This window comes from Chryseobacterium oncorhynchi (assembly GCF_002899895.1).
Taxonomy (GTDB): domain Bacteria; phylum Bacteroidota; class Bacteroidia; order Flavobacteriales; family Weeksellaceae; genus Chryseobacterium; species Chryseobacterium oncorhynchi.
Map to the genome: position 1 here is coordinate 173,015 of NZ_PPEI02000006.1, position 57,671 is coordinate 230,685.

Sequence of the window (57,671 nt, forward strand, 5' to 3'; positions counted from 1 at the left end):
GATCTACAGCATTTCCTAAACGTTTTGACATCTTTTGTCCGTTTTTATCCAAAACAAGACCGTTACTCATTACATTTTTATAAGCAACAGAATCAAAAACAGCGGTCCCAATTGCATGAAGTGTATAGAACCATCCACGAGTCTGGTCAACACCTTCTGCAATGAAATCGGCAGGGAATGCTTTATTGTTATCAATTAATTCTTTATTCTCAAAAGGATAATGCAATTGTGCATACGGCATAGAACCTGAATCGAACCAAACGTCGATCAAGTCGCTTTCGCGTTTCATAGCCTTTCCTGAATCAGAAACTAAAACTACTTTGTCTACTACATTCTTGTGAAGATCAACAAGCTCGTAGTTTGACTCAGACATATTGCCGATGATGAATCCTTTGAATGGGTTTTCAGTCATTACCCCTGCAGCAATTGATTTCTCAATTTCGTTGTATAGCTCTTCTACAGAACCTATGATTTTTTCTTCTTTCAGATCATCTGTTCTCCAGATAGGCAACGGAATACCCCAGTATCTTGAACGGGATAAGTTCCAGTCGTTTACATTTTCTAACCAGTTGGCAAAACGTCCTTCTCCGGTAGCTTTTGGCTTCCAGTTGATCTCTTTGTTTAAGTTAACCAATCTGTCTTTTACAGCAGTCATCTTTACAAACCATGAATCTAACGGGTAGTACAATACAGGTTTGTCTGTTCTCCAACAGTGTGGATAAGAGTGGACATATTTCTCTACTTTGAAGGCTTTGTTTTCTATTTTTAATAAGATAGCAAGCTCTACATCCCAAGATTTCTCAGGAGCAGTTCCCTCATCATAATATTCGTTCTTGATATATTTTCCTGAGAAAACTTCAGGAACATTTTCTCCCTGAATAAATTTACCCTGTAAATCTACTAATGGAACAAGATTGTCATTTTCGTCCTTTATCAACATTGGCGGGATCTCAGGCTGAGCCATCTTAGCTACTCTCGCATCATCTGCACCAAAAGTAGGGGCAGTGTGTACGATACCTGTACCGTCCTCTGTTGTTACAAAGTCTCCTAAAATTACTCTGAATGCATTTTCAGGATTGTCGTTTGGTGTAAACCAAGGAACTAATTGCTCATATCTTGTATCAACAAGTTTTTCTCCTGTAAATTCTTTTAAAATTCTGAAAGGAATTACCTTAGTTTCTGGAGTATAGTTTGCAAAATCCTCATCTGTACCCTCAGCATATTTTTTACCGAAAACCTTAGGTAAAAGAACGCTGGATAGCACAACAGTTATTGGCTCAAATGTATATTGGTTGAACGTTTTAACCAAAACATATTCGATATCTCTACCTACGGTAAGTGCAGTATTGGATGGCAACGTCCAAGGAGTTGTCGTCCATGCAAGGATATGTACGTCTCCGTCTACATCGTTGAATAAAGCAGATGAATCTTTCTTAACTTTAAACTGAGCTACTACGGTTGTATCTGAAACATCACGATACGTTCCTGGCTGGTTCAATTCGTGGGAAGAAAGCCCTGTTCCTGCTTTTGGAGAGTAGGGTTGGATCGTGTAGCCTTTATACAACAAGCTTTTGTCATATAATTGCTTCAACAACCACCAAACGGTTTCCATATATTTTGATTTGTATGTGATGTACGGATCCTCAAGATCTACCCAATACCCGATTTTTTCGGTAAGGTTGTTCCAAACGTCTGTATATCGCATTACTGCTTCACGGCAAGCTTTATTATAATCTTCAATAGAGATTTTTTTACCAATATCTTCTTTAGTGATTCCTAATTCTTTTTCTACACCCAGTTCCACAGGAAGACCATGCGTATCCCAGCCTGCTTTACGGAAAACCTGCTTTCCATTTTGAGTCTGGTAACGGCAGAAAATATCCTTCAATGCTCTTGCCATTACGTGGTGAATTCCAGGCATACCGTTTGCTGAAGGTGGACCTTCATAAAAAACAAACTCAGGATTACCCTGACGAATCTCAACACTCTTATTGAAAGTTTTATTTTGTTTCCAAAATTCCGCTACATTCTCTGCTACGTCAATAAGGTTGAGGTTTTTGTATTCTTTAAATTGGCTCATTGTAAATATCTCAATATTCGTTGATAAATTAAGTCTGCAAATTTACTAAATTTTGTCGGTTTATAAGATATGTTTTATTGAGGATATTTCTATTAAAAAGTTCAATTTCAGAAATATAAATGAGGAAAGAGCTTAAAAGTAAAAACTAAAAGGTTAATAAGCGAGTTTTCTTTGCTATTTTTATAGGAAACATTGAACATTTTATCCATATCAAAGCTATTCTTATTATGGGTGATATATTAAAAAAACAAACCACCCGAAGGTGGTTGTACATTATTGAAAGTCGCTGAGTCTTGGAATATCTGGCCATCTTCCTGCTTCATATTCTTGGATATAATATTCTATTTCTTTTCCTGTTCCAAGCAATATAATTTTACCATTACTATTTTGAACTATGAAAGGGGCATTCCCCATTAATGTATTATCATCATCGTTTCTTGTATCATTATATTTTTTTGTATTATATCGAAATATTATTCCATAAGATTTTTTAATGCATCTATCTTCCAAAATGACGAGATCTAACCCACTTTTTTCACTTCTTTCTTTTACGTAATTTTTTGCAATTTCTATTACTTCTTGTTCTATTAACATGTAAATTTTATTTTAGTATGAAAGTGAACCTAATATTAATTCTGATTAGGATCCCAAACTCCATGAGTACTGGGTTTCCATGTGCCATTTTCATACCCATTTAAATAATACTCTACATCGTCAGATGTTCCAAATTGAATGACTATACCGGTATCATTTTTTACAAGGAATGGGCCGTTGCCTGCCAAACGATGTTTCGTAGAATCTTTCGCAACATAGCCATAAATATTTCCATAACTTTTTTTTATGAATTCGCTAAGAACTATAAGTTCAATATTTATTTCCTGGCCTATCTGGCCGACGTATTTGTTGGCTATTTCTAGCATTTTATTGTCTGTTAACATGTTATTTTACTTGAATTTTCATTTAGCGAAATAATAAAACCAATATCGGTTTAATTTGGGTACCAGACATCATTAGAACCCGGTTTCCAAGTTCCATTTTCATATTGTGTAATATAATATTCTGTAGGATCTGCTGTTCCGAATTGAAGAACCCTACCTGCTTTGCTTTCTACCAAAAATGGACCATTGCCCGCCAGACGATGTTTTTTAGAGTCTTTTGCACCCCAAAAATATATACTTCCGTATGACTTATTTATTGTCATTTCTGATAAAATAATTAATTCTATATTTATTTCTTCTTGAATTTCTTTGACATAGCGTTTTGCTATTTCTTTTATTTCTTCTTTGTTTAACATAATTATTTTACTTTTAAATATTCTAATGATTCATATTCATTTACATCAGCAATTATGGCTTTTTGCCCATCTAATGGTAAGAGTCTCTTTCCGATCTTAATAACATTAAATACATGTCCTTTAGTTATATTAGTATAAGAACTTTTGGTATAAATGTATATAATCCCTATTTCACCATCTACCATATTATTTTTAATTTTTTCAATTGGTAAAGGTTTAGAAAATTTACTATGATAAAGGCCTTCCAAAATGTCAACATCTAATCCTTTCGTATGAATAGCTGCTGAAATATTTCCTGTCATTAAATATTCTACCATTTTTTGAACTACAAGTACACAGTTAGAAGTTGAAATCATTACAACCTCTTCATTAACTATATGATGATTAAAATAAGGTAATACATCATATATATAATCAATTGCATTTTCTGGGGTAATTTTTGTTTCCTCAAGAACTTTTAGCCCAGCTCTAAACTCATCTGCAGTAAGGCTAATACGTGGTGTAGCATTCTCCGGCATCCCGGCAAGCCTGCTAAACTCTTCTTCAAGCTTACCTAAATTCCCTCCAGCTCTTCTATAGATATAATCTAAAAAAATATTGGTTCTTGCGGGAGACTTTCCTTGGGAAAGTAATTTTCCTTTATGAATTACACCTACTTCTTTCTCTGCATTCTCTACAAAAAGCACTTTCAGTTTCTCAAAATCTGAAGAGTGTTCAGTAATGCTTTTTATGCCGTCTTTTGAAAGAGCTGCTAATCCTTTTTTAGAATAATTTCTTAAAGGAAACGAATATAATGTATTTTCAATTAATTTCTTAAGGCTTTTCTGCTGAGACGGATATCTGGAAGTGTATAATACTTCTACTGTTGCATCCAGTGCTTTTTCTGCCTTAGGCAACATGCTTACCATAGCACTTGCGGTGCCTTGGACCATATAGATATCATCCCATAATTCTAAAAGCTTTCTCCCTTTGGTGGTCATTTTAAGCTCATCCCTGAGTTGAGCCTCTATATAAAAATCTGAAAGAGCAACCCCGATATCTGCATAAGCTACATATAAAGGCAATCCTGATACTCCGGATTCTATAGTGGCAAGACTGGCTGATATGACCATGAGATCGGCAGCAACACGAAGACATCTTAGTGCATCTTCTGCCGCTTTCTTTTGTGCGATGTGATAAAGGAACAACGCCGGAACTTCAGTATCCGTTTCAATAGTTTGAATCTTACCGGAGGAAAGTTTAGTTTTTTCATAAACCTTAAGATGTAGCATGTCCAGAGGTCTGAATTCTCCGTTTTCAATTTCATTCTCAGCTTCAATTTTCTTCGTTTTTAGATTCCAGACTTTTACTGTATTAATCAGCGTGACGATATTTTCAGGATCTCCTTCCATAAAATATCCTGTAAGCTCACAATGTCTTTCTATCGTATCAGAATCTCTACTGACTCCAAAAGCGAAAAGACTCCCTGGTTGTAAAGGCTGATGAGCGTCATCCATTGCATGTTGAGCCTGCATGAAAGCCGTTACATAAATGACAAAAAGTTCTTTATTCTCAAACATTTGTCCGTGAGCCACCTGATTGGTATCTGAAATGATGCCTTTTCCCATGTACACACTCTCTCCATCTAAAGAATGATAAATATGAAGAATGAGTTTGGGATCGTTTTTAATTTTTTTGTAAACAAATTCTCCGGAAATTGCTGTAAGAATACGGATAGCATATCGGCTTTTGTCTCTGAAAGGCTCTACTGCCAAAGCGGCGGCCTTACCTATTGAGTCTACATCACGAAGCAATTGGGAATCATAATTTAAAAACTGTAAAAAATGATCCCATAGCATTTGATCGGAAAGTTTCTTTGCTTTTCCTTTGTAGTCTACGCCTGTCAGGGCAAAATTAGGAAGCTGATTATAGAAAAACATCAGATCATCTATGGTAGTAAGGCCGCTTCCCGCTTCTTCAAAATGAGCAATAAGACCTACCTGTGCCATTTCTCGATGATAAGGAAAAAGATAGGTGATAACATCCATATAATCTTCCACATCGCTAAGATTAATTTTTATGGCATCAGGAGATTTCGAAGAATAACCTATCGTAGTTTCTACCTCGTTGATTACAGTCTGTGTAGGATCCCTTTTATATTCACGATAAGGAATATTGATGGTACAGTCTACTTTTCTTTCCTTAATTCCTATCTCTGTATGATGGGTGTAATTTTTAGGATCAATGTAACCGGGACTCACATTGACCCATACCTTTTTATCAATGCGCTCTAAAAAAGAATTTTGAAACTGTTTTTCATCTATTTTAGGTTCCTGGATGACTAATTTCTCAATCATCTTGGTCTTCACTCTTACGTTATCAATTCTAGCAGGAGGTATTTCTTTCAGGTTTACTTTTTCTACTTCTTGCGAATAGTTTATAAAGTTCTTCCTTGCATCAAAAAGATAAGTATTGAAATCTGTTGAAGAAGCAAGTAATCTGAAAAGCTTTCCCTCATCCACCCACAGGTTCGTAAAAAAAGGTTCTATAGAATTAGTTGCAATCTTTTCTCCTTTCATGCCTGCCCATATTTCCCGACTTATCTTGTCAAAGTCGTCCATTTCTTTTAAAGGATTTTTAAAATTCATCTTTAAATTTTTTCATTAATACTATTTTCATGTTTTGGTTGTTGGTGCATAATTTCAGGTAAAAAGAAATTTTCTATGACTTTTCACCTGAACCATTATAGCGCAAATATCAATGCTGGAAGCGACAAAACTTGGCGTAAAAAAACAAAAGTGATTTTAAAAATAGATGATCGCAGCAATCACTTATTGGCCGGAATTTTGTACATTTAAGTAGATCTAAACCCAAATGCTGTATGAAAATCCTTTGTAAACTGATGGTTATTATTTGTTTCATTAATAGTACCATCACACAAGCTCAAACCAACTATCCACAAAACTATTTCCGTAATCCCTTGAATATTCCCATGCAGCTGGCTGCCAACTTTGGGGCTGTACGGACCAATCATTTTCATATGGGGTTGGATCTACGAACCAACAGTCAGGAAAATTTATCTGTAGTGGCGGCGGCAGATGGTTATGTGAGTAGGATAAAAGTTGAACGATATGGCTTTGGAAATGCCGTGTACATTACCCATCCTAATGGGTACACAACGGTCTATGCTCATTTAAACAAATATTTTGACAAGCTGGATGAATATGTAAAAGAAAGACAGTACAAAGAAGAAAAGTGGGAGCAAGATATTACTTTCCAACCTGGCCAGTTTCCGGTTGCAAAAGGGCAATTGATTGCTTTGAGTGGAAATACAGGAGGTTCGGCTGGCCCACATTTGCATTTTGAAATAAGAAACACCAAAACAGAAGAATGTCTCAATCCATTGCTTTTTGGTTTTGCCATTCCCGATTCTGTAGCACCCATTATCAATGGCTTGTATTGGTATGATCGTCGTTTTAGTACGTACGAACCCGGAGCTAATGGAGTTACTGTAAAAAAATTAGGGAGCACTTATACAGCAGATATTGTTCGAGTAAATTCTCCCACAATAAGTTTTGGAATTAAAGCGGTGGATAAAGCCAATCAAGGATTTAATCTAGGTATTTATCAGGCAGAATTATTGATGGATGGAAAATTGATTTATAGTTTTTCCATTGATAAAGTAAGCTATGATGATACCCGTTATCTGAATGGCTGTATAGATTATACCAAATTTATCAGAGATAAAATAGGGATTCAGCATTTATCTACATTGCCGGGAATGAAATTAAAGGATTATAGTATTCCTAATCTTTCGGGAATTATTAATCTCCAGGATGAGGAAGTTCATAATATTGAAATTGTTTTAAAAGATGTAAAAGGAAATACCAGCAGATTAATCACAAAAGTTCAGCTCAGTAAAATAGGAGATCAGATCGCTTCCACAACAAAAGCCATTCTTCCCAATGATGGAAAAACAATTACCTCAGAGAATGCAGAGATTGGTTTCAGCAAAAATGCTGTTTATGATGCCGTGAACTTTAATATGTATGAAAAACCTGATGCAGATGCTCTTTCCAATGTGATTGTGCTAAATAGTCCCTACATTCCTGTTCATGATAATTATACTTTGAAAATAAAACCCAACAGAAAATTAACCAAAGAAGAGAAAGATAAAGTAGTTATTTCTCTCAATTATGGAAGCGATACTGACGTGATAAAAGGAAAATGGAATGGCGATCAGGCAGAAGGACAGTTCAACAGATTAGGTACTGCAAAACTGATAGTAGATAATGGCTTACCTTCCGTTTCTTCTGGATGGAAAGACGGTGCAGTCATTAACGGTGGCACTTTACGTTTAAAAGGGAATACAAAAATTGGTGATATTGTTTCATTTCGGGCAGAGCTTGATGGGAAATGGCTTAGGTTTGCCCGTGTAAAGGATGATTTCATCTATATCTTTGATGAAAAATGTCCAAAAGGATCAGGGGAGCATACCTTGAAAGTGACAACAGTGAATACGGCAGGAAATACAAACATACAAACGTTTATATTTCAAAGATAAAATGATGTAATGATCCGGGATTTTCATCACCAATCAACATCAGTATGAACCCACAACTGAAAATCGTTACTATATTTTACATCAAAACATTCTACAAATTAATAAATTTGCTTAAAATTAAAATCATTGGAATTTCATCCGTTCATCGAAAAATCTAGCACTCAGGAAATAAAAACCATTCAGGAAGAAAAACTCCAGAAGCTTTTGGCCTATCTTGAGGGTAATTCACCTTTTTATCAGAGGCTGTTTACAGAAAATAATATCAACATTGCAGAGATCCGTACTCTGGAAGATCTGCAAAAAATTCCTACCACCTCAAAGAATGATTTACAGCAGCATAATCATGATTTTTTCTGTATTTCACCAGATAAGATTGTAGATTATAGTACCACTTCAGGAACCTTGGGAGATCCGGTAACTTTTGGTTTGTCTGACGGGGATCTTGAAAGGCTTGCTTACAATGAAGCAATATCCTTTGCTTGTGCAGGAATTCAGAAAGGAGATGTAGTGCAGATGATTACTACAATTGATAAACGCTTTATGGCGGGGCTTGCCTATTTTTTGGGATTAAGAAAAATGGGGGCAAGTGTGGTCAGAATGGGGCCAGGAATTCCGGAATTGCAATGGGACTCTATTTTTAGATACAAACCAAAATACCTGATTACCGTTCCGTCTTTCTTGCTTAAGATGATCGATTATGCAGAAAAGCACGGATTGGATTACAAAAATTCGAGTGTTTACGGAGCTGTGTGTATCGGAGAAAGTATCAAGAACCAAGATTTTACAGATAATATTCTTTCTCAAAAGATCAAGGAAAAATGGAATATTAAACTCTTTTCTACCTATGCTTCCACCGAAATGAGTACTGCTTTTACAGAATGTGAATTCCAGATTGGAGGTCACCATCACCCTGAACTAATCATTACGGAAATTCTGGATGATGACGGAAATGTTGTGAAAGAGGGCGAAAGTGGTGAATTAACTATTACGACTTTGGGTGTAGAAGCAATTCCTTTATTGAGATTCAAAACCGGAGATATTGTAAAAGCTCACTACGAGCCATGCCCATGTGGTAGAAATACAATGAGGCTGGGACCTGTCATTGGAAGGAAACAGCAGATGATCAAGTACAAAGGAACAACGTTGTACCCACCGGCAATGAACGACATCCTGAATGATTTTAATAATATTCTATGCTATCAGATTGTAATTCAGTCCAACGAAATAGGATTGGATGAAATTATCATCAAGGTAAGTACAGAGCAGGAAAATGAAAACTTTGTAAATGAAGTAAGAGACCATTTCCGTGCAAAATTGAGGGTAAGTCCCAAGATTGAAGTAATAGACTTTAATATTTTATCCAAAACAGTCTTTAACCCAAACAGTAGAAAACCGATTACATTTATAGATTTAAGGTAGATTAAATTAAAGTAACAAAAGGACACAAATCACTTTTTATAATATCTTTGCCAGCTTATATAATAAAGCTATAATTATGAAAAAATTATTTCTGCTAGTGTTCTTAGTTATGATGACAACGGCAGCTTTTGGACAGGAAAGTATGAATCTTGTTTCAGGTGGTTTTGAAGTCTTAAAAGACCAGACTGAAGTTAATGTAGAACTTAAATTTGAGAATGTATTATTTATGAAAGAAAATATTACAGAAACTCAATATTTGGAAAACAGAAAAAAACAAGTTCTGGATAATCCCAAAAGAGGAGAAAAAGCGTGGAACATGTGGATCTCAGAATGGGAAAGGTACAAAAAAGAAGAGTATATCAATTATTTTACAAAAGGTCTGAATAAGACTTACAAAGATATTTTATTTAAAAAAGACAGTTCAGCAAAATATACTTTGTTATTGGAAACAAAATGGATATTTCCGGGCTGGCATGCAGGATTAACGATGATGACAGCAGAAATTAACAGTACAATAAAATTGGTGGAAACAAACAATCATTCAGTAGTTTTAGCGGAAGTAGAACTCAATAAGTTTGATAGATTTGTTAATAATGATGAGATTGTGATGGAGTATGGTAGAATTGCCGGGGCTTATGAATCTGCCGGAAGATATCTGGGAAAGAAAATAAAGAAATCTTTAAAATAAAATAAAAACGGTCTGAATTTTCAGACCGTTTTTTTATTGTTGATTTTGTTGTTCCTGTTTTTCCAGTTTGATGAGGTTTGCAAGGTTCTTGATAACCGTATCATGTTTTCTCACAAATGGATTGTCTTTATTCCAGACATATCCTGCTAAAACAGCACATATTTTTTTCTTTACATCAGGGTTTTCCGGTTGGTGGAAGAAGAGTTCCTGAAGATTTCCAGTATACCATTCCTTTACATAAGTTGTAAAAACATCTACACCATACAGAATGTAATCTGTGTATTCAGTCTGCCAGTTTATTTTTTCTCCGTTTAATTGTCTTAATGCCAGTTTTGCAGCTAGCATCCCTGATTCTGTAGCAAAAGCCATTCCCGATGAGAAAACAGGATCAAGGAACTCAGAAGCATTCCCCGTTAATGCAAACCCGTCCCCGAATAAGCTTTTTACAGAACAAGAATAGTCTTTCAAATGTTTTGGTTCAAAAAGAAACTCTACATCACCAAAACGCTTTACATAATAATCCGAAAGAGAAATTGCCTTTCTTAAAGCTTCAGCAGTATCTCCGCCTTCGGAAAGTTTTTCAATATAATCAGTTGGCCCTACAATTCCTAGGCTGGTATTTCCGTTGGAAAAAGGAATTACCCAAAGCCAAACTTCAGTTTCAATAATATCAAAGGAAATCAAAGTGCCCTCTTCACCAGGTTCTCTGTTGGTGTCCTGTACATGAGAGAAAATAGCAGAGTGGGGAGATAGTTTTGATGGTTTTTCAAGATCTAATAAACGAGGTAATACTCTTCCGTAGCCACTAGAATCAATCACAAACTTGGCATGGATCTCCTTAGTTTCTCCATCCTTATTCCTTACTGTTGTGATAGAATCTGTTCCTTCAAATTTGATATCTATAACTTCAGACTCGAATTCAAGATCAACCCCTTTATTAATAACTTCCTGAGCAAGTGTATTATCAAAATCAGCTCTTGGAACCTGCCAGGTCCAGTCCCAGCCTTCCCCGAACTTGTTGCTAAAATCAAAAATACAAACTTCATCACCACGAAGAAAACGTGCTCCCAGCTTTTTCTCAAAGCCCATTTTGTCTAATGCAGGAAAAAGTCCGGCCTCATCAAAGTGGTCCATCACTCTCGGAATTAAGCTTTCCCCAACTACCAGTCTGGGGAACTTTGTTTTTTCAACAACTTTTACGCTGACGTTGTTCTTCTTTAGGTACGAAGAAGACACGCATCCGGAAGGTCCAGCTCCGATTACAAGAACGTCAACAAATTCTTTGCCCATCTTTGATTTTTTATTTTAATAATAACTTTTATCTTTGCCGCAAAATTAGTGACAAATAATTAATATTTTACAAAATTATCAACTATTACTTTTAATTGATGAAAATAAATAACTTTTTAGAACTGAAAGACTTTCAAAAAATTATCATTGGGAATGAAAAAATAGAACTGGATGAATCACTTTTGTCAAGAGTGAATAAAAGTTTTCAGTTTTTAAAGGAATTTTCAAAAAATAAAGTAATATACGGTGTGAATACCGGTTTTGGGCCAATGGCTCAATTCAAGATCAGTGATGAAGATACTCATCAGCTTCAGTATAACCTGATTAGAAGCCATTCTTCAGGTATTGGAAACCCTTTGCCTGCTCAGGAAGTGAAAGCTTGTATGCTGGCAAGATTGAATACCCTATCACTAGGAAATTCAGGGGTGCATGAATCTGTGATTTATCTTCTTCAGGAGCTGATCAACAGAGATATTACGCCATTGATTTTTGAACACGGAGGAGTAGGAGCAAGTGGAGATCTTGTGCAGTTGGCTCACCTTGCTTTGGTATTGATTGGAGAGGGAGAGGTTTTCTATAAAGGAGAAAGAAAATCAACAAAAGAAATTTTTGAAACCGAAGGATTAGAGCCAATCAAAGTTGAAATCCGTGAGGGACTTGCTTTGATGAACGGAACTTCCGTGATGTCAGGAATTGGTATCGTGAATGCATATAAAGCTAATCAGTTAACAGATATTTCTCTTAGACTTTCTTGTGCAATCAATGAGATTGTACAGGCTTATGATGACCACTTATCAGCAGCGTTGAACGGAACAAAAAAACATTACGGTCAGCAGAAAGTGGCAGAAAGAATGCGTGCACACCTCGCAGACAGTAAACTGATCAGAAAAAGAGAAGATCACTTATATACCCATTTTGAAGAACAGGAAAAAGTATTTAAGGAAAAGGTACAGGAGTATTATTCCCTAAGATGCGTTCCTCAGATTTTAGGGCCCGTGTTAGATACATTGGAATACACTGAAAGAGTTCTTGAAAATGAAATCAATTCTGCCAATGATAATCCGATTATCAATGTGGAAGATCAACATGTTTACCACGGAGGAAACTTCCATGGGGATTATATTTCCTTGGAAATGGATAAACTTAAAATTGTAGTAACTAAACTTACAATGCTTGCAGAAAGACAGTTAAACTATCTTTTGAATGCTAAAATCAACGAAATCTTGCCTCCTTTTGTAAATTTAGGTAAATTAGGGTTCAATTTTGGAATGCAGGGTGTGCAGTTTACAGCAACGTCTACTACCGCAGAAAGCCAGATGCTGTCCAACTCTATGTATGTTCACAGTATTCCGAATAATAATGATAATCAGGATATCGTAAGCATGGGAACCAATGCAGCGGTTATCTGCAGAAAGGTTATCGAAAATGCATTTGAAGTATTGGCTATTGAGGCGATTACGATCATTCAGGCTGTTGAATATCTTGGTTTCCAGGATAAAGTATCATCATCTACCAAAGAATTATATGATGAGATCAGAAAAATTATTCCTGCATTCTCTGATGATATGGTGATGTATCCATATTTGGAGGAAGTAAAGAAATATTTAAAGGCAATGTAATTGTTGACTATGATGAATTGTCTATAAATAACAAGGAATAAGCTAACTTAAAAAAACTAAAAACGAAATAAACACTAACGCATGAAATGTGCAATTGTAACAGGAGGCTCCAGAGGAATCGGGAGGGCGATCTGTATAAAACTGGCTGAAGAGAAAAACTATCATATCCTTATCAACTACACTTCAAACGAAGCTGCAGCAAAAGAAACTTTGGCTAAAGTAGAAGAACTTGGAGCTACAGGAGAAATTCTTAAATTTGATGTAGGAAATACCGAAGAAACACAAGCTGTTTTAACGGCTTGGCAGGAGAGAAATCCTGAGGCTTTGGTAGAAGTTATCGTTAATAATGCCGGAATTACAAGAGACGGTTTGTTTATGTGGATGCAAAAAGAAGACTGGAACAGTGTAATCAATACCAGTTTAGATGGATTCTTCAATGTAACCAACTTCTTTATTCAGAAATTACTTCGTAACAAATACGGACGAATCATCAATATGGTTTCCGTTTCCGGAGTAAAAGGAACAGCCGGTCAGACCAATTATTCTGCTGCTAAAGGTGCTTTGGTAGGAGCTACAAAGGCTCTTGCTCAGGAAGTGGCAAAAAGAAATGTTACAGTAAATGCAGTGGCTCCGGGCTTTATCAGAACAGATATGACCCAGGAGTTTAATGAGGAAGAATTGAAAGCAATGATTCCTGCCAACAGATTTGGAGAAGCAGAAGAAGTTGCTGATTTAGTAGCCTTTTTAGCCTCTAGAAAATCTTCATACATTACAGGAGAAGTGATTAATATTAACGGCGGAATTTACTCATAAATAATCTAACAATATACCAATGTACCAGTGTACAAATGTTGATTGAACCTCAAAAAATATTATTACATGGCTAGACTGATACATTGTTAAATTCAATATAAACAAATGGAAAATAGGGTTGTGATTACCGGAATGGGGATTTATTCCTGCATTGGGACGTCTCTAGAAGAAGTCAGGGAATCCCTATACCAAGGAAAATCCGGTATTATTTTAGATCAGGAGAGAAAAGAATTCGGGTTCAGGTCAGGCCTAACAGGGGTTGTTCCAAAGCCGAACTTAAAGAATCTTCTGAACAGACGCCAGCGTGTCAGTATGGGGGAAGAGAGTGAATATGCCTATCTTGCTACCACTGATGCTTTGAAGCAGGCGAATCTTGACGAATCCTTTTTAGATACCCATGAAGTTGGGATTTTATACGGAAATGACAGCGTTTCTCAGGCAGTTGTAGAATCTATCGACATTGCAAGGGAAAAAAAAGATACTACATTGATGGGATCTGGAGCGATCTTTAAATCAATGAATTCAACAGTGACGATGAACCTTTCTACAATTTTCAAGTTGAAAGGGATCAACCTTACCATCAGTGCAGCCTGTGCAAGTGGTTCGCATTCCTTGGGACTTGCTTATATGATGATCAAGAATGGTTTTCAGGATATGATTATCTGTGGAGGAGCTCAGGAAACCAATAAATATTCCATGGCAAGCTTTGATGGATTGGGTGTTTTCTCAGCCAGAGAAGATGAGCCCACAAAAGCATCAAGACCTTTCGATACAGAAAGAGATGGTTTAATTCCCAGTGGAGGAGCAGCCAGCTTAATTGTTGAAAGCCTGGAGTCTGCACAAAGAAGAGGAGTACCTATTCTTGCTGAAATTATAGGATATGGCTTTTCATCAAACGGAGGACATATTTCAACCCCAAATGTTGATGGTCCGGCTTTAGCAATGGATAGAGCTCTGAAGCAATCAGGACTAAAAGCTTCAGACATAGATTATATTAATGCTCACGCAACTTCCACACCCATTGGCGACGCTAATGAGGCAAAAGCAATATATGAGATTTTTGGAAGTGAAGTTCCGGTAAGTTCTACCAAATCCATGACAGGACACGAGTGCTGGATGGCGGGTGCAAGTGAAGTTATCTACTCAATTCTGATGATGCAGAATGATTTTGTTGCTCCCAATATCAACTTGGAAAATCCTGATAATGAAGCACAAAAGATAAATTTAGTCTCCAAAACAAAAAATCAAAAAATTGATGTATTTTTGTCGAATTCTTTTGGGTTTGGGGGAACCAATTCTGCACTAATAGTTAAAAAATTTGATTAAAAACATGGAAAGGGAAAAAATTGTTGCCATTGTTAATGATTTTCTAGTAAACGAATTTGAAGTTGACGGAGATGAAATCAGTAATGATGCCAACCTTAAAAATACACTGGGCCTAGACAGTCTGGACTATATCGATATGGTAGTAGTGATTGAATCTAATTTCGGAGTGAAATTAGGAGAAGCCGACTTCAAGAAAATGGTGACATTTAATGACTTCTACACAACGATTGAAAATAAGATTGCTGAAAAAAACGCATAGTTATTAAGTAAATCTATTCTTTAAAATGTACCAATGTAATGATATGAGAGTCTACTCAAAGATATTATTACATTGGTATACTGTTATATTAGTAAATTCTATTTATGAACAAGTGGAAAGGTAAATCTAAAGGAACGGTACTGGGATACAGAATATTCGTTTGGTGTATTAGAAATATCGGGATCAGAAGTTCATATTTCATACTCTATTTTGTAGCTTCCTATTACGTTCTGTTTCAGAAGAAAAGCAACAGATACATTCGTTATTATTTTCAGAAAAGATTAAACTACGGTTATTGGAAAGCCAAGCGCTCCATTTTTAACAGCTATTTTACATTCGGAAAAGTTCTGATTGACAAAACAGCGATCTCTGCGGGGTTGAGAGACAAGTATACCTATGAATTTGATGGTATTGAAAATCTCAGAAATCTTTTGGCAGCCAAAAAAGGAGGCGTTCTTATCAGTGCTCATATCGGGAATTTTGAAATTGCAGAGCATTTCTTTGCAGACATTGATTTTGATTGTCAAATTAACTTAGTGACTACCGATCAAGAGGTTACAGTGATTAAAGAGTATCTCGAAAGTGTTGCTGTAAAAGAAAGTAATATCAAATTCATCTACGTAAAAGAAGATATGTCGCATATCTTTGAGATCAATCAAGCCTTGTCAAACAATGAACTGATCTGCTTTACCGGTGATCGTTACTTTGAGGGATCCAAATACCTTGAGGCTGATCTGTTGGGGAAAAGTGCAAAATTTCCGGCAGGACCATTCCTCATTGCCTCCCGACTGGGGGTTCCTGTCGTGTACGTTTATGTGATGAAAGAAAACAATCTTCATTATCACTTATATGCAAGAGTAGCACAGAACATCAAAAACCGTGATTCACAGGGGCTTTTACAATCCTATGTTCAAAATCTTGAAACGATGATCAAGAAATATCCTCTTCAATGGTTCAATTATTTTGATTTTTGGGATGATGTTGATTAATTTTTCTATTTTTACCCTCTAAAAACTAATAAAAAACTCAAAGTCATTAAGATTATTAAGAATTAAAATAATACAGTTTCAATAGTTTTCTTCGTATATTGATAACAAAGTAATCTATGGTTTCTTAATTCTGAACACTCTTAATTTTTTAAAAAACACATTCTCCTTTGAAGAAACACTATGACATACTTGTAATCGGCAGTGGATTGGGAGGTCTTGTTTCGGCTCTTATTTTAGCAAAGGAGGGTCTGAAGGTTTGTGTGCTGGAGAAAAACAATCAGTATGGAGGAAATCTACAAACCTTTTCAAGAGATAAACTTATTTTTGATACCGGCGTTCATTATCTGGGAGGACTTTCAAAGGGACAGAATTTAAACCGCTTTTTCTCCTATCTGGAAATCATGGATGAACTGGAGCTTCAAAAGATGGATGAAGACGGTTATGACAGAATTTCCTTTGGAGATAATACAATAGAATATCCACATGCTCAAGGCTATCAGAACTTTGTAGAACAACTATCTGTACATTTTCCGGAAGAAAAGGAAAATCTGGAGAGCTATTGTGAAGAAATTCAATACGTTTGTAGCCAGTTTCCAAGGTATAATGTAGTGGGGAAAGACAACTATAATGAAGAAATCCTGCACTTAAATACCAAAAGGTTTATAGAATCCGTTACCCAGAATAAAACACTTCAATCGGTTCTGCTAGGTTCTAATTTTTTGTATGCCGGAGATTCTGAAAACGTTCCTTTCTATGTTCATGCTTTAACGGTAAATTCCTACATTCAGAGTGCCTATAAATGTGTGAAAGGAGGAAGCCAGATCTCAAAGCTGCTTATTAGAAAGCTACGTCAATATGGTGCTGACGTCCATAAACATTCCGAAGTTTCTGAATTTGTTTTCAATGAAAATAATACGGTAACGTCAGTAAAAACAGTTACAGGAAAAGAATATACCGCCAAGCGCTTTATTTCAAATATTGAGATTCGCTCCACCATGAAGCTCATTGGTGAAGAAAGGCTGAAGAAATCCTTTCTGAACAGGGTTTTGAGCTGGCAGCCAGTGTCATCATGCTTCAGTGTTTATATCATTTTAAAACCTCAATGTTTTCCTAATTTTAATTATAATCTTTATCATTATTCCTCAGAAGAACAGGTTTGGAACGCATCCCGTTACCAAAAAGAAGCTTGGCCGGAAACCTATATGCTTTCTTCCACCCCCTCAAAACATCATCCGGAGTTTGCAGAAAGTCTCACTGCTATTTCCTATATGGATTTTGATGAGGTTAAAAAATGGGAAAGCACATTCAATACAGTAGCCGAAGAACATGAAAGAGGAGAGCAATATGATCGATTTAAGCTTCAAAAAGCTGAAAAAATGATTGAGGCTCTGGAAAAGAAAATTCCTGATCTTCGGCATGCCATTAAAAGCGTATACACCTCTTCTCCTTTGTCTTATCGGGACTATATCGGCAGCTTTGATGGAAATATGTACGGATACATGAAAAACTCGGATAACCCGCTTAAAACAATGGTTTCTCCCCGCACAAAAATTGATAATCTGTTTCTGACAGGTCAATCAGTGAATATGCATGGGATTTTGGGCGTTACCATCGGTGCATTCAATACCTGTGCTGAAATTCTGGGAAAAGAAACCATAGACAAACGTCTGGAGCAAATGATTTAATAAAAACCACCGTGAAAAAAACTAATACGAATTATCTTCCCTATATAAGATCTCTCATCTATTTATTTCCTTTATTTATCCTGATTTCATGCGGGGTTTCAAAGTCTGTTAACCATCTTCCGGAGGTAAAGCAATATTCATTGGAAATTCCAAAAGTGAATAAAATCAATGATACCACATTCAGCTATAATCAGAATTTTCTGACCAAAAATAAGCAACAGCTTTGGGAGCTTTATATTAAAGGAAATCCTTTGCAGCTAGGTTATAATAATGGAGCATTAACTCAGGATTTAATGCAAAAACAGGAGGAAATTTTCTTCTCGAAAGTAGAGGGTTTTGTTCCGTCAAGATTTAAGCAGAAACTTTTGAATGGTTTCTTAAAATGGTACAACAGAAAAATGTATCTCAACGTAAGAGAAGACTATCAGGCAGAATTATACGGTTTGTCACAATACTCTTCCAACCAATATGATTTTATTGCTTCCAAGTATCTGAGAAATCTTTATCTGCACGGTGCACACGATATCGGACACGCCATGCAGGATTTGGCGATGGTTGGATGTACCTCTCTGGCTGTGTGGAATGAAAATACAGAAGATGGAGATTTATTGATTGGAAGAAACTTTGATTTTTATGTGGGAGATGACTTTTCCAAAAATAAGCTGGTTGAATTTGTAGAACCGGAAGATGGAATTCCCTACATGTCCGTAAGCTGGCCGGGGATGATTGGCGTAGTTTCCGGAATGAATAAAGAAGGAATTACAGTGACCATTAATGCAGGGAAATCAAAAATTCCTTTAACAGCAAAGACTCCTATTTCTCTGGTAACAAGGGAGATTCTTCAATATGCAAAAAATATAGATGATGCCATTGCTATTGTAAAAAAAAGGAACGTTTTTGTCTCAGAATCAATTCTGGTGGGAAGTGCCCATGATAAAAATGCAGTAATCATTGAAGTTTCACCGAAAAATTTCGGAGTATATAAAGTACAGAATACAAGTAAGGTATTTTGTACCAATCATTTTCAGTCTGATACCTATAAAAATGATGCAAGAAATCAGAAGCAGATCAAGGAAAGTCATTCTGCTTACCGCTATGAAAAATTACAAGAACTTTTACAGGAAGAAAAAAAGCTGAATCCTGAGAAAATGGCTTCTATTTTAAGGAACAGATCCGGTTTAAAAGATGAAAGCATAGGGTATGGAAATGAAAAAGCCTTGAACCAACTTTTGGCCCATCATGCTGTGATATTCTCGCCTCAGAAAAAATTAGTCTGGGTGTCTTCCAATCCTTATCAACTGGGAGAATTCGTGTGTTATGATCTTAATGAAATCTTTTCAGATCAGGGGTTGAAACCTAATGATTTCTCAAAATCACAACTTAATATTGCAAGGGATCCTTTTGCAGATTCACAGGAGTTTAAAAATTATGAGGAATACAGGCAGATAAGCTCTAAAATTAATGATGCCATTCACAATAAGGAAATACTTTCAGATAATTTTATTGCTCATTATCAGTCCTTAAATCCGGATTTCTGGAAAGGATATTTTGTGGCAGGAAAATATTATTTTCAGAAAAAAGAGTATTCAAAGGCAAAGTCTGAATTTGAAAAAGCACTTACTAAGGAAATAACAACAGTTCCGGACCAGAAAACAGTTGAAAAGTATTTAAATAAGGCTATTAAAAAAATAAACAATTAATTGTAAACTCCTTTTATAGTTGTTTTTATTGCGAATTTATTCATTTTGAAAATATATTTTTATTAATAATGTAACATTTCGTGTTTTTTGACACTAACTGATTAATCACATTTATTAATTTTAAGTATTACACATGAAAAAAATTCGACTTAGTGTTAAATTTCTGCTGCTTTGTTCATTTTTCAGTTTTGGGGTATTTTCTGCCCAAAAATATGAGCAAACAATCAAAGACTATGTAAATTCTGGAAAAGGGGCTTTCCAAAGAGTGAATCCGGAGCTGAAGACTTTTAAAATTGTAAATATTGACCCTTCTCAAAGTTTAAAGGGTGATATTGTAGGAATCCAGCAAACGATCAACAACTATCCTATTTTTGGAAGCTCTGCTAACGTTTTGATCAGGGACGGGAAAGTTCTGAATTTTGCAGATACCTTTATTAAAACATACCCTTCAGCGGTTAAAGGCAAGGAAAGTTCAAGAAAAGAATCTTTAATTGCTGATGCTGCCAAAAAGATGAATGGCTTGTCTTCAGCAAAGAATATTGATGGCAAACAGGGGCCTTTAAAGGCAAATACTGTATATTTTGCTAAAGGAGGAGAGTTGATACTTGGTTATCAGGTTACTATTGAAGAAAAAGGAACAAGCAATATCTGGAATACTATTATCAGTACAGAAGATGGTTCTATTCTATATCAGGAAAATACAACCCTTTCCTGCAGTTTCCATGACGATGCTTACGATCAACACTCTTCGGAGCATGAAAATCATAATCATGGGGCTCATGCAGCTGTTTTTCCAAGTAATTTAAGTAAAACAAAAGAATATTCCAATCTTGTTTTAGCGCCTGATAATGCATCTTATAATGTATTGGCGTTTCCGGTAGAAGCTCCTACATTTGGAAGCCGTAGCCTTTTGAATAACCCTTGGGACCTGACGGCCTCTCCGGAAGGATGGCATTCTGACGGAACCAACCACTATACAATAACAAGAGGTAATAATGCATTTGCATATACTGATGAAAACAATACCAATTCTCCGCAGTTTTCACCAGACGGCGGAGAAAGCAGAGTATTTGATTTCCCAATGGATATTACCTTAGGCCAACAAAACTATACGTCTGCAGCAGTAACCAATTTATTTTATACAACCAATAAAATGCACGATGTATTTTATAAATTTGGATTTACAGAGTCTGCAAGAAATTACCAAACCAATAATTTTACGAATGGTGGAGCGGGTAATGATCCTGTTCTTGCTGAATCACGTGATGGAAGTGGTATAAATAATGCAAACTTTAATCCTGGTGTAGATGGTACCAGCGGAAGAATGCAGATGTTTCTATTTGTACCGAATGGAGCAAGATATCTTTATTATAACTCCCCAGCAAGCTATTTGAATAGAACTCCGGCGGCAGGAACGGCTAACTTCGGTCCTCAGCTTATAGGTAGTCCTCCTGTAACAGGGGATTTAGCCCTTTCAACCCCTGCAGATGCGTGTACTGCAGTTACTGCTGGTAGCCTTACCGGAAAAATTGCAGTAGTAACGGCTGCTACGTGTGGGTTTGCTGTTAAAACAAAAAATCTGCAAAATGCAGGGGCAATAGGAGTGATACAATATCATCCAAATAGTGATCAGCCTGTAGGACTTGGTGGTACAGATGCTACTATTACAATTCCTACCATCATGGTTGGAAAATCAGAAGGCGAATTTTTGGTGAGTGAAATAAACAATGGAGTAGTTGTAAATGCAACATTGAAAACAGAGGCTGTTTATAAAGATGCAAGTTTAGATAATGGAATTATAAGCCATGAATATGGGCACGGAATATCCAATCGTCTTACAGGTACAGGAAGTTCTTGTCTATCTTATATCTCTTCCAATGAACAGATGGGAGAAGGATGGTCTGACTTCTTTGCCTTGATGATGACTACCAAACCGGGTGATAATGCGTCCATAGCAAGAGGAATAGGAACCTTTACTTCCGGAGAGGGAATAACTGGGGGCGGAATAAGACCCGCAAGATATTCTCCTGATTTCGCGGTTAATAACTACACTTACGGACGAACTAACGGTATGAAAACCAACGGAAGTTTTCTAGGTATTGCAGTTACAGTGCCGGATGTTCACAGTATAGGATTTATTTGGGCTTCAATGCTTTGGGATCTTAACTGGAAGTATGTAGAAAAATATGGATATAGCAGTAATGTTTTAGCTGATCCTAACAGCGGAAGTGCAAAAGTTTTACAGTTGGTAATGGACGCTCTTAAGCTACAACAGTGTAATCCTACTTTTGTACAGGGAAGAGATGCTATCATAGCTGCTGATTTAGCTTCTACAGGCGGACAAAACAAATGTCTTATCTGGAATACATTTGCTAAAAGAGGTTTAGGAGTAAATGCTTCTGCCGGTGCATTGGGCGGATTGGTATTTGGAGCCAGTCAGCCACTACCGGACATCACCGATCAGGTAGAGGACTTTACAGTTCCTGCAGATTGTGAAACATTGGCAGTGAAAGAGATATCAAACTCTAAGGGTATTTCAATCTATCCAAATCCGGTAAGAAATGAATTTACCATAAAAACTCCGTCAGGAATGAATCTTTCAGGAATCACGACTGTTTCTATCTATGATTTTACAGGTAAGCTGATTTCTACGGAAAATATTAACCTTAATAAGCAAACTACCATTAATGCCAGTCAATTAATTAATGGAACTTATATTGTAAAAATAAGCGGTAATTCCATCAACTATTCTCAGAAGATTATCGTTTCAAAATAGTAAAATAAATAATTAGGAAGTAAAAGCCTTGGAATACTATATTTCGGGGCTTTTCTTTATTCGTAATTTAATTGTTTTCCGGATTCAGTTTATTCAGAAATAGAAAAGTGCTTATTCCTGCTAAAGCAGACAAAGTCGTACTTAAGATGAAACTTCCAATAACATATTGAAGCAGATTATTCTTAATGAGCTCAAAATTAAGATCCTGACTTAAAACATTACTGTCTCCATGAACAAACGGGGAACCAAGAAACAATGATGCGGCAATAATAAACGGAATGAAAGGAGGGAGACTCACGTTGGAGGCTACGAATGCAAGAACTTTATTCAGCTTGAAAAGAACAGATAAACTGATGACTAATAGCGTTTGAAATCCCCAAAATGGAGATAGCCCGATAAAGACTCCAAGGGCAATGGAAAAAGCCTTTGTACGGTTGCTACCATCGCTTTCCAATACATCTTCCTTTATGAATTTTTTAAAACTTTTTTTTTTGAAGTTATTCACGAAGTTTCTCGGAATAATATAAAAAAGAGTGATCGTTACTAAAATCGTATTCAAGATACTGATCCTTGTAAAATCCTTAAACGGCCTGAAATGTGAAACACGTTCTGCGGGATCATATAGCACCTTGATAGGAATATTTTTTACAGGAACATGTCTCCATGCAGTCCTTACAATGATCTCAATTTCAAACTCAAATTTTGGAGTGAAATATTTCTTTGGAATTTTGTGCAAAGGATATAGCCTGTAACCGGATTGAGTGTCTTCCAGCCTAATTCCTGTTTCGAACCAAAACCAAAAATTAGAAAATCTGTTTCCGAAGCTGCTTTTCTTTGGAATACCATCTTGGGACATATTTCTATTTCCAATTAATAGTACCTCTTCGTTTTCCTGAAGCAAAGCATCTACAAATACAGGAATATCATCGGGATAATGCTGGCCGTCAGAATCAATGGTTATGGCATAATCATAGTTCAGTTCCTTAGCTTTTCTAAAGCCTATTTTCAATCCGTTTCCTTTTCCTTTGTTCTCAGGTAGGGAGATGGTGGTAATGTGAGGATATTGAGCAAGAATTTGAGGAGTAGAATCGGTAGAACCGTCATTGACCACAATAATACTTTCGGTATAGTTCAAAACACCGTCTATTACCCTTTTAAGGGTTTTTTCATTATTGTAGGTAGGTATTAAAACGCAAATCTTCTTTTCAGAAATCACATTTTGTACTTCAGCAAGGGACATTATATTATTTTAAAGTGGCTCTTTCAGCCTCGGTAATGGTTTTAGACTGCAATGCAAACCTCTTGATATAATTTTTCAAGGCTGTACTTTGTTTGTTGTAATTGCTCAGTAGGAAAGCCTTATCATCTTTTAGACTACCTCGGTAACCCACAATTTTAGGAATGTTTTCCTGAACACTTAATCTGATCAGACGTAATTCTGCATTATTAGGATTACTTTTGATAATAGCTTCAAGACTTGTAGCTCCAGTCTTTACAAGGGCTTTTCTATTTCCCTTGGAAACCTTTGCTTCCATGATCTTTGCGGCTGCTTTATAACCTAAAGTGACTGCATCAGAACCTGATTGCTTTTCTGCAATTCCTATGAAATTTTCAGTATTGGCTGCAGAATCGTTGGCCTTGGCATAGCTGTTTCTCACAGCTTCTATGTCAGACTGAAAGAAAAAAATAAATGCCGCTACGAATGAGAAGATAAGTTTCATGCCGTTAATTTTTTATAGCTTACAGACAATTTCAATGCAATAGTCTCGCCAAAGGAAGTTATGTTTTTTACTTTAACATCTTCTTCATTTTCAGTAATATCCAATTGAAGTTTCAGATCCGGAGTTTCAAAAGGATTGATAATGGCCATGAATTTTACGTTCGACGCCGTTTTTAAGAATAATTTTGAACCTGTAAATTCTTCTGTCAGTTCTTTAATAATCTGCATCATACAAACACCAGGTGTCACAGGATTTCCCGGAAAATGGCCCTTGAAAATATCATGATCTTTATTTAAGTTGATATGCGCAATAAAACTTCCGTTTTCTGCTTTTTCGTATGATGTTAAAGTATAAAAGTCTGTAAGAATGGTCTGCATAATTATTTTTTCATGTTAAATGTATAGTAAACCCCTGCTTGAAATGTTACATTGGTATGATCATTATTAATGTGTACAAAACCTTTTTTAATTCTGGCTTCAACACCAATATTTTTTGTAATATCATATCCTGCGCCAAACAGCAATCCAAGATCTGCATCTGTAGGAGAATCAATCTCTTTGTGATCTGTCAAAAGTTCTAAAGTAGGGCCGAAATGAATATTAAATTTATCAAAATAAAATTTATTTACAACAGCTCCTCCTACATAAGAAAGAGTGACGGTTTTAGACGCTACGGAAGATTTTTGACTTTCAAATTTTGCTCCCTGACGAGTATAATAAATTTCCGGTTGAAGAGCATAGAACTTAGCAAATCGGATATTCGCCTGAAAACCAATATAAAAATCTACTTTTGATTTGATATCATAAGCATTGCTTCCATAGTGATATCCCTGATTATCGTTATAATAAAAGTAATCTTGTGCAGGTCCGTCAGATAGGTGTGCTATATTAGCACCTAATCTGATTCCCGGATTAAAAGTTACCTGGGCAAAAGATAAACTCGAGATCAGTGCAAAAAGCAAGAAATATATTTTTTTCATGTAGAAGTTATTCAGTTTCGGTTATTTGAAATAGTTTTATATTGATCTTGAAATCCTTGTGTTGTAGATTTAAGCTATCCGCGAAGATATGCTTTTTTGCCCCAAATGTAAAATCGATTTTCTCCTTGTTGTTTTTGGTGTAAATGATCTGTTTCAGTAGCCCATTTTCCTTGTTGAAGAATAGATAATAGCCCTTGTTGTCAATCCTTGAAAGATAGATTTTAGAGCTTTCATTTTCAAAGCTTTCACTTACCGGATATTGTTTTTTCAATAGCTGCTGAAAGTCGTTTTTTAGAAAATTAATGACGATTTTTTTATCCAGATCGGGCAGTACATAATTCAGTTTAAAATTATTGTCCGAAATCTCAAAATCAATCAGCTTATTGCCAAAGTCAGAGGTTAATACGACACGGTGTGTCGTTTCGTTTAATTTTTTGATGATAAGGATTCCGCTTACGTGATTTTTATAAATGTCCATCTGACATTTATAAACATAATCTTCAGTAGATGAAAAATAAAGATTTTCAACAGTCTTTTCAGTTGTTGAAACTGACTTTACATCACTTAGCTGATACGTTTTACAGGAAACTACCAGTAATAGAAACAGGCTACAAAGTAAATTCTGACGCAGGAATTGAAGCATTGATCTTTGTGTTTTTGAAAACAATATTCGTGGTATCACCTGAAGCCTCCGTCATATTAACCTGAGAAACCGTAGACTGGTTCTTTGGGAAATAAAGCTCAATCTGTTTGATGTATTTCAGCAGTTGTGAGGTCTTTGGGACAAACTTAGCTACATTGTAATTTCCATTCTTGAAGTAGGTTACTGTAAATTCAGGATCATTGAACATGGTTCCGTTTGAACTTCCTACAATCAGTTTATTGATCTTTTCAAAGGTTTTGCTTTTAGCATCCACAGAAGATTTTTTCCCTTGATCATTGATGAAGATCTTATTGCTTTTAAAAACAATGCTGTATTGATAAGGCTTTGTATATTTCCAGCTCAGCATATTAGGAGTTTGTAAAGACATTTTTCCGTAGGTGACAATGCTTTTATCCAAAAAGTCCATTTTTTTGGTTTGGGTAAAATCACTCTGCAATGTTTTGATTTCCTTGGTCTCTGAGGAAACTTTTGACACAAATGCTTTGGCCTCGGCTCCCGACATGGCTGTATTTTGTGCAAAAAAGAAACCGGATATCAGTAAAAATGCTCCTAGAGCAATATTTTTAATCATTTTTTTCTTGAATTTGTAATTGAATCAACGGTAAATGTTGAGTACTTTTTATCTTTCAAAAATACTAATAAATCTACCAGTACACGATACGTTTTTTCTGAGGTATCATGGAGTAGAATAATACTCCCTTTTCTTAAATCTTTAGTAATTCTTTTGTAGATTTTCTTTTCGTCATCAATGATGGTATCCAGAGAACGGACGTTCCAGCCGATGCTTATTTTATGAGTTTGCTTAATGGCTTTTGCAATACTCGGATTGGTAACCCCGAAAGGAGGTCTGTATAAATTGGTCTGTATGTTTCCAACATTATTTATCACCTTATCACAGTTTTCAATTTCTGCGATCATTTTGGAAGTGGATAAGAAGCCTGTTGATTTAGAATGGGTTAATGTGTGGTTTCCGATAGTGTGGCCTTCAGTAATAATTCTCTGAAATGTTTCAGGATATTTTTCAATCTGCTTTCCGATACAGAAAAAAGTTGCTTTTATCTGTTGTTCTTTGAGTAAATCTAAAAACTTCGGTGTAAACTCGGTGGGTCCATCATCAAAAGTCAGAGCAATTTCCTTGATTTTTGTACGTTTATGGGTAATACTGTTGACAAAATATCCCAGTTCAATAGCGAATGATCCCCAAACAACTACAGCAGAAAAAGCAAGAAAACAAGCCATATACACCCAAAAGCTTCCCTGAAACGCATAGATAAAAACGTTACAGAAGAGATAAAATAAGATGAATGAATAGTGTTTCATCGCTCGCTGTTTTTAAATAACAAAAGTAATGTATTATCTGATAGTGTTTTAGAAATTTCGTGAATACATCATCAAGCTCTCTCTAATAATACCAAACTGTGATCACAGCCTGCAAGATGGTTGTAAAGAAGCACATTTTTCACTTCCTCTTTTTTCTTTTCATTAATCATCATGATTTCAGGAATCTGCTGCTCCTTAAGAATATGACAAGCCATAAAAGTAGAAAAACCGCTTGCAGTATTAAACTCCCCACTCAAATGTTTGTAATATAATAAAGCTGAATCTGAAAAAAGATCCATTGCTTTTGTATAGTAAACGTCAGAGTTTGCGTCACTACTGAAGCCTAAGATGACAGCATCAATATCTTGCGTAGAAAGGTTATTTTTTGTTAAAAACTCTTGGATAAAGCTTTTCGTTTCATCCAATTCTAGTCTGTTACTGATTTTAATGTCTGTAAGTTTTGCGTAGGAATTCTCTGTTTTATCTTTTCCAACAACAAAAAAGCTGGCTCCTTCTCCCCAAATAACTCCTTTGGTGGTAGAATTCAGATGGTCTGCCGGAAGTTGGGATTCCTGTTTAATGGTATTATTTAAGCAGTAAAGCTCCATGGTTCTGTTGGTCTGTTCATCAGTAGACCCAACAAGGATATTTTCTGCTTCGCCATCAGAAATCTGAAGCTGTGCATCCAAAAATGAAAACTCCAGTGAAGAAGATGTGTTTACATACGTGAAATTGTACGCATGACACTGTAAACCAAGTGCAATTTGACCTGCAACCGTATTATGAGTAGATTGAATAAAAAATGTAGGGGTTAAAAACTCTTCATGATTATCAATCACGTTTTTCAAAAACTTTTCAGAATCCTGAGAACATCCCATTCCGGTTCCTACAATAATAGCATCCGGTTGTTCAATTCCTGCTTCCTTTAATGCAAAATGTGACGCTACGGAACTCATTTTTACAGTCTTGGACATTCTCCTGATCATTGCCGGAGGAATGAATTCCTTGTAATTAGGTTCTATGGCTTTTATCATCTTTACCGAATTTTCCGGCTTAAGATTTTGAAGAAAATTTTCGTTTAAGGTGTCCTGAACAGAGATACAGGATGCACTGTTGATGTATACTGCACTCATGATTTCGAGAAAATTAAGGTTGAACAGTTTCCTCCAAACCCGAATGAATTGGAAAGAACATGATTGATGGTCTTTTCCTTTAGTTCAGTAATCGGAGTTAAATCAAACTCTTCCATTTTAGTCTTAAAATTCAGGTTAGGAAAAATAAGACTGTGCTGCATAGCTAAAATTGAAAATACAGATTCAATTCCTGCCGCAGCAGCTAACGTATGCCCTGTAAATGCTTTTGTAGAACTAAATTCAGGGACCTGATTTTCCCCAAAAATTCTGATCATGGCAATTCCTTCTGACAGATCGTTATTGGGTGTTGCGGTACCGTGAACGTTGATATAATCTATGTCCTCCTTTTTCAATCCTGAAATTTTCAAAGCCTGTTGCATTGCCAGAAATGCGCCTTGTCCATTTTCGGAAGAAGCTGTTTGATGGTGAGCATCATTGGCGTTTCCGTAGCCTGAAAGATAGGCCAATACCTGCTTGTTTTCTTTTCTTACAATTTCCTCAGATTCCAGAACTAGAAAGGCGGCTGCTTCTCCAAGATTCAACCCTTTTCTGCCATTGTCAAAAGGAGTGTTGTAAGAGTCTGTAAGAATCATCAGGGTGTTGAATCCATTCAATGTAAATTTTGAAAGCGAATCTGTTCCACCCACAATTACACGGTCTAATACTCCGTTTTTAATCAGTTTGGCTCCCATCATAATGGCGTTGGCCGCAGATGAGCAAGCTGTACTGATGGTAGAAACCATGCCTTTTAATCCCAAATGATCAGCAATAACCAATGAGGAATTTCCGGCATCATGAGCGTCAATGTATTTTTGCTTTTCAGGAAAGTCTTCGTAGGAGTAGAAATACTTTTCAGTAATATCCATTCCTCCCACACTGGTAGATGAGATAAGCCCCGTTCTATATTCATTAATGTCTGAAATTCCGGCACTTTCTACAGCTTCCTTTGCAGCAACCATCCCTAATAAGGAAGTTCTTGTTACATTATTATCTTCATCAAGCTGAAGTTTTTGCACAAGCTCCTCATTGGATAATTTTATCTCACCTGTTTTAATCGTTCCTGCATGGCGGGTATCAAACATTTGAATATCTGAAATACCATGTTTTCCGGATTGTAATGAAATAAAATTTTCTTTCACATTGTTTCCAATGGAAGAAATGATGCCCATCCCTGTTATGGCAATTTTTTGGCTCATTGTATTAAGTAATGTAATAATGTATCAATGTAAAATTTCACCAATTATGGGTACATTGATACACTATTAAATTGTTATATTAATTTTATTTTGTTCTGTTGTCTTCAATGAATTTAGACATTGTATCGATAGATTGGAAAATTTCTTTTCCTTTTTTAGGATCGGCTAATTTGATTCCATAATCTTTATCAAGAAGAACGATAAGTTCTAAGGCATCAATAGAATCAAGACCTAATCCTCCTCCGAATAATGGATCTGTATCTTTAATTTCTTCTACAGAAACGTCTTCAAGGTTTAGAACTTCAATAATTTTGTGTTTCAATTCAGTTTTTAAGTTTTCCATAATTTAGTTAATTTACCAATATAGTAATGTTTCAATTTGCCTATTTGGGGATGGCTTCGTTGTTACATTGTTACAAGGTTATAGTGTTGTATTTTTATAAGGTCAGCAAATATACAAAAGCTTTATAATTTTCCTGATATAATTCAACCCAGCCACATAATACTTTGTCTGCTTTCCCTGATCGGAGGATTTGTTCAGAATAATCGTTTAAAAATTCTTCATCAAACTCATCCAATACAAAAAAGGCATTCTCTGTCTGCATTTTGTGCTTAATGCTGATTTCCCCTACACAAATGTTGGGTAATGTGTACACAAATACAGCAGGGCTTGGAAAGTAATTTTCCTGAGAATTGATACTTTCCTGATATTTAAAGTCAGTGTCCAAACTAGATGATTTGTTGGCAAAAACCAATGCTGTTCTGCTATGGTCTTCATCCTTTAAAAGCATTTCGGCAGAAAGAAAAGCAAGTTTGCTTAAGCTGTCCATTTTGTGAAACTTAGGATAGCTAAGGTCCATGCTTTTGTAAGCTTCTTTTGCAAATTCCTGAAAAGTTTCGTTCTGGCTTTCAAAAATAATGTCTCCGTTGATGGTTATTTTTGAATGTTCTATGGTACAGGTGTTTGTCTTTTTCATTAATGAGAGATCTGCCATTTTCTAGCAGGTTTTCTATTTTTTACAAATATAAAATAATAATTAATTGTTATAAATCTTATTGAGTTTTGTAGCTCAGATAAAAATTTATTATATTTTTACCAAGGCTATCACATGAGAGTGATAAAAATTTAGTTATTAAAAAACAAATGCATGAAGAAAAATTTAGTTTATAGACTTTTATTATTTTGTACATTATCTGTTTCCCTTAATTCATGTAGGACAGATGAGATACTGGCAGGAACAGAACATACGGAAAAAGAAAGGATTGTCTTTTTTGAACGCTTTGAAAAGGAAAGAAGTCTTTCCAGAAATACAGATTCTAATAATTACGCAGTACCTTTTGGAAATTCTATATTAGCCTACTTCGAGAAATATCCGGAAAAGAGAATAGAGCTTGAGAACAAGTATGGGACTGTTGATCTAAAAGTTTCTTCTCAGGATATGGACTTAGATGGTGGAAAAAAACTCATAATGTTTCCAATGCTTATAGATGGAAAAGTTACTGCTGTAATTGGAGGTGTGATTAATGCGGAAAGAGATTTTCTTTACTTCGATGTATATAAAGAGGGACATCCAGATCGCGATTATCTTATTCATATATTTCAACAACATTATAGCTCCTTTGCAACGGGTAGGACTATTGATGTGGGAGAAGTTATTATCATTGTAAAAAAGCCAGTACTAACAAAGCCAGATCCGGATAGTGATATGGGAGGTGGACATGATATGGGAGGTGGACCTGGTGACTATGGCGACGGTAGCGGTGGTGGTAGTTCTCAGTCTTCTGCGGATAAAATAGATACTGAAAAACTAAAAGAATTTCCTTGTGCCTATGAAATAGCTCAAGAATTACCTAACTTAAGTAATGATTTGGCTAAACTTTTACAAGATACTTTTGGAAAGAGTGATAAAGTAAATATTACTTTTCAGCCAAAGGAAGGAATGGGAGATGTAGATGGTGTTAGATCAAGTGCTTCCCAAAAGGATGGTATCTTTAGTGCCACTATTGATTTAAATGCAGATGTATTGCGATATGGTACAAAAGAATATATCTTAGTGACAATGTATCATGAGACAATACATGCATATTTGGGATACCAATTTACAACTTTATCATATGATGAATATATAGCTAAGTTTCCTAAAATTAATGCGTATGAAATTAAGGATGGTGCAGGAAATACTGTTGTTAAATATGAACTAGATAAAGCACACACAAACTATGGTCCCTTTATAGACAGAATGGTAAATGCAATAACGTCTTATAATCCTAAGCTCCCTATTGAAACAGCAAAAGCTATGGCAAAAGCTGGGGTCGTGCAAAGTAGCTCTGTAACAAATGATGAAATCAACAAGAACGACGATGAAAGAGATACTAGAAAGGGAAATAGTTTAGGAATTAAATGTTCAAAATAATGGGAGAGAAAAAATTGTTATTAATTATTTTAATGATATTATTCAATATCAGCTATTCACAGCAGTATATTAGTTTGGATAGCCTGCAAAGTAATTATACGGTAAAAAAATACACTCTACAAACTAAAGAATTGTATGGAATAGATAAAACGATCGAACTTTATAATGTTTATGTTTTACCTCATAAGCTAGTATTATTTACCGTTTTACCTAATTTAGAGGGAAATGATAATTGGAAAAAATTGGATGTTCAAGTTTCAAAGGAAGATATCTATACTAAAAAGCAATTGGAGAATTGGATATATAAAAGGGAACCAAAGAATAAGGATTTTGGATATGGAAAAATAATTAAAAAGGTAGGGAAACACTATTATGCATCTGCTGCTAATCTTATAGAAGTCTTTAATATTGAAAATTATCCATTTCCATTGGTTTCTTCATATGGTACCATCAATACGATGGAAAAGAAAGTAAGTATAAACGAAATGGCAGCATTATATACGGAGATATACACAAAAAGAAATCCTAAACTAATATTTCCCATGGATGTACGTGAAGCAGATCACATTCATTATGGAGATATGAATTATAATTTCCGAAACTATCTTTCCAAAGAATATAAGATTGGAAAAAATGATGTTTATCAATTTTGGACTTTTGACGGGTGGTGGGTCATAGATGGTTATAACTCACAAAGAGGTATTGATCGTTTTGCTTATATTCCTGAAAAAGGTATTGTTGGTGGATCATATGATTTTTATTTTGCATTCCTCCCGAAACAGATGCTTAATAATAAGACCCATTTACCAATAGCAGATGATAAATTGTGGGATAATATTATGAATGAAAAAATCATGATTGCAAAGGAAATTAAGTAACTGGAATTCCAGTAAAAGAGCAATTTGAAATTAATGTTTCTATAGACTTTAAATAAAAAACTCCGGAAATTCCGGAGTTTTTTAAGTTATAAAGTGCCATTTATTTTTTCCAATACAATTGCGGCATTACACCCACCAAAACCTGATGCTGTCTTCAAAATATATCTGATTGTTGCAGGCTGATTTTCCTTAATAATATTCAATGGCTGAGATACTCCCATTTCCTCAAAGTTTTTTGATGGAATCAATGTGTTGTGAAGAGCACTTTCCATGGAAATAATGCTTTCCAGAAGTCCGGAAGCTCCAAGACAGTGTCCGTAGAAACCTTTCATACTGTTCAAAGGAACATTTTGCAATTCCATTCTGTTGAATGCAATGGCTTCCATCTCATCATTATACAATGTTGCGGTTCCATGAGCAGAAATAAAATCAACTTGTTCTGCAGAAATATTGGCTTCATTCATTGCATTTTTAATACTTCCATATAATCCGTCTCCGGTTCTTGAAGGGCCGGAAATATGATTGGCGTCATTGATGGCTGAGTCACCCAATACTCTGAATCTGAATTTATCATTTTCAGAAGTCTCGGAAGTAATATACACTGCGGCGGCAGCTTCTCCGATATTGATCCCGTTTCTGTTTAGATCATAAGGTTTGCAAGGTTCAGTACCAATGGCCTGAAATGAATTGAATCCTGAAATAACAAATTCTGAGAGTTCATCACCTGCAATCACAAAGGCATTCTTGTATTTCCCTGCCTGAATCATGTTCTTGGCAACAGCAATTGCCATAACCCCAGATACACAGGCATTTGAAACCACGATAGGTTTTGTTTTAAATCCAAAAAAATCAGCAATTTTCTGCGCTAATTTTGGAAGATATACCCCTTCGGGTAACCCAGATTGGTTTTTTAATAAGCTGATGTTTCCTTTTGTGGTTGATAGAATAAAAGCGGTGTCTTCAGTTATACTATGTTTTTCAATCAGTGGTTTCAGACTTAGAAGAAGCATTTTTTCCAGCCTTGTGAATTCCTGACTGTCAAAGTTTTTACTGAATTCTTCAATCAGTTCTTCCGTATTAATCATGGAGGCGTAAAAAGCGTCCTGGTTTTCTATGACTGTATGTAAAGCAACTCCTGACTTTCCGGCTAAAAGCGCTTCCCAGTTAGAATCTATATTAAAACCTAAAGGAGTTACGCAGTTGTAATCTGTGATGTAAATTTCCTGCTTCATGATAATCCCATTTTATCTTTCCAAGCTTGAAAAAACTCCGGATTGTATAAACATAAACTTCCATTGCTATCCAAAAACACCTGAATGGTTTCTCCACTGCAGACTAATTTATCTTCCTGATTGAAAATCTCATATCTGTAGATCAATTTAGCAGACACAGAATTGATGAAAGTGGTGATAATGTTAAACGTTTCCCCATATTTTAAGGGAAGAAAATGTTCACATGTGCTTTTTACAATAGGGGTTACAAATCCTGCATTTTGAATGTCCAGATAAGTTAAGCCATGCTGACGACCAAAAGCTTCTCTTCCGTCTTCAAAATAGACAATATAATGACCATGCCAGACAATTCCCAGCGGATCTGTTTCATTGAATCGTACTCTTACTTCTTCAGTACAGGTTAATATGTTTTCGTTAGACTGCATTTTGTTTTCTTTCATAAAAAATGGAAATGGCTACCGTTGCAAGGTAAAATAAAAATAAGAATGCTAATTCCTTAGCAATACCTCCAATTCCGCTGTTTCTTAAAATAATATCGTAATAAGCATTCAGTCCCCAGTTCATGGGAGAGAATTTGGCTACGGTCTGCATAAATTCAGGCATTAAGAATACCGGAACCCAGATTCCACCAATTGCTGCCAGTACAACTACTGATGTTGCTCCAAAAGGGGCTGATTGTTCCTGTGTGTCTGCAATGGTTCCCAGTAATACTCCAAATCCGATGGCTGCAAGCCCTGCGAACAATGTTACCGTAATAAGCTGGAACATTTTTCCTGACACATCAAATGCCGGAAGATCCATATAAGGGAAAAGGAAAACACCTACTGCTACCATTAGCAAAAACTGAATGATACAGATGATAAGATAAGTGAATGTTTTTCCTAAAATATGAACAAAATAAGGCGTAGGGCTTATTCTGGCTCTTACGCTTGTTCCCTGACTTTTTTCCTTTACCAGGTTAATGGATAACGGAACAACAATAAAGAAGATGGCAAAAAGAGTCCATGCAGGAACGTTATGCTGAACAGAATTCGGCATGATGTCCATTTCTCCTTTTTTCGGGGTAATTTCTTTGAAGCTGATCAGGTTTTTATTTTCATCAAGGTTTTCTGTGGTTCCTAGCTGATCCTGAAAAGCCTTGTAAATTTTTTTGTTTTCGATTTCAAAAACCATTTTATTGACAGAGTTCATCACAGAGTTTTTGAATCCTGCGTTGGTAGCCGGATCAAAGTACAAGTGAATTTCCTTTGCCTTGGGAGCTTCTGTCTTTGTTTTTGCGGAATCACCCTCCAAACCAAATGAGCTGACAATAGCCTGAACTTTGGAATCAATATTGGAATTTAAATCTTTTGTCAGGTTTTCAGGAATAACGATAGCCATTTGGTAATCTCCTGCAAATACAGCATCCTGCGCCGATTTTTCGTTGAAATTGGTCAGTAATTGGAACGTTTTGCTGTTTTCCAGCTCTCCTTTTATATTTTTTGAAACTTCCGACTTATCGTTATCAATAAAAATGATTGGGATTTTTGATCCTTCAAGGTTTTTAAAGGTAGAATCCTGAATCAGGGTAATGGTTACGATCAAAAGTAACGGCATTACAAAAATGATGACAATCCCTCCGATATCTCTTTTCAGGAGAAGAATTTCCTTAATAAAGCTTCTCCACAGTTTATACAACAACATCTCTTAATTCTTTTCCGGTTAATGAAATGAAAACATCTTCAAGGTTTTCTGCATGAGTAATCTGTGAAACCAGTTCCTCTGGAGTTCCCACGGCATGAATTCTTCCTCTGTCTATGATGGCAATCTTGGTACAAAATTCCTCCGCCTCAGAAAGGTGATGAGAAGTATAGATGATGCACGTTCCGCTTTTATTTAATTCTAAAAGGAAATCGATAATTACTTTTTTAGATTGAACATCTACTCCTACGGTTGGTTCATCCAAAAACAAAACCTTAGGATTGTGAAGTGTTCCTGCGATAAGGTTACAGCGACGTTTCATTCCTCCGGAGAACTGACCTACCTGCTTATTGGCAAATTTTGAAAGCCCCATGATTTCTAAGGACTCATCAATAGCCTTGGTAAGCTGTTTATGCTTTAATCCATACAGGCTTCCGAAAAACATTAGGTTTTCCCGGGCTGTAAGGGTAGGATAGAGCGCATATTCCTGCGGAACAATTCCTATGATCTGTCTAATTTTAAACCCCTCTTTTTGGGGAGACAATCCATTGATGGTAAAGTGCCCTGAAGTAGGTTTAATTAATCCTGAAAGCATAGAAATCAATGTTGTTTTCCCTGCTCCGTTAGGTCCAAGAATTCCGTAAATTTCGTTTTTATCGATACTCAATGAGATATCATTTACCGAAAACTCGTCAGAATTTTTGTATTTTTTATATAGATTTTTAATCTCAATCATATTCTCTGCCATATCAGATCGCTTTTCTCAGTTTCTTATAGAAAGCTTCTTCTAAGTCTGCAATATGAAGCATTGTCTTTGATAGCTCGTGGTAGATATTGCTTTTAGAGTTCCTGTTTTTATATACTCTTGCAATGTCTACTGCAAAATCTCTCCAAAGATCTCCGATAGAGGTAATCTCCTTTGAAAGCTCCTTTAATTCATCATTTTTAAGAATTACTGCTGCTTCCTGAAGAAATGCTCCATAAATAAATCTGAAGCCTCCGCCACCAGTCCCAATTTCCTCCTGCATTCTGATCAATTGTCCCAGATAGTGGTTCGTTACTTTTGTACCTTTCTTGTCTGCCCATTTTGGAATACTCCTGGCAACCCATCTCATAGCTTTTACACCAATAAGGGGTACCGGAGCCAACATGTTTTTACAGGTATCTTTGATTCCTTTTTTGATGGCTTCTTCCAGATTTACATTTTCCGGAATATAAACAGGATAATACATATGTCCTTTTGGTGGAAGTGCTCCTTTAGCATATCTTACCTTTTCCAGCTCTTCTTCTGAAAGAGAAGTGGTGTAATCCATTACCGGATCACTAATCAGGAACTTTCCGTCTTCTTTACCATACACCACAAGATTGTGTGCATTGAAGTGGAATTTATATTCTTCAGGAAAATAAGTAAGATTGAAAACCCCTACCTGAAGTCCGGTTGGGATATTTTGTTCAAGGTTTCTTTCAAGAGCCTTTTGAGCATCCTGGGGCTTTGAAAATTTCTCTCTTTTAATTTTTATTCCTAATCTTTTGGCTGCTTTACTGAAGATAGCACCTGGCATTGGACGATAGCTGAAGCCCGGAGCGAAGTTCACTTTCAAAAAAGGGAGATAGACAAAGAATAATCCTGAACCAATTCCGAAGATCATGGGTTCACTTAGTTTAAGTCCTTTATTAAGCAATAGATTAGAAGCAACACCGTTTTCGCAATGCGCAGTCTGATGGTGTTCAAAGTTTAATTTCATTTGCAGCTTATATCTTTTTCATTGGTTAAATGGAATAAGACAAATTCCATTTATTTTCCATCGAAGTTTTTTAATTCGTTTACTGAAATAGCGAATGCATCGGCATATTTTTTCAGTGCGCTTTCGCTTAGTGTTTTAAATACATTGGGTTTAAAGTGTCTTTTTACCCTCCATTGCCATATTCCTACATAAGAGGCAAGTACTCCCAGATCCATTTTATTCAGTTCCATAAAATAAACGATGGGGCTTACAATATTATGGGCAACGTTTTGCTTTGCTTCTTCAATTCTTTCATGAATAAGTTCCATGGATTCATCCAAAGCAGCTTTCTTTGCATCCCAGCCAGTGCTGTTAGCAGTAGTATAGTTGTCGTTCTCATCCGTCACATACAAAACTTCTGTCATGTTGGCGGATTTCAAATTACTTTCGTCTTGGGGTAGGTCTTGTTTTTTCATCTAAATAATGTTTAATTTTTTTAGATTCCAGATGAAAAATGGTTCACCTGTTTTGATTCTTTTAATCAGGTGGCTAAAATAGTGAAAATACATTATATGTAAATTATACTGAATCTGATGAAGATATTATGGTGAAATATAGGTTGTATAGAGGCTCAGGTTCAGTTTTTAATGAAAGAAACAATATTTGTTTTTTCTCCTTTTTAAAGAACCGAGTAATTAATTTCTCTCTTTTTCTTTTGAGTGATACAACATAGAAGATTTTTACTTACTGTTATTTTTGAAGTAGGGATGTTTAACTAATTGTAGGTAATGAAATCTTAAAAAAGACCATTACTGTTTATTATTCATGTTTGTAATACATCTGCTGTAACAACTGTGTTATATAATAAGACTAATGGGTAGAAATTTGGATAGAAAAATAATTATTAAATAACAACTATGAAGAAGTTTTTTATTTCTGTTTCGCTTTTCTGTATGCTAAGCGCAATGGCACAGAAATTCGATACACAAAAGCTGACAGATGCTCAGGGGTATACTTATGAAACGGTAAAGAATGACCAGGCTGGTGTAAGGGTATATACCTTGAAAAATGGGTTGAAAGTTTATCTTGCAAAAAATGAAGATGCACCCAGAATCCAGACTTATATTCCTGTAAGAACAGGATCTAATAATGACCCGAGTGATAATACAGGATTAGCTCACTATTTAGAGCATATGGTTTTCAAGGGAACTTCTCATTTGGGAACCCAGGATTGGGCGAAGGAAAAAGCGATCTTACAGCAGATTTCTGATCTTTATGAGCAACATAAGGCAGAAAAAGATCCTGCGAAGAAGAGAGAGCTATACAAAAAGATAGATGAGGTATCTCTGGAAGCTTCAAAATATGCAATCGCTAATGAATATGACAAGGCTATTTCTTCATTAGGAGCTACGGGAACAAATGCCCACACATGGTTGGATGAAACGGTTTACAAAAATAATATCCCAGCCAATGAGCTTGAAAAATGGCTAAAGGTAGAAAAAGAACGTTTTTCAGAATTGGTACTGCGTCTTTTCCATACAGAATTGGAAGCGGTGTATGAAGAATACAACAGAGCACAGGATAATGACGGTCGTCTTGTAAATTATACTTTGATGGAAGCTCTTTTTCCAAAACATCCAAACGGACAACAAACTACTATTGGTACTTCTGAACACCTGAAGAGTCCTTCTATGGTGGCTATTCACAAGTATTTTGATACGTATTATGTACCTAATAATATGGCAGTAGTATTGGTAGGAGATATTGATTTTGACAAAACTATAAAATTAGTTGATCAGTATTTCGGAGCTTTCAAATACAAAGAGCTTCCGATGAAAAAAATGGTATCAGAAGAGCCAATGACTCAAATTGTTTCCAGAACAGTAAAGAGCCCATCTACTCCAAGGATGACGATGGCGTGGAGAACAGATTCTTATGGAAGCCAAGAAGCAAGACTGGCAGATGTAGTGGCTGAAATTTTAAGCAATAGAGGTGATGCTGGTTTGATTGACCTTAATATTAATCAAAAGCAAAAAACTTTAGGCGCAGGAGCCTATGAATCTCCATTCAAAATGTATGGAACATTTGCATTAGTGGTAACTCCTAAAGAGGGACAAAGCTTTGATGATGCTAAAAAATTATTATTGGATCAGCTTGACCTTGTTAAAAAGGGACAATTCCCGGATTGGATGCTGAAAGCGATCGTAAATGATAAGAAAGTTGAACGTATGAAAGATTGGGAGACTGCAGATGGTTTGGCTACTAAGCTTTATAGCTCTTATATCAAAGAGAGAACCTGGGAACAGGAACTGGATGAGATCAATCAATATGAAAAAATCACCAAGGCTGATATTGTAAAGTTTGCTAACGATTTCTATAAAGATAACTACGTTGTGGTTTATAAGGAAAAAGGAGTAAATGATAAGTTAGTTCGTGTAGAAAATCCAGGAATTACTCCAATTAAATTGAACAGAGACGCACAATCTCCTTTCCTTAAGGATATTTTGAGTACTAAAGTTGCTGAAATTAAACCTGAATTTATTGATTATAAAACAGCCATTCAGACTTCGCAGGTAAAAGATAAGACTGTAAGCTTTGTGAAAAATAAATATAACGAAATTGCTCAGGTAAGTTATGTTTTCCCTTTCGGAACAGATAATGATAAGGAACTTGCTTTAGCTGGAACCGTTTTCGAATACCTTGGAACCGATAAGTATACACCGGAGCAATTGAAAGAAGAGTTCTATAAACTGGGGATTACTTACAATTTAAGAACATCTAATGACCAAACGGTTATTACTTTGGCGGGTCTTGAAAACAATATGAAGAAAGGAGTGGAGCTAATGAATCACTGGATGACCAATGTGAAAGCAGATAAAGCTATTTACAGCCAGACTGTGAAAACCATTCTTGAAGCCAGAGAAGTTGGGAAGAAAGATAAAGTGAAAATTATGTCTGCTCTTTCAAATTATGCAAAGTATGGTAAGGATTCCAGAATGACTGATATTATTTCTAAGGCACGTCTTGAAAGTATTGATGCTGTAGAATTGATGAAAAAAGTAAAAACGCTGAACCAGTATCCTTATCAGGTATTCCTTTATGGGCAGGATCAGACAGGTTTGGAGAAAGCAGTTAAACCTTATATCGGAAATACAAGTCTTCAGCCGGTAAAAGCGAAAGAGTATGCAGAACCAGCTACAACAGGAAAAGTGTACTTCACTAACTATGATATGGTACAAATGGAAATGTCTAAAGTGGCCAAGGGAACTCCTTTAAATCTTAGCAACTTTGGGAAATCAAATGTTTTCAATGAATATTTCGGAAGAGGTTTATCATCCATCGTTTTCCAGGAGATTAGAGAAAGTAAATCTCTGGCTTATTCTGCCTATGTTTCTTATGCAAATGCTTCAGAAAAAGGACATGCTAACTACATCACGAATTATATTGGAACACAGTCTAACAAACTTCCTCTAGCAGTGAACGCTATGAGTGAACTAATGGTTGAGCTGCCACAGATCCCGACACAGTTTGAGAACGCAAGAGGTTCTGCACTAAAGCAGATTGCTTCCAACAGAATCAACAGAACGAATATTTTCTTTAGTCAGTTAGCTCTTAAAAAATTGGGTGTTGATTATGACCTTAGAAAAGATACATATGCTGAGATCCAAGGATTAACATTGCCTCAACTGACAGGATTCTATAATACTGAGGTGAAGCCTGTAAAATATAATACAGCGATCATTGGTAAGAAAGAAAACCTGAATATGGAATCTATTAACAAAATGGGTGAGTTTCAGGAAGTATCTCTAGAAGAAATCTTCGGATATTAATCCTTTTAGGTTTAAATAATTATAAAAGCGGAACAGGAGTGTTCCGCTTTTTATTTGGCTTTCAATGATAATAAAATTTTTTATCACTGCTTGTCTGTTCAAGGTTTTATTAATCTGATATTTTGTATATATAGAATGAAGATTTACTTGTAGAAAGAAGTCCAAGATTAATTACTCCAGGATCGACAGCAAAATACAATGAATCTCCTTGTGTCAGACTATATATAGAATTCATTGAGGTTTCTGAAAGGGTTACATTTGCTAAAGCTAGATTAATGCCTGTAAAACTTCTTTGATCTAATACTGAATATAAGCTTCCCGTTCTTTTTAAAATACCCACTTTCGGGCCAGATAACAAGGATAGCTGTACTCCGTTACCATAACGGAAGTAAAAGCCAATTGAATAAACCCCAGTTGATGGGACTTTATATGAGTGATCTGTATCAGAAAAAAGATTAGAATCACCCATTGTCTTATCTATAATCGTATAATCAAGGGCTTGCCAAGTACCAAATGAAATTCCAAGATTGATGAGGTTAAGAGATGATTGCCTGCCTGCCGCGTAAATACTTGGATTAATAGAGCTCGGATTATAAAATTTGTTCAAAGCTATCTTGTTAACCACTCCGTCAGTATCGTTAACAACTAAGATTTTTTCATTGGATCCTAATGTAGTAAGCTCATTAATTTGCCTGATTTTTACTTCACCGTTAACGTCCAGTGTTTTTTCGGGATTATTGATGTTTACTCCTACTTGCGAAAATGTAATTGAACAGCCTAAAGCAAAGGCTGCAATTAAATAAATTTTTTTCATTTTAATATGTTTTTAATTAATAGTGTAATTGAAATATGTATCAACAAAGCCAAATTTGTCTTTAACTATATTTCGATGTTACTGCAAATATATACACTTAAAATAATTCATTTAATTGTGACTAGTTTAAATAATCAACGTTCTTTTCTTTCATTAAATCAATGTGTTAATCGTTGTTTCATCATTGATTGATTTATTTAATAAAAATCAGTTATCTGCAAAAAAAGAAAGGAAATAAAAGAATTTTTCTATTATAGATTTTAATTGATAAGTATAGGATTTCTAAACTGTGATTGCTAAAATTTATTTGGAAACAGGTGAATGAAATGTTGAATTAAATATTCCAAGATCGATAACTAGATTGTGTAAATAAAAAATCCGAAGAAATAAAAAACTTCTTCGGATCTTTAATATTATTTAATTAAGTTCTTCTTTAGATAAAGCTAAATCTTAAGACTTTACTTCCTGAATGAATAAATTTATCTCTGCTCTGATCAGTAATTCGTCATTATTAAAAGTTTCGCAGAAGATATGGCAAATATTCTCAAACTGGGAAATCAGTGATGCTTTAGAAATGATCTTGTCATTCACTTTTGGGAGTCCGAAAATTTCAATTTTCTTGATATTGGTGATAAAACCTATCACTTTAGTATCAGCTTCCGGATTTTCAAAGAAGCTTTGTCCAAGGATAGATGAACAGGTTTGGGCCAGGTTTTCTATTAGGCCGGCTTCTACAAATTCATTATTGTGAACAAATATGTTGTCTTCTTTTATTTCAAAGGAAGTCACTACTTTTTCCTTGGTCAGCTCCAGAATATAGTCTGCCATAAGCATCGGTTCACGATGAGGTAAAAAGTTGTGTATATTGATGATATTTTCTTCCCTGATTTCCATTGAAAATTATTTTACAGCAGTTTTCATTTGAGACTTTGCAATCACTTCACCGTTTAATTTTGTAATAATATCTACCAGCGTTACTCCCATTACCTCATTGAGGATGGTTACTTCTGATTTCAGCTGATCACCTATTTTAGGCAATACTTCTGCTTCAAAGGATTTAATGGCTCCAATATATCCGGTAGGAGCATCTTTTCCAAGCAAATAATATTTATAACCCGTATGCAGGGCTACACTTTGCGCCTGGTGTTCAATAAGTCCTGAAGCCTGAAAAGAACCATCCTGAATAAACAGGTTGTCTTCTTTTACTTCAAATCCCGAGATGAGGTGGTTTTCAGAATATTCTGATAACTCATGTACCATTACAAAAGGAGCACGTTGTGGAATAAGGCTTTCTACAAAATCTTTATCGGATGTTGGTAATTTGTTTTCCATTAGCAAACCGTTAATAGAGCACAAGAATATGCAAATCTTCCACTTTCAGGAACGCAAAGGAGTACTTTTTCTCCTTTTTGTAATTTCCCTGAGTTCATCAATTCCTCTAATGCCACAAAGATAGATCCGGCACCAATATTTCCGATGTCAGAAAGGTTATAGAACCATTTTTCTGCAGGGAAGTCCATTCCTTTTTTAGCGAACTCATCTTTCAGGCCATCCTTAAAATAACCGGAAGAAATATGAGCCAATACGTGGTCAATTTTTTCAGGATCTAAATTATGCTTGTCAAAAGAAGCTCTTAAGCTTTCAGCACCTTTTACCAGAATATATTTATCCAGGATTTTAGTGTCCTGCTTAATAGCAAATATGGATTGCTTTAGCCATGCGTCAGATGGATAATCTGCCCAAGATTTTAAACTTCCGTCCTCTTGCTTGTCACATCCGGCATACATACATGCCTCAATTTCGTGAGCATAAGAATAGAAATCAATAAAGTCTATCCTTAAAGAGATACTATTTTCTCTTGGTTTATTTTCTAATAGGAAAGAACCTGCTCCATCAGAAAGCATCCATCTAAGGAATTCTCTTTTGAAAGCAATAATGGGTCTTTCTTCCAATAATATTAAATTTTCAGCCTCATGGTTGAATTTATCTGCAGTCATCCATGCAGACATTCTCTCAGAACCTGCACATATTGCATTATCCTGTACACCAGCTCTTACAGAAAGGAATCCGTAGTTAAGGGCATTCATTCCTGAGTTGCAAAGACCGGTTGCCGTATTGATTTCAATAGATTTCCCGATGTTCAGTTCACCATGAACCATAGAGGCATGTGAAGGCTGAATCTGGTCAGGAGAAGTAGTTCCTACGGATAATAACTTCATATCTTCCTTTTTGAAATTTTCATCAAAAAGTCCTTCGATTGCTTTTGCTGTAAGCTGCGCATTGGAATGCGTAGGGTTTCCTTCCTTATCTAAAGCATAATATCTTGTTGTAATTTTATTATTTCTTAAAATAAGTGATTTTGCTTTAGAAGGCGCGTCATTGATAAGCCCAAGATACGTCTCCATTTCATCATTTGATACCGGTTCATTGGGTAAATATTTTGATGCCTTTGTTATAAATACGTCGTACATTCTATTTTAAATTAATTCCTTGTAAATATGTTTTTTGTTTTTGTCTTTTAAACCAAAATATAGGGGTTGTAAGCAGGTGCAAGACTAATACGACAGGTGAGATTACCCATATCGCAGTCATCAAATATACCTTAAAGAATTTTATCAGCAATGGACGTTTCTCTTTTTTCTTGATAATCAGATTAGACCATACTGTGAAAATCTTATTTCCTACCTTTTCTACACGCACCAGGAAAGGGCGGATTTCAATGGCTCCATTTTTTACAAGATCCGGTTGTAAATTGCTCAGATCATTGTTTTTGAAATGCTTTTTGATAATCTCACCGTATTTTACTGAACCTGCAATCTCTTCATCGGAAATACCTGCGGCAGGAAGAATTCCTGATTTCTCCTTTTGCCCCGTTGTCAGCCATCGAATAATGGTTAATACACTGGTATAGTTATCATGTCTGTCTACCAATGCTATATTTCCGACAAGTTTTGCTTTTAGATCTCTTAGATAAACTTTTAGTTTTTCCTGAGAAAGCATCCACATATTTCTGGTACCCGAAATGGTAACTACAGGAGTATCCTTAAGGATTCTTTCTGCATAACCACTTTTCAGAAATGAAATAATAGGAATGGATGGGGTAAGGTACCAGACCTGATATCCAAACAGGATAAGGTCATAGTTCTTGTTCAGTATTTCTTCTGAAGGAGGTAAGATTTCTTTGGGAATTTGTAAATAAGATTCCGGAAAAGTATTGAAAAAGACATCACTCGGCCAAGGATAAGGGAAGTCTTCCTTTAGCTGAATATTATAATACGTAATCTCATATTCATCCTTTTGAGCTTCAAAAGGCTTGGCTATATTTCTCACAATATCCTCCAGCTGGCCGGTTTGTGAATAATATATTACAAGTATGTTTTTTTTCATGGAATCTTTTTAGCGCTTACAAAAATATGTTTTTCATATTTATTATTTAGTTTTAAATACTTTTAATGATTCAGAACTAAATTTTAATGCATAATTACTACTTTCAAATAAAAGATTTTCTGTATTAATAAATATGATGGTTTCCGGAAGAGTTTGAACATCATTCATCGTGAAGCTGTCATCTGAAACCAGAAGAACATCAATGTTTTTATTCATTTCTGAAAGGTCCTGTATATAATTTATCTTTCTTCTTTTAACTAAATAACTATGTGCTGCGATTACTCGCTTTTCTTTGTCCTTAATGAATGAGAAAACTCTTCGGCCAGCCTGATAGAGCGTAAGCAGTACATCTTTTTGGCCAAAATCATCAGCAATATGCAGAACGTTGGCGTCTTTAGAAATATGCTTGTTCAGTTCAAAATAAACAGATTTATTGGTTTTGAAGTCTTTCTTTACCTCTGCTACCACTTCACTGTCCTTATATAAGTAACTTAAGAGTAATTTCTTTTTAAAATAGTTCTCATCCTCAATTTCTTCTCTCAGCTTGGCAAACTCTTCTCTGTAATAAGCATTGATCTTTTTGGTTCGTTCAGAATAATCTTTGCCAAAGGTTAGATCATCCTTACTGATCCTTTCACCCACTTTTACCGTAATGCTTCCATCGTAGATAATGAAATCACCTTTGGGTAATACCTCAGAATTTCCGTGGATATAGAGCGGAAGAATATCTAATTTAAATTGCTCTGCAAGATAGAATGCTCCTTTATGGAATCTTTTGACATCATTGTTATAAGAACGTTCTGCCTCAGGAAAAACTACCAGAGAGTACCCTTGTGCAATTTTTTCTTGCAACTTGTCCATTCCGTTTTCAATACCTTGTGAAACCGGATAAAAGCCCAATGCCCTTACCAATCTTCCAAAAACAGGAGACTGATACACCCAGTCATTAACCAGATAAATGATTTTGTGAGTGGCCATGGCAATAGCCAGTGTATCCAGGAAAGACGTATGGTTGGCAATAATTACAGCCGGTTTGCTGAAATCTTCAGCAGGGTTTCTAGTCACTTTTTTCTTCACAAGAGGACTTGAATAAAGAACAGATGTTAAAAATTTAGCCAGAATTAATTTAATAATATCCAGTGTTTTACCCTTAGAATTTTTAATAAATATACTTCCTATTGCAGAAAATATCAATCCTCCAAGTCCATAATATAAAAACGAAAATACTGCTCGTAATAATAATCTGAACGTAATAGGGGAAAGCCCCTTTTTTGCTCTGTTGGTAATAAGTAACCTAAACCAAAACGGATAAAGGGTAGACGTAATAATAATTACAGAAAACATACCGATCAAGGCCACTAAAGCCAATGAATGTAATGCAGGATGTTTCGCAAAAATCAGAGAACCAATGGAAAGAATGGTGGTAAATACTGCTAAAATAATAGAAGTTCTATACGTTGGAAGCTCATTTTTCCCTGTGGTATGTTCCTTTTGCATAGCCTGTGTAAGGAAAATACTGAAGTCGTCTCCCACACCAAAAACCAGTGTACAAACTACCGTACTAAAGATATTAAGTTCCAGACCTAAGAAATAAAGGATTCCAGCCGTTACCACCCCTGTTAAAACAATAGGAAACATGGTAAGGATGGTTAATTCAAAGTTCCTGAAGAACACAATGATCGTTAAAACAATCGCCAAAAGAGAATAATTGATCAGCGTATTAAAGTCTCTTTTCAGTAAGCCTAGAAAGTTTTCATTCATCTGCTGGCGGTCTATGGCAAGAGCATCATGTTTCTTTTCAATATCTTTAATAAAAGCATCTCTTTTGCTTTCGTCAACTTTTACCACATTGGAAACCGTGTAAAAACCATTTTCATTGCTCATAAACTCTGAAATCTGGAGTGCTTTCACTTTTTCATAGTCCCTAAGACTTAATGTTGAATAGTTTTTATTTAAAATTTCATTGAAATTATCAAAAGCAGAGCTGTTGAAACCAAATTTATTTCCGTTACTGACCAATTCTGAAACAGTTTGACTCTTTTTATGATCATTCCAGAAATTTTTCCATTCATCAATTTTCTTTTGCTGGTCTTTTTCTGATAATACAATGCTTCCAATAGAATTGTAGCTAAGAATTTTACCATCTTTTTTCTCTTTTTCAAGGAAAGTACTTAATTGAGAATTCCTGGCAAGAGCTTCTTCTTCAGAATTTCCGTAAGAAATTGTATAAATTGATTTTGAGGTAATGTCTGAAAGTTTCTGCAGCTTGGCTTCACTGATCTTCATTTCCTTTGGAATGTAGTTTAGGTCACCAATGTCTTCATTAAAACCTACATGCCTGAATCCAAACAGACATGCGATAATGATAACGGAACATCCGATAATCAAAGGCTTGTTTTTCTCATAAGGATAAGACCCTATTTTGTCGATAAAATTGGTGTTGAGTTTTTCTCCTGTCTGCTGTTTCGGCTTATAAAGTTGTGGAACAATAATCAATGCTGTAATGGAAGATAAAATAACCGTAATGGCTGCAAAAAGCCCCAGATCTTTCAATGCTTCAGATCTTACGAAAACCAAACACAAAAAAGAAACAGCAGTAGTTGCGCTACTTAATATAATAGGTTGTGTAATTTCCTTGTAAAGCTCTTCAATATTATTGTTGTGTTTATAATGGGTGAGAATATGCAGTGCATAATCGATAGTAATTCCGATAAGGATGGCCCCTACACTTAATGAGATAGCTGAAATTTTATCCTTAATAAAATACAACACCAATAAAGCCAATAAAACAGAAAATACCGTGGGAAGAAAAACAATGATTGGAGTAAAGAAATTTCTGAAGTAGTAGATGAGCAGGATCAGCAATACCGTCATGGAGATTACCACCGTGTTTTGAATGTCCTTTTTAATTTGTTTTGCATTGGCAACAGCAATAACCGGAGAACCGAAATAACTAATCTCTGTTTTACCCTTGAATTGTTTATTAATTCCGTCTTTTATGATATTGAGTTGGTCAACAAAAGCTTCATTGGCTTTTGTATCATTGCTCTTATTTTTAGGATCAATGAAAAGTAAAAGATTTTTTCCGTCTTTAGTCACAATATAGCTGTCTTCCAATTTGAAATCCTTGCTGATATTTAAGGCATTTAGTTTTTTGATACCCAAGAAAGTCAGTCCCAGAGGATCTTTTTTGATGAACTCTTTTGTAACAAGACTTGTAGGGGATACCAGTGAAATATAGTTGTTCTCTACCTGTTGGGCAATGCTGTCTTTTTGAAGCTTCCCTTCAATCTGCTTATAATCGTTTTCATTAAGAAATAGAGGTAGATTTTGATTAACGAAATCGAATGTCTCGGAAATCTCATGATCATTCACTTTTCCTTGTACTGAACCTATATATTTTTGTAAAGGTTCAATTTTTTGTAAAAAAGTATCTGCTGTTTCAGAAAGCTGGAAGCTGTCTTCATTAGATTTGTTTTCTATAATGACGATGATCTTATCTGAAAAGTTAAGCTGTTTAAGCACTTTTGCTGTAAGATCTGATTTTTCGTTTTTGGGAATAATCTGATTGATGTCTTCCTCAAAGGTAATCTTTGAAGCAAAGAAAAGGCACAAAGTGGCAATTCCTAAGGCTGTAAAAACAGAGAGGATTTTGTTTTTGGAGATCAGATAATATAAAAATATAAAAAAACGATGCATTACATGTAAGTCAAGTCTGCAAATTTAAATTTTTAAGAATTACTTCAAAATAGTTATGCGATAAGTTTTGCCTGAAAATCAATAAAATATTCTAGTAAGAATAAAAAAATATTTTACTTTTGCATAGGTTCCCTTTTAATGAAATGTATTTTAAACCACAATTATTATTAAAAAATAAGAATCTGTTTTAGATATGTTGAAAAAGAATGATGAAAAAATAAACGGATTCCTATTTATAATAGTACTCCCATTTCTGCTGTTTGCAATGTCTTACTACGGCTTTGAATCTTCTTATGTAAGATTGAAAACCATGGAAAAGGCTCCCGACTTTATGTTCTCGTCGGTATATGCTTACAGAGTGATTCCCAATTATCTTAGTGTACATGTTACAGATGCTGTGACTTTTGTTGTGGATCACCATTTTTTATTTCTGAAAGGTTTTCTTTTGAAGCAGGGAACAATGTTTTATCACAGCATTTTTTTGATCAATAGTTTCTTTTTTGTGCTGTCTTCAATCATTTTACATTTAATTTTTAAGCTTAAACCCGCAGGAATTCTTTTAAACCTGAACATCCGACGACTAATTCATCTACTGGCTGTTTTCTTCATTGTAATTGTACAGTACGTTCCCACAAACTGTGATTCTATTGCTATTTTCTGCTATCTTTTAGGCGTTTTATTAACTTTGAAATATTTGCAAAACAGAAAACCTGTAGATTTTATACTGCTGTGTACTGTTATTATGATTTCTACATTGGTAAGAGAAACATCTTGCCTGAATATTTCATTTTTTGCTGCCGTTTTTATAGATTTTGAGAAACTGAAAAAGAAAGATTTCACTTTTATTAAGGAAACACTGTTTTTAGTGCTTGCCTTTATTGTTCCCTATGCTGGGCTTCGGATGATGATACATCAGGATCTGTCTTTTGTAGAGGGTATTTATTTTCTGGCTAACTTTAGCAGCCCTTTCAATATAAGTGGTCTTTTGTTTGGAATAATAAGTCTGTATTTCAGCTATGTCTTATGTAATGATGAGGGTAAAATGCTGATTAAAAAATATCTGTTTTTTTCCTTTCCCTATCTTGTTATGATTGCTATGGTAGGGCTTTTTTGGGAAGTAAGACTTTTCTTACCATTAATTCTTACTGGAATTGTTGCGGCTTCCTATCAGTTTAAAAATATCATACCAAATAGATGAAATTATTACATCCTTTTTTTATGATTATAGTTTGGAATTTATATATTATATTGGTTATTAATTGAATATGATTATTGAGTTTGATGATTTATAATAAATTAGGTTCGATGAAAAAAAGGTTGGAAGGATTTAAATTAGGATGGTACCTCATAGGTGTTACTATTCTTTGTTTATTTAAAATTGGATTTGCTTATTACGCATGTAATGGGTTTGCTTTCGGAGACTGGCTTATTAATTATCAAGATGGAGGATTTAAAAGGAGAGGGCTGCTAGGTACTGTTTTTGTTTTCTTTTATAATTCATTTTCAATAAAATTACAATATTCTGTTTTTGTAGCTCAGGCAATAGTTTATATCCTGTTTTTTTATTTTTTATCATTACTATTTAAGCTGAAGCAAACCAATATTATAGATGTTTTCTTATTTCTTACTCCATTTTGTCTGTGGGGATTTTTTTCTGATGCGGCTATTGGCTCTAGAAAAGATGGAATTTTATGGTTGCTTTTCGCAATATTTGCTTACTTATTAATAAAAAATAAATTTTCCGGATTTCGAGAGAATATTCTATTGATTTCTTTCTCGTTATCAATTTTCATTCATGAAAGTTTTATTTTTTATGCCCCTTATTTTTTATTTATACTGTTCCTTCACAATAGGAAATTAGATATTCAAAAGACTCTTAAAATTTTACTGGCTTTTTATATTCCGGGAATATTTATTTTTTTTCTGGGAAATATGAACCCGGATTATGGATATACGCTTCGACTTATTAATGAGTGTGGCATAAATTTACAAGATTCAAACATTTTTCAATGGAAAGAAAATGAGCTGATTAAGACAAAATATTATTTAGAAAATATAAATACAGTTAGCCTTTATTTAGTTAGTTTTACTTTGCAAGTGTTTTTTATTCTATATTATATTTTTCTCATTAAGAAAAATGAATTTTCAAATAAGAAACTCTTATTAATCGCTTTTTTTATATTCATTATATCTACTATTCCTCTATTTTTAATTGCTATTGATATTGGAAGATGGCTGTATAACCACTTTATTCTTTTTTTTATTATACTTATTTTCCAACTTCCTGATAGAAAAGGAGAGATAAAAATAATGGACAGGTCATTAGTAAACTATAAAAATATAATTTTCCTTTCTCTTGTTCTCATCGCTGACTTTATTTATCGGGTTCCATCATATGAACTCGGTATTGATATGGGATTACCGCTAAAATTTTTATTGAAATTTTTTTAGAAATTACTTCTGGCAACAGATTTATTTAAGTTAAATGACTTTTTTTAGGATCTTTTTCATTGTAAATAGGATTTGGAACACCTATAATACTCTTTCGGATTAAGTTATATGCTATTTTGTTGAAATGCTTTGTATTACATCGTCTCATACATGGGCGAGCACAGCTTTACCTCCAAATACCTATGATCTGGATGAAAACCAGTACAGAATCTTTTTCATACCTAAAAAACGGAAGCATTTTATATAATCGGAATAGAACTGTTTCAGGAGTGAAAGATAGGATAACTTCAAAACACTTGGTAAGAAAACTGGATGATATCGTTTTGTCTTTTCAGGGGAATGGCACATTTGATAATTCCAATGCCAATTCACCGGTGGTTAACTTTCTTTATTAATATCCGGAGCCTATTTAGTAAGAATTAATAATTCTGAAACCATAGTGAAGATTATCAAAGAAGAATAATGAGTTAATGTGAAATTTGAAACTGTCTCAGTTTTTGAGATGGTTTTTTTATGGAATTAATTGTTCTGATTTTATCTGAACACGACCAATTTGGATTGTAAGATCCATTTGGAGAAAACTCTTTGATAGCCTTGCTATTACCAATAGTAAAGGCTTATGAATAATTTCGGATACTCAGTAAAAACTTTAACGTATATTAACAATTTCTTTTACGAAATTAATTACCTTTGCGTTGTTCCAAATTAACAGTATTAAAACACAAATGAGTTCTATAACAAACTATTTTTTGCGATTTTTTTTATTTTTTATTACACTTTTTTTGATTTTTAAGATTTATTTCGCGTACACCATTGCTAATGGTTATCCTTTTGGGGACTGGCTTATTAATTATCAGGATGGAGGGTTTAAAAGAAGAGGATTGCTGGGAACAATCGTATTTTTTATGTACGAGAAGTTTCAGATTAAAGTACAGTACACTGTGTTTTTTTTCCAATTTCTATTCCATTTTCTTTTTTTTTATTACCTGGTGCGATTAATAAAATTGAAAAAATATAATATTTTAGATTTTGTATTTTTATTTACGCCGTTTTGTTTGTGGGGATTTGTCTCTGACTCCGGAATGGGGGCCAGAAAAGATGGTATTTTATGGTTTATGCTATCTTTTTTTACCTATGTCCTTACAAAGGGTAATATTAAAAAGTGGCAATGGTACTCATTTTATATACTATTTTTTGTTTCGGTTTTTATACATGAAAGTTTTGTTTTCTTTTTTCCGTGCTTCGTTATTTTATATTATTTTCATACAAAGAAAATTGAGCTTTCTAAGGTTATCTTAATTTCATTGTCGTTCTGTATTCCTGCTTTGATTATCTTTTTTTGGGGTATGAAAAATGTGGGATCAGAATATACTATGGATGTAATTAAAGCTTGCGGAATCAATTTTCAAAGTGATAATATCTTTACGTGGAAAGAAAATGAGTTGATCAAATTAGATTACTATTATAAACATCTTTATGACTACTCACTTTACAGTATCACTTTCATATTTCAGTTTATATATGTAATTTTTTATTTATATATAAGAGAATTTAAGAGAGAAGATGTAAAAAGATTGGTATTTTCCTTTTTGGTTTGCTTACTTTGTACAATACCCTTGTTTTTGATTGCTATTGATATTGGAAGATGGTTTTACAATTTGTTTATCTTCTGGAGCTTATTGATTATTTCTCTTTTGCCAATTACTGATTCAAAAACATCAGTTTTTGATTATAAAACTATTTTTGCTAAAAAAAATATGATTTTTATATTGTTAATTTTTCTGGCCAATTTTCTCTATAGAGCTCCTTCCTGCTTTGTTGGGATTGAAGTAGCAGCGCCGCTAAGGAGATTAATGCTTTGGTTTGGATATTCGTAAAATAATTTTAAAGAATAAGCTTAGCTTAGCCTATGAGATTTTATTAATATATGATTTTTTGATAAATTAATTATGGACATATTACCACTATATTTTTTAGTTATTTTCATTATTTTATTATTTCTTGCTTTCAAAGAATATTCTGGTGAATACATAGATCCTAGAATATTATATACAATTTGTTTTATTCAGATTATTTTGATTGGATTTCGAAAGGATGTTGGACCAGATTACGGATCTTATAAAGGGATTTTTAGTTATTCCTATATTTATGATTATTCAACCATCTTTTTAAGTAATATTCCATTTAGTAATTCTCCCAAACTAGGAATAGAATGGCTATATATATTAATGAATAAGATAGTCCTTGATCTTGGGCTTCCTTTTTATGTAGTTACCCTATTGGTAGCCATTATCTCGCTAACATTAGTATATAAATTTTTAATTAAAAATTCGGATTACCCTACACTTTTACTTTTATTAGGTTTTATTCCTGGAATGTTAATATCCACAGGAGGACAGATGAGGCAATCGGTGGCCGGAGGAATTATGTTTTATTCTTTTATTTTTATTAAAGAAAGGAAGCTATGGAAGTACTTTATCTGCGTGTTTCTTGCCGCAGGATTTCACACTTCGGCATGGGCGACCTTACCCTTATACTGGTTGGTTAGAATTCCCATGAACAAGTTCTTAATATTCTTTTTAGTTTTAGGTTCAATGATATTGTCTCCCTTTAGAATATATGAACAGCTTGGTGTGTTTTTGAATTTTATAGCAGGAGGTACTTCAATTTCAGATGGAGTTAATGGATATATGGATGAACAATATGCCAGGATTAATGGAGGTTTTGGTATTCCAGAGGTCTTAATGGCCCTTTATACATGTTTTATTTTATATTTTAATGATGAATTAGAAGAGAAAAGCCCTTATTATGAGTATTACAGAAACGTTACCATAATAGGGATATGTGCCTTTTTCATTCTAAGGGAAAACCCCATCCTAAGCTCAAGATTGGTGGGAGTTTTTATGGGATTTGTAATGTTACTTATGGGAAATGCGCTTTCTGTAGTTTCTAAAATGGAAAGACGATTTATTTTTTCAGGGCTTATTTTTATTATATTTTTTAACTTTTGTGTTTTTTCAGTTTTTAATGCTAAAAAGGCAAATTATTCTATTGATACCTATTATAATTTTATATTACCCTAACGAAAGCAGGGTCTTGAACTTTTTTATACTTAGAAAATAAAATTTACTTCAAATATTTATAACAGATTGATTTTATTAACATCTCTAAACTTGTCATTCTGATACATGGAGAAATTGTGACAACATAAGATTATTTTGTTATTTCGTTTTTTGCAGATTTTAAAAATACACTATGGAGCTTAAAAAAATTGTGCAATATTTTAATATTAAGGTTTTTATCTATTGTATTATTGCAATAACGGCTGTTTATACCCTTGCATTTACATTGGCTTTTAACCTTAAAGATGATGGGTATATTTTGGCGGACTGGCTTATCAACTATGAAGATGGAGGCTTCAAAAGAAGAGGATTATCAGGAAGCTTTTTTTTTATTCTTCAGGACATAACGGGATTTAGTCTTAATTATATTGTCTACTTTTTTCAGTTTATTATTATTTCACTGTTCTTTTGGCTTTATACAAAACTCATCAGATATAAAGTCACAGATCTTCTTTATCTGTCCTTGCTGCTATCATCCATAGGCTTTGTTGGGCTTCTTAATACAGTAACCTACGTAGGAAAGAAAGAATTCATTGTTTTTCTTTTGTTTACTTACTTCGTATATCTTTTAGATAATGACAAGCTCACAAAATATAAAGAATACATTTTCTGTATTCTACTGTTCATAAGTACATTGCTTCATGAAGTAACACTATTCTATACTCCATATTTTGCCATTGCACTATATGTAAAGAGCGGAAAGTTTGAGGTGAAAAGATACATTAAGTTTATTCTTTCCGTATTTATCCCTGCCGCTGCCATTATTTTATTAGGGAAAAATGTAAATGAGGGAATGTCACTGGAAATTTTAAGTAAGAGAGGAGTACGTCCTACCTACGGAATCTTCTACTGGAATATTGATGAAAGACAATATATTAAGGAACACCTTAATGAATATCTGCTTTACTTTATAAGTTTAGGAATAAGTATTTTACACATCGCCTATTATTTAAAATATCTAACTAACCGAAAGATTTTATTTATTTTATTATCCGGAGCTTTTATATTTTCTTTACCCTTATTTTATCTGGCAATAGATTGGGGAAGATGGATGTATATTCACATGATGTTATTGATTGTTCTTTTTGCTCTGTTACTCAAAAAAGGAGACTCTGTATATGTCTATGAACCAATAGTTATTGATAGAAAATTTTACATTACCATGGCCTTCATAATCCTCTCATTAATTTACAGAGTAGAGATGTCCGGTAAGGGCTTTACATTTGAAGGAATCATCTACAGACTGTTTGTTGCCCCTCTGGAATTATTAAATAAAATGTGATTTCAAAAAAGGATATAATAAAAAAGCTTTACTTTTGCAAAAAAATTTTTTAGAATGTCGAAAAATTTAGTAATCGTAGAGTCCCCGGCAAAAGCAAAAACTATTCAGAAATATCTAGGTAAGGATTTCGAAGTAAAATCCAGTTTCGGTCATATCCGAGATCTGCCTAAAAAAGGTATGGGAATAGACCTTGCCACCTTTAGTCCTGATTACGAAGTTTCAGCTGACAAGAAGAAATTGGTGACAGAATTAAAGGCTGCAGTAAAGAAAGCAGAAATGGTATGGCTGGCTTCCGATGAAGACCGCGAGGGAGAAGCTATTGCATGGCACTTAGCAGATGAATTGAAATTGAAGCCTGAAAACAGAAAGAGAATTGTTTTCCACGAGATTACTAAAAATGCCATTCTAAAAGCTATTGAAAATCCTAGGGATATCGACCAGAATTTGGTGAATGCCCAGCAGGCAAGAAGACTACTGGACAGAATTGTAGGTTTTGAAATGTCTCCAGTTTTATGGAAAAAAGTAAAACCAGGACTTTCTGCAGGAAGAGTACAATCCGTAGCCGTAAGATTAATTGTTGAAAGAGAAAAAGAAATCCGTGAGTTTACTCCAAAGGCCAGCTTTAAGCTTGACGGAATCTTCTTAAACAATAATGAACAGGAAATTGCTGCTAAACTTAAAAAAGACTTTGAGAAAGAGGAACAAGCAGAAAAATTCCTTGAACAGGCAAAAACTACAGAATTTAAAGTTCTGAATGTTGAAACAAAACCAGGAACTCGTTCTGCATCTGCTCCCTTTACTACTTCTACACTACAGCAGGAAGCTTCATCAAGATTAGGATATAATGTGACCAATACCATGCGTTTGGCACAGAGATTATACGAAGAAGGATTCATCACGTATATGAGAACAGACTCCGTAAACCTTTCTCAAGAAGCAATTGAAGGCGCAAAAAAACAGATCACTTCAGAATATGGAGCAGAATATTCTTCTCCAAGAAACTATACTACAAAATCTGCATCAGCGCAAGAAGCCCACGAAGCAATTCGTCCTACAGACTTCGGTGTGAAAAGCATAGGAGATGCTCAGTTGAATAAACTGTACCAATTGATCTACAGAAGAACATTGGCATCCCAAATGTCTAATGCGAAGATTGAAAAAACAGTAATTGAGATCGGAAATACATCATTACCACATCACTTCGAAGCACAAGGAGAAGTTATCATCTTTGATGGTTTCCTAAAGGCTTACGGTATTGTAAAAACCGAAGATGAAGATGAAGAAAACAACGAGAAACTATTACCAAAAGTAAAAGTTGGAGAAATATTAAGTTATAAAACCATCACTGCTACTGAAAAATTCACAAGACCAAGTGCAAGATATACTGAAGCCGGATTGGTTAGAAAATTAGAAGAGCTAGGGATTGGTAGACCATCTACCTATGCACCAACAATTCAGACCATTCAGAACAGGGAATATGTGGACAAGCGTGAAATTGAACCACAAACTCGTCAGGTGATCAAAATGTCTTTAGTAAAGGACAATATCAAAAAAGTAGTTCTTGATGAAAAGTTCGGAGGCGATAAAAATAAATTTATTCCTACAGATATAGGAGAAGTTGTAAATGACTTCCTTACCGATAACTTTAAGGAAATCCTGGATTA

General features: G+C 34.8%; 50 protein-coding genes (2 of these 50 running past the window's edge). 21 read left to right on the forward strand and 29 right to left on the reverse strand.

Going from position 1 to position 57,671, the window contains the following annotated elements; genetic code table 11:
• From ileS to C1638_RS18685, 5 genes are all read right to left on the reverse strand, one after another.
• On the reverse strand, positions 1-2,080 hold the 5' portion of the coding sequence (ileS, locus tag C1638_RS18665; RefSeq protein WP_109623464.1) for an isoleucine--tRNA ligase. Its footprint begins 1,316 nt before the window's first position; 2,080 of the gene's 3,396 nt are visible here — the first part of the coding sequence; its start codon is at positions 2,078-2,080; the stop codon falls past the left edge of the window.
• Between the two features lie 273 nt (positions 2,081-2,353).
• A complete protein-coding gene (locus C1638_RS18670; protein ID WP_109623465.1) occupies positions 2,354-2,674 on the reverse strand; it encodes a hypothetical protein in 321 nt (106 codons plus the stop codon).
• A gap of 35 nt (positions 2,675-2,709) precedes the next feature.
• On the reverse strand, positions 2,710-3,000 hold the full coding sequence (locus C1638_RS18675; protein WP_123838399.1) for a hypothetical protein: 291 nt from the start codon (positions 2,998-3,000) through the stop codon (positions 2,710-2,712).
• Between the two features lie 68 nt (positions 3,001-3,068).
• Positions 3,069-3,374, reverse strand: coding sequence for a hypothetical protein (locus tag C1638_RS18680; protein ID WP_109623467.1), 306 nt, complete (start codon positions 3,372-3,374; stop codon positions 3,069-3,071).
• A 2-nt stretch (positions 3,375-3,376) separates the two neighbouring features.
• A complete protein-coding gene (locus tag C1638_RS18685) occupies positions 3,377-6,001 on the reverse strand; it encodes a hypothetical protein (RefSeq protein WP_109623468.1) in 2,625 nt (874 codons plus the stop codon).
• A gap of 233 nt (positions 6,002-6,234) precedes the next feature.
• Here C1638_RS18685 and C1638_RS22735 point away from each other — a divergent pair, with 233 nt between their 5' ends.
• The 3 genes from C1638_RS22735 (at position 6,235) to C1638_RS18700 (ending at position 10,024) form a co-directional block, all read left to right on the forward strand.
• Positions 6,235-7,917: a M23 family metallopeptidase gene (locus tag C1638_RS22735; protein WP_109623469.1), complete on the forward strand. Its 1,683-nt coding sequence runs from the start codon at positions 6,235-6,237 to the stop codon at positions 7,915-7,917.
• 126 nt (positions 7,918-8,043) lie between these two features.
• Positions 8,044-9,336 (forward strand): flexirubin biosynthesis putative acyl-CoA ligase FlxY, encoded by a 1,293-nt coding sequence (gene flxY, locus C1638_RS18695; RefSeq protein WP_109623470.1) that lies wholly within the window; start codon positions 8,044-8,046, stop codon positions 9,334-9,336.
• Between the two features lie 76 nt (positions 9,337-9,412).
• Positions 9,413-10,024 (forward strand): hypothetical protein, encoded by a 612-nt coding sequence (locus tag C1638_RS18700; RefSeq protein ID WP_109623471.1) that lies wholly within the window; start codon positions 9,413-9,415, stop codon positions 10,022-10,024.
• A 33-nt stretch (positions 10,025-10,057) separates the two neighbouring features.
• On the opposite strand, the gene C1638_RS18705 is transcribed toward C1638_RS18700, so the two are convergent.
• Positions 10,058-11,314: an NAD(P)/FAD-dependent oxidoreductase gene (locus C1638_RS18705; protein ID WP_109623472.1), complete on the reverse strand. Its 1,257-nt coding sequence runs from the start codon at positions 11,312-11,314 to the stop codon at positions 10,058-10,060.
• A 98-nt stretch (positions 11,315-11,412) separates the two neighbouring features.
• Here C1638_RS18705 and flxA point away from each other — a divergent pair, with 98 nt between their 5' ends.
• From flxA to C1638_RS18745, 8 genes are all read left to right on the forward strand, one after another.
• Positions 11,413-12,933 carry a flexirubin biosynthesis tyrosine ammonia-lyase FlxA gene (gene flxA, locus C1638_RS18710; RefSeq protein ID WP_185140446.1) on the forward strand — a complete coding sequence of 507 codons (1,521 nt, stop codon included), beginning with the start codon at positions 11,413-11,415 and terminating at the stop codon, positions 12,931-12,933.
• A gap of 81 nt (positions 12,934-13,014) precedes the next feature.
• Entirely contained in the window at positions 13,015-13,746 is a 732-nt protein-coding gene (gene flxB / locus C1638_RS18715) for a flexirubin biosynthesis SDR family reductase FlxB (RefSeq protein ID WP_109623474.1), read from the forward strand.
• A gap of 105 nt (positions 13,747-13,851) precedes the next feature.
• Positions 13,852-15,072: a beta-ketoacyl-[acyl-carrier-protein] synthase family protein gene (locus C1638_RS18720; protein ID WP_109623475.1), complete on the forward strand. Its 1,221-nt coding sequence runs from the start codon at positions 13,852-13,854 to the stop codon at positions 15,070-15,072.
• Between the two features lie 4 nt (positions 15,073-15,076).
• Positions 15,077-15,331, forward strand: coding sequence for an acyl carrier protein (locus tag C1638_RS18725; protein ID WP_076357177.1), 255 nt, complete (start codon positions 15,077-15,079; stop codon positions 15,329-15,331).
• Positions 15,332-15,435: 104 nt separating this feature from the next.
• Positions 15,436-16,320: a lysophospholipid acyltransferase family protein gene (locus tag C1638_RS18730; RefSeq protein WP_109623476.1), complete on the forward strand. Its 885-nt coding sequence runs from the start codon at positions 15,436-15,438 to the stop codon at positions 16,318-16,320.
• Positions 16,321-16,487: 167 nt separating this feature from the next.
• On the forward strand, positions 16,488-18,005 hold the full coding sequence (locus tag C1638_RS18735) for a phytoene desaturase family protein (protein ID WP_109623477.1): 1,518 nt from the start codon (positions 16,488-16,490) through the stop codon (positions 18,003-18,005).
• An 11-nt stretch (positions 18,006-18,016) separates the two neighbouring features.
• Entirely contained in the window at positions 18,017-19,705 is a 1,689-nt protein-coding gene (locus C1638_RS18740; protein WP_109623478.1) for a C45 family autoproteolytic acyltransferase/hydrolase, read from the forward strand.
• Between the two features lie 133 nt (positions 19,706-19,838).
• Positions 19,839-22,481, forward strand: a complete 2,643-nt coding sequence (locus C1638_RS18745) for a T9SS-dependent M36 family metallopeptidase (protein WP_109623479.1) — start codon at positions 19,839-19,841, stop codon at positions 22,479-22,481.
• Positions 22,482-22,548: 67 nt separating this feature from the next.
• On the opposite strand, the gene C1638_RS18750 is transcribed toward C1638_RS18745, so the two are convergent.
• From C1638_RS18750 to C1638_RS18800, 11 genes are all read right to left on the reverse strand, one after another.
• Positions 22,549-23,721 (reverse strand): DUF2062 domain-containing protein, encoded by a 1,173-nt coding sequence (locus C1638_RS18750; protein ID WP_109623480.1) that lies wholly within the window; start codon positions 23,719-23,721, stop codon positions 22,549-22,551.
• A gap of 4 nt (positions 23,722-23,725) precedes the next feature.
• On the reverse strand, positions 23,726-24,202 hold the full coding sequence (locus C1638_RS18755; protein WP_109623481.1) for a hypothetical protein: 477 nt from the start codon (positions 24,200-24,202) through the stop codon (positions 23,726-23,728).
• On the reverse strand, positions 24,199-24,579 hold the full coding sequence (locus C1638_RS18760; protein WP_109623482.1) for an ApeI family dehydratase: 381 nt from the start codon (positions 24,577-24,579) through the stop codon (positions 24,199-24,201). Before C1638_RS18760 ends, C1638_RS18755 begins: the two co-directional genes overlap by 4 nt.
• A gap of 2 nt (positions 24,580-24,581) precedes the next feature.
• A complete protein-coding gene (locus C1638_RS18765) occupies positions 24,582-25,181 on the reverse strand; it encodes an outer membrane beta-barrel protein (RefSeq protein ID WP_109623483.1) in 600 nt (199 codons plus the stop codon).
• 7 nt (positions 25,182-25,188) lie between these two features.
• The gene (lolB2, locus tag C1638_RS18770) at positions 25,189-25,824 is read right to left on the reverse strand and encodes a flexirubin biosynthesis protein LolB2 (protein WP_109623484.1); all 636 of its coding nucleotides are present in this window, start codon (positions 25,822-25,824) and stop codon (positions 25,189-25,191) included.
• Complete coding sequence (gene lolA2, locus C1638_RS18775) at positions 25,790-26,416, reverse strand: flexirubin biosynthesis/transport protein LolA2 (protein ID WP_109623485.1); 627 nt, start codon at positions 26,414-26,416, stop codon at positions 25,790-25,792. Before lolA2 ends, lolB2 begins: the two co-directional genes overlap by 35 nt.
• A complete protein-coding gene (locus C1638_RS18780; RefSeq protein WP_109623486.1) occupies positions 26,413-27,165 on the reverse strand; it encodes a polysaccharide deacetylase family protein in 753 nt (250 codons plus the stop codon). Before C1638_RS18780 ends, lolA2 begins: the two co-directional genes overlap by 4 nt.
• A gap of 71 nt (positions 27,166-27,236) precedes the next feature.
• Positions 27,237-28,298 carry a beta-ketoacyl synthase N-terminal-like domain-containing protein gene (locus tag C1638_RS18785; RefSeq protein ID WP_109623487.1) on the reverse strand — a complete coding sequence of 354 codons (1,062 nt, stop codon included), beginning with the start codon at positions 28,296-28,298 and terminating at the stop codon, positions 27,237-27,239.
• A complete protein-coding gene (locus C1638_RS18790; protein WP_109623488.1) occupies positions 28,295-29,494 on the reverse strand; it encodes a beta-ketoacyl-[acyl-carrier-protein] synthase family protein in 1,200 nt (399 codons plus the stop codon). Before C1638_RS18790 ends, C1638_RS18785 begins: the two co-directional genes overlap by 4 nt.
• 85 nt (positions 29,495-29,579) lie before the next feature.
• A complete protein-coding gene (locus tag C1638_RS18795; protein ID WP_109623489.1) occupies positions 29,580-29,837 on the reverse strand; it encodes a phosphopantetheine-binding protein in 258 nt (85 codons plus the stop codon).
• A gap of 94 nt (positions 29,838-29,931) precedes the next feature.
• The gene (locus C1638_RS18800; RefSeq protein ID WP_109623526.1) at positions 29,932-30,471 is read right to left on the reverse strand and encodes a 3-oxoacyl-ACP synthase; all 540 of its coding nucleotides are present in this window, start codon (positions 30,469-30,471) and stop codon (positions 29,932-29,934) included.
• Between the two features lie 171 nt (positions 30,472-30,642).
• Here C1638_RS18800 and C1638_RS18805 point away from each other — a divergent pair, with 171 nt between their 5' ends.
• Positions 30,643-31,908: a hypothetical protein gene (locus tag C1638_RS18805; protein ID WP_109623490.1), complete on the forward strand. Its 1,266-nt coding sequence runs from the start codon at positions 30,643-30,645 to the stop codon at positions 31,906-31,908.
• Positions 31,908-32,786 (forward strand): hypothetical protein, encoded by an 879-nt coding sequence (locus tag C1638_RS18810; protein WP_228428217.1) that lies wholly within the window; start codon positions 31,908-31,910, stop codon positions 32,784-32,786. Before C1638_RS18805 ends, C1638_RS18810 begins: the two co-directional genes overlap by 1 nt.
• Positions 32,787-32,872: 86 nt before the next feature.
• Here the strand turns inward: C1638_RS18810 and C1638_RS18815 are convergent, their stop codons facing one another.
• Genes C1638_RS18815 through DarG form a run of 6 tightly spaced genes read right to left on the reverse strand, consistent with a single transcriptional unit; the run spans position 32,873 to position 37,898 of the window.
• On the reverse strand, positions 32,873-34,018 hold the full coding sequence (locus C1638_RS18815) for a beta-ketoacyl synthase N-terminal-like domain-containing protein (protein WP_109623491.1): 1,146 nt from the start codon (positions 34,016-34,018) through the stop codon (positions 32,873-32,875).
• A complete protein-coding gene (locus C1638_RS18820) occupies positions 34,015-34,458 on the reverse strand; it encodes an acyl-CoA thioesterase (RefSeq protein ID WP_438829984.1) in 444 nt (147 codons plus the stop codon). Before C1638_RS18820 ends, C1638_RS18815 begins: the two co-directional genes overlap by 4 nt.
• Positions 34,433-35,701 carry an ABC transporter permease gene (locus tag C1638_RS18825; protein WP_109623492.1) on the reverse strand — a complete coding sequence of 423 codons (1,269 nt, stop codon included), beginning with the start codon at positions 35,699-35,701 and terminating at the stop codon, positions 34,433-34,435. The genes C1638_RS18820 and C1638_RS18825 overlap by 26 nt, the downstream gene beginning before the upstream one ends.
• Positions 35,688-36,446, reverse strand: coding sequence for an ABC transporter ATP-binding protein (locus C1638_RS18830; protein WP_109623493.1), 759 nt, complete (start codon positions 36,444-36,446; stop codon positions 35,688-35,690). Before C1638_RS18830 ends, C1638_RS18825 begins: the two co-directional genes overlap by 14 nt.
• Before the next feature lies 1 nt (position 36,447).
• Positions 36,448-37,443 (reverse strand): BtrH-related acyltransferase DarH, encoded by a 996-nt coding sequence (gene darH / locus C1638_RS18835; RefSeq protein WP_109623494.1) that lies wholly within the window; start codon positions 37,441-37,443, stop codon positions 36,448-36,450.
• Between the two features lie 50 nt (positions 37,444-37,493).
• Entirely contained in the window at positions 37,494-37,898 is a 405-nt protein-coding gene (gene DarG, locus C1638_RS18840) for a flexirubin biosynthesis protein DarG (protein WP_109623495.1), read from the reverse strand.
• Between the two features lie 441 nt (positions 37,899-38,339).
• Between DarG and C1638_RS18845 the strand changes: the two genes are divergently transcribed.
• Positions 38,340-41,252, forward strand: coding sequence for a M16 family metallopeptidase (locus C1638_RS18845; protein ID WP_109623496.1), 2,913 nt, complete (start codon positions 38,340-38,342; stop codon positions 41,250-41,252).
• A 109-nt stretch (positions 41,253-41,361) separates the two neighbouring features.
• On the opposite strand, the gene C1638_RS18850 is transcribed toward C1638_RS18845, so the two are convergent.
• The 6 genes from C1638_RS18850 to C1638_RS18875 form a co-directional block, all read right to left on the reverse strand.
• On the reverse strand, positions 41,362-42,066 hold the full coding sequence (locus C1638_RS18850) for a hypothetical protein (RefSeq protein WP_109623497.1): 705 nt from the start codon (positions 42,064-42,066) through the stop codon (positions 41,362-41,364).
• Between the two features lie 450 nt (positions 42,067-42,516).
• Positions 42,517-42,960 (reverse strand): hotdog family protein, encoded by a 444-nt coding sequence (locus tag C1638_RS18855; RefSeq protein ID WP_109623498.1) that lies wholly within the window; start codon positions 42,958-42,960, stop codon positions 42,517-42,519.
• A gap of 6 nt (positions 42,961-42,966) precedes the next feature.
• Positions 42,967-43,398, reverse strand: a complete 432-nt coding sequence (locus C1638_RS18860; protein WP_109623499.1) for a hotdog family protein — start codon at positions 43,396-43,398, stop codon at positions 42,967-42,969.
• Positions 43,398-44,537 carry a dialkylresorcinol biosynthesis protein DarB gene (gene darB, locus C1638_RS18865; RefSeq protein ID WP_109623500.1) on the reverse strand — a complete coding sequence of 380 codons (1,140 nt, stop codon included), beginning with the start codon at positions 44,535-44,537 and terminating at the stop codon, positions 43,398-43,400. The genes C1638_RS18860 and darB overlap by 1 nt, the downstream gene beginning before the upstream one ends.
• Before the next feature lies 1 nt (position 44,538).
• Positions 44,539-45,453 carry a hypothetical protein gene (locus C1638_RS18870; RefSeq protein WP_109623501.1) on the reverse strand — a complete coding sequence of 305 codons (915 nt, stop codon included), beginning with the start codon at positions 45,451-45,453 and terminating at the stop codon, positions 44,539-44,541.
• Between the two features lie 42 nt (positions 45,454-45,495).
• Entirely contained in the window at positions 45,496-49,152 is a 3,657-nt protein-coding gene (locus C1638_RS18875; protein WP_109623502.1) for an MMPL family transporter, read from the reverse strand.
• 193 nt (positions 49,153-49,345) lie between these two features.
• On the opposite strand from C1638_RS18875, the gene C1638_RS18880 reads away from it, so the two are divergent.
• From C1638_RS18880 to topA, 7 genes are all read left to right on the forward strand, one after another.
• Positions 49,346-50,350, forward strand: coding sequence for a hypothetical protein (locus tag C1638_RS18880; protein WP_109623503.1), 1,005 nt, complete (start codon positions 49,346-49,348; stop codon positions 50,348-50,350).
• Between the two features lie 107 nt (positions 50,351-50,457).
• Complete coding sequence (locus C1638_RS18885; RefSeq protein WP_109623504.1) at positions 50,458-51,603, forward strand: hypothetical protein; 1,146 nt, start codon at positions 50,458-50,460, stop codon at positions 51,601-51,603.
• Positions 51,604-51,794: 191 nt separating this feature from the next.
• Positions 51,795-51,998, forward strand: coding sequence for a hypothetical protein (locus C1638_RS18890; RefSeq protein WP_123838400.1), 204 nt, complete (start codon positions 51,795-51,797; stop codon positions 51,996-51,998).
• Positions 51,999-52,607: 609 nt separating this feature from the next.
• Positions 52,608-53,480: a hypothetical protein gene (locus C1638_RS18895; protein WP_123838401.1), complete on the forward strand. Its 873-nt coding sequence runs from the start codon at positions 52,608-52,610 to the stop codon at positions 53,478-53,480.
• Between the two features lie 72 nt (positions 53,481-53,552).
• Positions 53,553-54,686 carry an EpsG family protein gene (locus C1638_RS18900; protein WP_109623507.1) on the forward strand — a complete coding sequence of 378 codons (1,134 nt, stop codon included), beginning with the start codon at positions 53,553-53,555 and terminating at the stop codon, positions 54,684-54,686.
• A 172-nt stretch (positions 54,687-54,858) separates the two neighbouring features.
• A complete protein-coding gene (locus C1638_RS18905) occupies positions 54,859-56,007 on the forward strand; it encodes a hypothetical protein (RefSeq protein ID WP_109623508.1) in 1,149 nt (382 codons plus the stop codon).
• A 54-nt stretch (positions 56,008-56,061) separates the two neighbouring features.
• On the forward strand, positions 56,062-57,671 hold the 5' portion of the coding sequence (gene topA, locus C1638_RS18910) for a type I DNA topoisomerase (protein ID WP_109623509.1). 952 nt of this gene lie beyond the right edge of the window; 1,610 of the gene's 2,562 nt are visible here — the first part of the coding sequence; the start codon lies at positions 56,062-56,064; its stop codon lies off the right edge, out of view.

Excerpts from the sequence above, each read along its gene's own strand:
- C1638_RS18670 (WP_109623465.1), bottom strand. The coding sequence starts at position 2,674 with ATGTTAATAGAACAAGAAGTAATAGAAATTGCAAAAAATTACGTAAAA.
- C1638_RS18675 (WP_123838399.1), bottom strand. The coding sequence starts at position 3,000 with ATGCTAGAAATAGCCAACAAATACGTCGGCCAGATAGGCCAGGAAATA.
- C1638_RS18680 (WP_109623467.1), bottom strand. The coding sequence starts at position 3,374 with ATGTTAAACAAAGAAGAAATAAAAGAAATAGCAAAACGCTATGTCAAA.
- C1638_RS18685 (WP_109623468.1), bottom strand. The coding sequence starts at position 6,001 with ATGAATTTTAAAAATCCTTTAAAAGAAATGGACGACTTTGACAAGATA.
- C1638_RS22735 (WP_109623469.1), top strand. The coding sequence starts at position 6,235 with ATGAAAATCCTTTGTAAACTGATGGTTATTATTTGTTTCATTAATAGT.
- C1638_RS18700 (WP_109623471.1), top strand. The coding sequence starts at position 9,413 with ATGAAAAAATTATTTCTGCTAGTGTTCTTAGTTATGATGACAACGGCA.
- C1638_RS18705 (WP_109623472.1), bottom strand. The coding sequence starts at position 11,314 with ATGGGCAAAGAATTTGTTGACGTTCTTGTAATCGGAGCTGGACCTTCC.
- flxA (WP_185140446.1), top strand. The coding sequence starts at position 11,413 with ATGAAAATAAATAACTTTTTAGAACTGAAAGACTTTCAAAAAATTATC.
- flxB (WP_109623474.1), top strand. The coding sequence starts at position 13,015 with ATGAAATGTGCAATTGTAACAGGAGGCTCCAGAGGAATCGGGAGGGCG.
- C1638_RS18720 (WP_109623475.1), top strand. The coding sequence starts at position 13,852 with ATGGAAAATAGGGTTGTGATTACCGGAATGGGGATTTATTCCTGCATT.
- C1638_RS18725 (WP_076357177.1), top strand. The coding sequence starts at position 15,077 with ATGGAAAGGGAAAAAATTGTTGCCATTGTTAATGATTTTCTAGTAAAC.
- C1638_RS18730 (WP_109623476.1), top strand. The coding sequence starts at position 15,436 with ATGAACAAGTGGAAAGGTAAATCTAAAGGAACGGTACTGGGATACAGA.
- C1638_RS18745 (WP_109623479.1), top strand. The coding sequence starts at position 19,839 with ATGAAAAAAATTCGACTTAGTGTTAAATTTCTGCTGCTTTGTTCATTT.
- C1638_RS18750 (WP_109623480.1), bottom strand. The coding sequence starts at position 23,721 with ATGTCCCTTGCTGAAGTACAAAATGTGATTTCTGAAAAGAAGATTTGC.
- C1638_RS18755 (WP_109623481.1), bottom strand. The coding sequence starts at position 24,202 with ATGAAACTTATCTTCTCATTCGTAGCGGCATTTATTTTTTTCTTTCAG.
- C1638_RS18760 (WP_109623482.1), bottom strand. The coding sequence starts at position 24,579 with ATGCAGACCATTCTTACAGACTTTTATACTTTAACATCATACGAAAAA.
- C1638_RS18765 (WP_109623483.1), bottom strand. The coding sequence starts at position 25,181 with ATGAAAAAAATATATTTCTTGCTTTTTGCACTGATCTCGAGTTTATCT.
- lolB2 (WP_109623484.1), bottom strand. The coding sequence starts at position 25,824 with ATGCTTCAATTCCTGCGTCAGAATTTACTTTGTAGCCTGTTTCTATTA.
- lolA2 (WP_109623485.1), bottom strand. The coding sequence starts at position 26,416 with ATGATTAAAAATATTGCTCTAGGAGCATTTTTACTGATATCCGGTTTC.
- C1638_RS18780 (WP_109623486.1), bottom strand. The coding sequence starts at position 27,165 with ATGAAACACTATTCATTCATCTTATTTTATCTCTTCTGTAACGTTTTT.
- C1638_RS18785 (WP_109623487.1), bottom strand. The coding sequence starts at position 28,298 with ATGAGTGCAGTATACATCAACAGTGCATCCTGTATCTCTGTTCAGGAC.
- C1638_RS18790 (WP_109623488.1), bottom strand. The coding sequence starts at position 29,494 with ATGAGCCAAAAAATTGCCATAACAGGGATGGGCATCATTTCTTCCATT.
- C1638_RS18795 (WP_109623489.1), bottom strand. The coding sequence starts at position 29,837 with ATGGAAAACTTAAAAACTGAATTGAAACACAAAATTATTGAAGTTCTA.
- C1638_RS18800 (WP_109623526.1), bottom strand. The coding sequence starts at position 30,471 with ATGAAAAAGACAAACACCTGTACCATAGAACATTCAAAAATAACCATC.
- C1638_RS18805 (WP_109623490.1), top strand. The coding sequence starts at position 30,643 with ATGAAGAAAAATTTAGTTTATAGACTTTTATTATTTTGTACATTATCT.
- C1638_RS18810 (WP_228428217.1), top strand. The coding sequence starts at position 31,908 with ATGGGAGAGAAAAAATTGTTATTAATTATTTTAATGATATTATTCAAT.
- C1638_RS18815 (WP_109623491.1), bottom strand. The coding sequence starts at position 34,018 with ATGAAGCAGGAAATTTACATCACAGATTACAACTGCGTAACTCCTTTA.
- C1638_RS18820 (WP_438829984.1), bottom strand. The coding sequence starts at position 34,458 with ATGAAAGAAAACAAAATGCAGTCTAACGAAAACATATTAACCTGTACT.
- C1638_RS18825 (WP_109623492.1), bottom strand. The coding sequence starts at position 35,701 with ATGTTGTTGTATAAACTGTGGAGAAGCTTTATTAAGGAAATTCTTCTC.
- C1638_RS18830 (WP_109623493.1), bottom strand. The coding sequence starts at position 36,446 with ATGGCAGAGAATATGATTGAGATTAAAAATCTATATAAAAAATACAAA.
- darH (WP_109623494.1), bottom strand. The coding sequence starts at position 37,443 with ATGAAATTAAACTTTGAACACCATCAGACTGCGCATTGCGAAAACGGT.
- DarG (WP_109623495.1), bottom strand. The coding sequence starts at position 37,898 with ATGAAAAAACAAGACCTACCCCAAGACGAAAGTAATTTGAAATCCGCC.
- C1638_RS18845 (WP_109623496.1), top strand. The coding sequence starts at position 38,340 with ATGAAGAAGTTTTTTATTTCTGTTTCGCTTTTCTGTATGCTAAGCGCA.
- C1638_RS18850 (WP_109623497.1), bottom strand. The coding sequence starts at position 42,066 with ATGAAAAAAATTTATTTAATTGCAGCCTTTGCTTTAGGCTGTTCAATT.
- C1638_RS18855 (WP_109623498.1), bottom strand. The coding sequence starts at position 42,960 with ATGGAAATCAGGGAAGAAAATATCATCAATATACACAACTTTTTACCT.
- C1638_RS18860 (WP_109623499.1), bottom strand. The coding sequence starts at position 43,398 with ATGGAAAACAAATTACCAACATCCGATAAAGATTTTGTAGAAAGCCTT.
- darB (WP_109623500.1), bottom strand. The coding sequence starts at position 44,537 with ATGTACGACGTATTTATAACAAAGGCATCAAAATATTTACCCAATGAA.
- C1638_RS18870 (WP_109623501.1), bottom strand. The coding sequence starts at position 45,453 with ATGAAAAAAAACATACTTGTAATATATTATTCACAAACCGGCCAGCTG.
- C1638_RS18875 (WP_109623502.1), bottom strand. The coding sequence starts at position 49,152 with ATGCATCGTTTTTTTATATTTTTATATTATCTGATCTCCAAAAACAAA.
- C1638_RS18880 (WP_109623503.1), top strand. The coding sequence starts at position 49,346 with ATGTTGAAAAAGAATGATGAAAAAATAAACGGATTCCTATTTATAATA.
- C1638_RS18885 (WP_109623504.1), top strand. The coding sequence starts at position 50,458 with ATGAAAAAAAGGTTGGAAGGATTTAAATTAGGATGGTACCTCATAGGT.
- C1638_RS18890 (WP_123838400.1), top strand. The coding sequence starts at position 51,795 with ATGAAAACCAGTACAGAATCTTTTTCATACCTAAAAAACGGAAGCATT.
- C1638_RS18900 (WP_109623507.1), top strand. The coding sequence starts at position 53,553 with ATGGACATATTACCACTATATTTTTTAGTTATTTTCATTATTTTATTA.
- C1638_RS18905 (WP_109623508.1), top strand. The coding sequence starts at position 54,859 with ATGGAGCTTAAAAAAATTGTGCAATATTTTAATATTAAGGTTTTTATC.